Raw genomic sequence first — 43,154 nt, forward strand, 5'->3', positions numbered from 1 at the left:
GGACGGCGATGATCAGCGTGTTCATGAAGTAGTGCGTCATGTCGGACTGCGTGAACGCGTTGGTGAAGTTGTCGAAGGTCAGTGTGTCGGGCCAGGAGACATAGCCCTTCTCGGATGTCTCCGAGTACGGCCGCAGGGCTGCGTAGATGGCCCAGAGCAGCGGGGCGAGCCAGGCCAGCGCGGTGCCGGCCAGGAACACGTGCAGCAGGATCCGGGCGGGCCGCACGGGCGTGCGCTTGTTGTGCAGGCCCGTCGCGGGGTCCGTCACGACGCCCTTGGTGACGGTGGGGGCGGAGGCGCTCATGCGCGGCGCTCCTTCCGGAAGGTGCTGATCAGGTACGGGATGATCACGACGAGCGAGATCAGCAGGAGGACGACCGCGATCGCCGACCCGTATCCGATCCGGCTGGACTCACCGATGATGTTGCTGGTCACGAGGATCGACAGCAGCTCGGTGCCCTGGGCTCCGCCGTTGAAGACGAAGACGAGGTCGAAGGCGCGCAGCGCCTCGATGATGGTGACGACCAGGACGACCGTGTTGGTGGGGCGCAAGGTGGGGAAGATGACGTTCTTGAAGGTCTGCCACTCGTTGGCGCCGTCGAGCGAGGAGGCCTCCCGCAGCGAGGGGTCGACGCCCTTCAGGCCGGCCAGGTAGAGGATCATCATGTAGCCGGTGTGGCGCCAGGACGCGGCGATCAGGATGGCCCAGAGGTTGAGGTCCGGGTCACCGATCCAGTCGATGTACTTGCCGGGCTCGTTGGCGCCGATCAGGCTGTTGATCAGGCCGGTGTCCGGGTTGTAGACGAGCTGCCAGACGAAGCCGATGACGGCCATGGAGAGCACGACGGGCAGGAAGAACGCCGTCTGGTAGACCCGGCTGAACCGGATCTTCTTGTCCAGCTGCACGGCCAGGAACAGGCCCATGGGCGTCGGGATCAGGATCAGGACGACGAACCAGATGACGTTGTGCTGGACGGCCGGCCAGAACTGCGGATTGTTCTCGAACAGTTCCTTGAAGTTCTCCAGCCCGACCCACTTGATGGAGTCGAAACCGATGCCGTCCCAGGTGGTGAAGGCGAGAAGGATCGAGGCCAGGGCCGTCACCCAGACCAGCAGGACGTGCAGGATCGTCGGCAGGCCCGCCATCACACCGAGGGTCAGCCGGTCGCGCTTGGTCAGCAGGCGCTTGTGGCCCGTCGCGGGCTTCTTGGCGGGGACATGGGCAGAGCCCGGAGGCGGCACGGCCGCCTCCGGGTTGCCCGACTTCTCGGGAGTGGTGTCGGTCTTGGTCATGAGGAGGCGAAGATCGTCTTCTTCTGGCGCTCGATCGACGAGAGCAGGCTGTCGATGCCCTTGGGGTCCCGGATGAACTTCTGCAGCGAGGGCTGCATCACCGTGGAGGTGAAGTCCGGACGGCTGTCGCGGTCCATGAACTGGGTGAGGCTCTTGGCGCCCGCGATCATGTCGTACGCCTTCTTCTGCAGCGGCGTGTACGACGAGGTGTCGGCGCCGGAGGCGGCGTGCACGACGCTCGGGTCGGCCTTGAGGTAGATGTCCTCGGCCTCGGTGGTGCCCAGGAACTCCAGGAGCTTGACGGCCTCGGCCTTGTTCTTGGGGCTCTTGCTCATCATGAAGCCGTCGGTGGGCGCCTCGACGGTGTCCTGGCCGTACGCCGGGTCGATCTCCGGGAAGGCGAAGAAGTCGAGGTCGTCGAGGTCGTCCTTGTTGGTGAACTGCTGCGCCACGAAGGTGCCCAGCAGGTACATGCCGGCCTTCTTCGACACCAGGGTCTGCGCGGCGTCCTGCCAGGTGCGGCCGACGGCGCCCTCCTGGTGGTACGGGAGCAGCTCGGCCCACAGGTCGAACGCGGACTTCACCTTGGCGTCGGTCCAGGACGCCTTGCCCGCCATCAGCTCGACGTGGAAGTCGTAGCCGTTCTTGCGGAAGTTGATCTGGTCGAAGGTGCCGAGCGCGGGCCAGGCGTCCTTGTCACCGAAGGCGATCGGGGTGAGCCCGTCCTTCTTCATCTGCTTGCACAGGGCGATCAGCTGGTCCCACGTGGTGGGGACCTCGTAGCCCTTCTCCGCGAAGACGCTCTTGCGGTAGAAGAGCGCCCAGGGGTACGTGTACAGCGGCACGAAGTAGTACTTGCCGTCCTCACCCTTGCTGAGCTTCTGCATCGCCTCGGGGAAGTTGCCGCTGATGGTCTTCCACACGTCGTCGATCGGCGAGGCCAGGCCCTTGGCCGCGAAGAACTGCATCCGGTAGCCCGCGAACCAGGTGAACACGTCGTCCGGCGTGCCCTGCAGGTAGGAGTTGATCTGCTCCTGGAAGGTGTTGGAGTCCTTGGTGTTCACGTCGACCGTGATGCCGGACTTCTTCTTGTACGCCGCGTAGATCTCGGCGAACGCCTTCTTCGGAACCGGGTCGGACGCCTTCGAACCGAGGGTGACGGACTTCGGGTCGGCGGCCGTGCCGCTGCCCCCGCAGGCGCTCAGCAGGGGGATGCCGGCGCCGAGCGCTGCCGCGCCGCCTATGCCGCGCAGCAGGCTGCGGCGGCTGGGACCGGGCACGGCGAGACCGGAGGGTGTGAGATGCATGTACGGCTCCCTGGGGGACAGGTGGTTCGGTCTCAATGGCCCTCGCCGGTGACTGATCGAAAACAATCAGAAACCAACTCGACCGAACACGGTGGCCGCCATAACAGCTCTATGTCATGTCATACGTCAAGACTTCTTGTCCCCCTTTGTTGAAACGTAATCCCTGGTTGTCGAAACGTGACCGTCACACACGTGAGCCAGATCACAGATGGACATGACCGCACATACAGGGACACGCCAATCGCACAAGCCCGAACGCGCCTCCGCACGTGATCATCTGAAGGCGGAGAGCGCCTTGCCGGATTTGCGTCGGCGTATGGACGCGCCCCGGTGCCCCCGGCGCTTCACCGGCCCGCCGTCCCTCGTCGCGCCCCCGTTCAGCTGGATCCAGATCCGCACCTCGGTCCCGCCCAGCACCGACGAGCCCAGGCGCACATCACCGCCGGTCGACTCGGCGAGTCGGCGGACGATGTCGAGGCCCAGACCCGTCGAGCCGTCGCTGCCGGAGCCCCGGCCACGGGCCATCGCGGCCTCGGGATCGGCGATGCCCGGCCCCGCGTCCGAGACCAGGACGATCACCGCGTCCTCGCCGTTGTGAACATCCACCGCGAACGCCGTGCCCTCCGCCGTGTGACGGAAGACATTGCCGAGCAGGGCGTCCAGCGCGGCGGCCAGGTCCGCCCGGGCCACGGGTATGCGGACCGGGCGCTCGACCCCGGCCACCCGCCACTTGCGGCCCTCGTCCTCCGCGAGCGCCGACCAGAACGCCATCCGCTCCCGGACCACCTCCGCCGCGTCGCACCCCGCACCGGGCCCCGCCACCGCCGTCCGCGGCTTGGCCTCCCGCGCCGTCCGGATGATCGTGTCGACCTCCCGCTCCAGCTGCTCGACCGCCGCCCGGGTCTGCTCGGCGGCCGGCCCGTCGCCCAGCGAGGCCGCGTTCAGCCGCAGCACGGTCAGCGGGGTCCGCAGCCGGTGCGACAGGTCCGCCGCCAGCTCCCGCTCGTTCGCCAGCAACTGGACCACCTGGTCGGCCATCGCGTTGAACGCCACCGCCGCCAGCCGCAGCTCCTTCGGCCCCCTCTCCGGCACCCGTGCGCCCAGCTGCCCCTCCCCCAGCTGGTGCGCGCTCTCCACCAGCCGCCGCGCGGGCCGCACCATCCGCACCCCGAGCCGGTCGGCCACCGCCACCGAGCCGACGATCAGCGCGAGGCCCACCCCGGCGAGCACCGCCCACGCCGTGGCCACCCCGTTGCTCATCTCGGACTCGGGCACGAACACCTCGACGACCGCTATCTCGCCGGAGCTGAGCGCGGTGGGCTGCAGCAGCGTGGACCCGCCCGGGACCTGGGTGGTGGAGGCCCGGCCCAGCTTCCGCACGGTCGCGATGTCCCGGTCGGAGGCCCGCTGCCGGCCCAGGTCGAGGGCGCCCGCCCCGGCGCCGTCCGCCGGTATGTGCACCGCCATCCCGTCGTCCGACCCGGCCGAGGCGACGACTCGCTCCAACTGCTCCCGGTCGGTGGTGATGGAGAGCGCCGGGGCGATCGCGGCCGCCTCCCGCTCGGCATTGGAGAACGCCCGGTCCCGCGCCATCTCCTTGACGACCAGCCCGAGCGGCACCGCGAAGGCCACCACGACCATCGCCGTCACCGCCAGACACACCTTGACCAGCGCCCACCTCATGGCCGCTCCCCCGCCCCCGGTGGTTCCAGCTTCACGCCGACGCCCCGCAAGGTGTGCAGATAGCGGGGCTTCGCCGCCGTCTCCCCCAACTTCCGCCGCAGCCAGGACAGATGCACGTCGATGGTCTGGTCGTCCCCGTACGCCTGCTGCCACACCTCCGCCAGCAGCTCCTTGCGCGGGACGACGACACCGGGCCGGCCGGCGAGGAAGGCGAGCAGGTCGAACTCCCGCCGGGTGAGGTCCAGTCGTACCCCGTCCAGCTCGGCCTGGCGGCGCAGCGGGTCGATCGCGAGCCCGCCCACGCGGATGACCGTGGACGGCGGCGCCTCACCGGACGAGGCGCGGGAGCGGCGCAGCACGGCGGCCATCCGGGCCGACAGGTGCTCGACCGAGAACGGCTTGGTCAGATAGTCGTCCGCGCCCGCGTTCAACAGGCGGACGATCTCCGTCTCGTCGTCCCGCGCGGTCGCGATGATGACCGGGACGTCCGTGATGCCGCGCAGCATCTTCAGTGCCTCCGAGCCGTCGAGGTCGGGCAGCCCAAGGTCGAGGATGACCACGTCGAAGCGGACGTGCGCGACCTCGCGCAGCGCCTCCAGGGCCGTACCGACGCTGCGCACGGTGTGTGCGGCGTCCGTCAGATGCCTGATCAGCGCCGAGCGTACGAACTGGTCGTCCTCGACCACGAGCACACTTGCCATGCGCCGCACCGTACGCGAAATGGACCGGGCCGGTCGGGGCCTGTGGATAACTCGCGCGACCCGCGATGGGAGGGCTCCGGGGCCACGACACGGCTGGGGCCGGTGGGGCAGTATGGCCGCGATGCGCCGAGGACTCCTCCACCTACTGGCCTGGCTGCTCGCCACGGGCGCGGCGGTCACGTTGTCGTGGTGGGGCGTCCACACGGTGATGGCCGGCACGGCGTACGACCCGCCCCGCGCCCTCCCCATCACGGCCGCCGACGCCCGGGGCCAGGAAGCCCCCGCGCCGATCACCAGGACACCGCTGCCGACGCCGTCCAAGAGCGCGACGGAACGGGAGGAGGGTGCCGGCGGCGAACCGTCCCCGACCCCCTCCGAGCCGTCGAAGTCCGCGCGGCCCGGCCCGAGTCCGAGCACCGGCGCCCCGTCCGCGTCCGCCGCGTCGGGGGAGATCAAGGCCTACGACACCGAGGGCGGCCGGGTGGTCTTCTCGCTCACCGAGGCGTACGCGACCCTCGTGTCGGCGACGCCCGGCTCGGGCTGGTCGATGCAGGTCTGGAAGACGGAGACCTGGATCCGGGTCGACTTCGCGGCCGGTGCGGACCGGGTGTCGGTCTTCTGCACCTGGCACGACAGCGCGCCCCGGGTGGACGTGCAGAACTTCTGACGCCGCTGAAGGCCGTCGGGCTCAGTGGAACGCCGACGACGGTGGTGCCGGTGAGGCCACCGCGCCCGCGTCCGTCACCGGTACCGCGCCGCCCGTGAAGTCGGTGAGCGCCCGGCCGTGTTCGACACGGCCGGGGTGCGGGTCGGAGGCGGCCCGGCGGGTCAACTCGGCGACGGGGAGCGGCTGGTCGGAGGCGACGAGGACCGCGTTGCCGAAGCGTCTGCCCCGCAGCACGGTGGGGTCGGCGACGAGTGCCAGTTCGGGGAAGACCGCGGCGGCGGTGGCGATCTGGCCGCGCAGATGGGCCAGCGGCGGACCGTCGGCGAGGTTGGCGGCGTAGAGACCGCCGGGCTTCACCACCCGCCGTACGTCCGTGAGGAACTCCGTCGACGTCAGGTGCGCCGGGGTGCGCGCCGCGCTGAACACATCCGCGATCACCAGGTCCGCCCACCCGTCCGGCACCTTCGCGAGCCCTTCGCGGGCGTCCGTCGACCGCACCCGTATCCGGGCGTTGGGGTCCAACGGCAGCTCCCGCCGGACCAGTTGGACGAGGGCCGCGTCGCGCTCGACGATCTGCTGGGTGGAGCGGGGGCGGGTGGCGGCAACATAGCGGGCGAGGGTGAAGGCGCCCCCGCCGAGGTGCACGGCGTGCACGGGCCGTCCGGCCGGCGCGACGAGATCGATCACATGCCCGAGCCTGCGCTGATACTCGAAGGACAGATACGCGGGGTCGTCGAGATCGACGTGCGACTGCGGCGCCCTGTCCACCAGCAACGTCCACGCCCGGGCCCGGTCCCGGTCCGGAAGCAGCTCGGCGAGCCCCCCGTCGACCTCCTCGACCACGGCGCCCACATCCGGCCCCCGCCGCCCACGCCCCTGCTTCGACCTGCCCATGGCCCCATTATCGAACGCGGGGCACCCTGTGCGCGCCGGGCGCCGGGGGCGTCCTGAAGGGGCGCGGGGCTGTGACATATGCGGCTCCGCCGCGTGGGCGCGACAAGCCACGACGCACCCGCAGCCGCTGTCAGCACGACACCCCTACGGCGTAAAGGCGCACCTCACCGACAATTGTCCGCCGCCTCGATCAACCGCGCCGCCTCGTCCAGCGCCGCCCGCAACACCGCCGGATCGGTCGCGAGGTCCATCTCCCCCGGCGGCAACAACCACCCCGCCCCCTCCGGCGGAGCCAGCACCGCCCCCCGCCCATCGCTCTGCGTACACGTACTCCCCGGTACGTCCCACGCGTCCGCCGTACCCGGCGGCACCAGGAATCCGAGCGTGTCGCACGTGTCGTCGTGCAGTACGGGTCCGACCGTCATGACGGGCCCCACCGCGTCGACGGCGCCCCGGCGGAGAATGTCGACCGCCTCCAGCCCCTGCCGCGCGGGCACGGTCACCAGGTCGCACTCGGAACGGGGTTCGAGATTCTTCATCCGGGCCTCCCACGCCTACCAGCCCCCTGCCCAACGCGTCTGTCCGTCAACGGCTACGGCGAAACTGCGCCGCAAAGGATGGCAGTTCATGGCAGATCCAGGATGAGATATCCGGTTTGTAGCCAAACCTCGCGTGGAGGCCCCGACGGGGCGGGTACGTTCTTGCCCCGCCGGACACAGCGGAACCAACCGTGCAGCACGCACACAAGTCCTACTGAATCCGGCATGGTTCGACGGTTCGCGAGAGAGGGCCCGGCCATGGCGTCGTCAGCGGTGACCTCGTCCCAGTTCCCCCGTCCCCAGCGGCCGAACCTCGCTTTCAGGCGGCTGCGCGGGCAGCGTTCGCCCGGCGAGTTCGCCGCGGCGGTACGGCGGGCCGCGCGCGAGATCGGCGAGCGGGTGAGCTGTGACGCGCGATACGTCGGACGGGTCGAGGCGGGCGAGATCCGCTGCCCCAACTACGCATACGAACGGGTGTTCTTGCACATGTTCCCCGGCCGGACACTGACCGACCTGGGGTTCGCGCCCCGCGCGGAGGTACGCGGTCGGGGGGCGCGCCCCGCCGAGGAGGCGCCCTCCCCTCGCAACAAGAGCCGCTCGCACTCCTCCCACGGAACGAGGGGTGAGACGGAGGGGGCGTACGAGCCGTATGACACGCAGGAGATGTACGACATGCAGGACCCGCGGGGCGACACGGGCTATGTGCGCGGCCGGCGGGGCACGCAGCACACGTACCAGAACCACGAGGAGAGCGACGTGCAACGTCGCGCGTTCATGACCGGAGGTACCGCCGCGATGGCGGCCGCCTCGTTCGGCCCCTTCGCCCTGGGGGGCACGGCCTCGGCCACGGGGCGTCCCGTGCACCGGGCGGGTACCGGGGAGGCGGGGGCCCTCGAAGCGGCCGTACGCAAGATCCGGCTGCTCGACGACCGGCACGGGGCGGACGGGCTGTACCGCAGGGCCTCGGCGCCGCTGCGGGCGGCGTACGCGCTGCTGGACGCGGGCACCACCCGGCAGACCACCGCCGACCGGCTGTACTCGGGGGCGGGCGAACTGGCCATCTCCGTGGGCTGGCTGGCCCATGACTCGGGGCGGTTCGACGACGCCCGCTCGCACTACGCGGAGGCCCTCGCCACGGCCCGGATGTCGGGGGACGCGGGGCTGGAGGCGCACGCGTTCTGCAACACGGCGTTCCTCGCGCGGGACGCGGGCCGGCCGCGCGAGGCGGTCCGGGCGGCGCAGGCCGCGCAGCGGGTCGCCCGGCCGCTGGGCTCGCCCCGGCTGATGTCCCTGCTGGCGCTGCGGGAGGCGGGCGGCTGGGCGGGGCTCGCCGACCGCACGGGCTGCGAGCAGGCGCTGGCGCGGGCGCACGCCCTGTTCGGGCGGGGGGCGTCCGAGGCCGACCCCGAGTGGATGAGCTTCTACGGGGAGGCCGAGCTGGAGGGCCTGGAGGCGCAGTGCTGGTCCACGCTGGGCGACTGGCCCCGGGCGGCCCGGCACGCGCGCCGGGCGGCCGGGACGCAGAACCCGCACTTCACGCGGAACATCGCGCTCTACACCGCGGAGCTGGCCGACGACCTCGCGCGCGGGGGGCGTCCCGACGAGGCCGCGGCGGCCGGGATGCGGGTCCTCGACCTCCTCGACGAGGTCCAGTCCTCCCGGGTCCAGCAGATGCTGGCGGGCACGGCCCGGGTCCTGTTGCCGCACCGCAGGGCCTCGGGAGTGTCGGCGTTCCTGGAGCGGCACGCGGGGGTCGCGCGCACGGCATAGCGGGCAGGCCGCCGCGGCCGGCGATGATCAGCCGGCCAGGTGCCCCGTGTCGTTCCACGACTCGATCGCCGGGTCGCCGTAGGCCCAGCCCAGGACCGACAGGGACGTCGGGTTGAGGCGCACGCGCGCGGCGAAGGCCAGGTCGAGGCCCAGCCAGCGGGCGGCTATGGAGCGCAGGATGTGCCCATGGGCGAAGACCAGGACGTCACGGTCCGCGGAGCGCGCCCACGCCACCACCTCGTCCGCGCGCGTGGAGAGCTGGTCCAGGGTCTCGCCCTCGGGGACGCCGTCGCGCCACATGAGCCAGCCGGGGCGGAAGGCCTGGATCTCGGCGGGGGTGAGCCCCTCGTACGCCCCGTAGTCCACCTCCATGAGCGTGTCCCACTCGGTGGCCCGGTCGCCGAAGCCGGCCAGATCGCATGTCTCACGCGCGCGGGAGAGGGGACTCGTCCGGACGTCGACACCGGGCAGCCCGTCCAGGGGCGCCCGGTGGAGGCGCTCCCCGAGGAGCTTGGCGCCGCGCCGGCCCTCTTCGAGGAGCGGGATGTCCGTCCTGCCGGTGTGCTTCCCGAGCAGGGACCATTCCGTCTGTCCGTGCCGGGCCAGCAGGATGCGCGGTGCCATGAGCGGCCTTTCAGGATGCCTTCGGGGAGAAGGGAGAAATCGGAGGCGGATGTCTCCATCATCGCTCACGCTGTCGGGGGGCAACCCGAAAGGCGATCCCAGCGTCTTGGACATCGTCTTGCTCAAGGGCCACAGCAGCACCACACGTAGATGAACATCGACGATGGACGTCGACGATGGACATCCGCGTACACAGACGACAGAAACAGATGGGGGAGGACGTTCGGATGCCGCAGACCGAGGCGACCGAGGCACCGGTTACCAGAAGGACCGGCGCACCGGTTACCGAGGCGGCGCCGAGCGCGCGGCTCCGGTGGTGGACCGAGCTACCGCTGATCCTGCTGGTCTACGGGGCGTACTCGGCCGGCCGGCTGCTGGCCCGCGGCGACACCACCCACGCCGTCGAGCACGGACTGACGATCCTGCGGATCGAGAAGGCGCTGTGGCTCAACGCCGAGCACCCGCTGAACCGTCTGTTCACCCGTGAACCCTGGATAGGGATACCCGCCGACTTCTGGTACGCGTCGCTGCACTACCTGGTCACGCCCGCGCTCCTGGTCTGGCTCTTCAGATCCCGCACCGTGCGCTACCGCGCGGCCCGCACCTGGCTGCTGACCTCCACCTTCATCGGCCTCATCGGCTTCACCCTGCTCCCGACCTGCCCGCCCCGGCTGCTCGCGCCCTCCCACGGCTTCGTGGACACCATGGCGTACTACAGCTCGTGGGGCTGGTGGGGCGGTGAGGCCAGCGCACCCCGGGGCCTGGGCGGTATGACGAACCAGTACGCGGCGATGCCGAGTCTGCACGTCGGCTGGTCCCTGTGGTGCGGGGTGATCCTCTGGCGCTTCGGCGGCGGCTCCCGGCTCGTCCGGACGGCGGCCGTCGCGTATCCGCTGATCACCACGATCGTGGTGATGGGCACCGCGAACCACTACTTCCTGGACGCGGTGGCGGGCGCCGCCGTGATGGGGGCGGGCCTGCTGCTGACCCCGCTGGTGCTGCGGATCGCCGACCAGTGGCGGGGCTCGCTCGGTCTGGCGACGGCGGCCGAGGAGCGGTTCGGCGGCGCGGGCCGACGTCCCGCCGAGGAGCCCGTCGTTCCCGCCACCGTGGTCTCTCAGGGCTCAATTTCCCCCATTGTCAGTGGTGGGTGCCAGACTTCCCCGGGTGAGCGATTTCCACGGCAGCGGATCAACGAACCCGGGCCGGGTGCCGCCCCCTCGGAAGCAGGGGACGGCGCTCCGGCAGCGGCTCGCTGAGCTGCGCGGACCCGAGGTCCCACCCAAGGCGCTGGACGCCCGCGCCCTCGCCGCGCTCGCGGCCAACCCGGGCTGTGAGCGCCGCGCGCTGCTGGACGGCGCGGGGGTGAACAAGGCGGTGCTGGCGGACGCGCTCGGCTCGCCCTCCGCCTTCGGCCAGTCCCAGTTCGCCTTCATGCGGGGCAACGCCTTCGAGGCCCGCGTCAAGGCGGACGGCGGCGCGGAGCTGCTGCGGCTGACGCACGAGAGACTGGACCCCGGCGCCGAGCCGCCGACCTCGGCCTCCGTTCCCGACCTCACCGCCGTCGGCCCCGAGGGCCGCGCCGCCCGTACGGCGCTGGCGCTGCGCGAGGCCACGGACGCGGGCGGCTGGACGCTGCTCGACCACCCCATGCTGGCGCTCGACGTCGCGGGCACCCCCGCGTTCCTGGAGCCGGACGCCGTGGTGGTCCACCCGGACGGCACCTGGTCGGTCGTAGAGATCAAGTCCTTCCCGATGCTGGACGGTTCGGCGGACGCGGCGAAGGTCGGCGCGGCAGCCCGCCAGTCCGCGGTGTACGTGCTGGCGCTGGAGGAGGTCGCCGCCCGGCTCGGCGGCGAGACCCGCAAGGGCGCCCCCGCGCCCGAGGTCCGCCACCGGGTGCTGCTGGTCTGCCCCAAGGACTTCACCAACCTCCCCACGGCCGCCGCGGTGGACATCCGTAAGCAACGGGCGGTCACCCGCCGCCAGTTGACCCGGCTGACCCGGATCGAGGAGATCGCGGACACCCTCCCCGAGGGCATCTGCTTCGCCACGGACCTCCCCCAGGAGCGGCTGACCGAGGCCGTCGAGGCACTGTCCGCCACCTACGCCCCCGAGTGCCTCGCCGCCTGTGAGCTGGCCTTCCACTGCCGGGCCCGCTCCCGCACGGAGGGCGCGGTGACGTCCCTGGGCCGGGCCACGCGCGCCGAGCTGGGCGGCCTCACCACGGTCGACGACGTGCTGGCGGCGGCCCACGGCCGCGCCGGCGACCCGGCCGACCCCGCCGTGGCCGCACTGCGCAGAGCGGCGGAGCTGCGGGCCGAGGCGCTGGGCGGCACGGGCGCGCCCCGAGAGGCGACCGTGCTCACCGGTACGGCACCGGAGGGGGTTCCGTGTCGCTGATCGCCACCCTCGCGCGTCTCGAAGCCGTCAGCACGGGCCGCGCCCAGCCCGCCGCCACCGTCCTGCACCGGCATCTCTCGGACCACCCCCTCGTCCTCGTGCCGCTCACCACCGCCGGTGAGGCCGGGGCCCCGCTCGGCGCGCTCGTCGGCACCGACCGGGACGCGCCCCGGCTGCTGGTGGTGCCCCAGCCCCGCGACCGCGACCTGCGGTTCGCGTTCCTGGCCGAGCTGGCGGACATCGTCCTGCCGTACGTGGACTCCTACGCGGACGTGGTGGAGGCGGCCGAGCGGAACGAAACCGACCCGGAGACCGGCAAACGCGTCAAGGTCGAGGTCGAACTGTGCGCGGACGCCCCGCAGTTGATCCTGCCGAGCCGGACGGGCATCGACTTCGTACGGCTCCTCGGGCGCTCCATGCGGTTCCGGCGCACGGCCGAGCAGGACCCGGAGGCGCCCCATCCGGCGCCGCCGCGCGTGCCGTTGCTGGGGCGGTGGCTCACGCACTTCGGGGAGCGGGCGCGGGTGCCGGGCTCCTCGCTGCTGCTCGCGCTCACCGATCTGCTGTCGCGGCACTGGGCCACCGGCCAGTCCGGCGTGGAGGACCAGCATCTGGCGTCGCTGCTCGCCTGGATCGACCCGCCGGAAGGGGAACCGGGCGAGGCGGCGGCGCGGCGGGCCGAGCTGGCGCGGGACGCCGAGGGCCAGTTGCTCTGCCCGCCCGCCGGGCCCGCGACCGACCCGGCGTTCGACAACAAGCTGCTGGCCCCGGCCATCGAGCGGTACGACCGGGCGCGGCTCGCGCTGGCCGCCGCCGAGGACGGACTGGAGGCCGACGACCGGCTGGGCGCCCTGACCGCCGCCGAGCGGGAGATCCGCGCCCTGGTCGAGAGCCGCACCCGGCCCACCTGGGACGCCGTCTGGCACGGCCTGGACCTGCTGCGCGCCCTGCCGGAGGGTGCCCACGCGGCCGACCGGTGGACCCGCGACCGCTGGTCCTTCACCGGCCACCGGGACCGGATCGTCGCCGGGGAGCCCCCACAGCCCCGTATCGACGACGCGGTCACCGCCGCGAACAAACTGGCCGCGCGCGAGCGCGAACAGGCCCGCCTCGACGCCCAGGAGGCCCTGGACGACCCCCTCGTCATGGCCGGTCGGCGGCTCGCCGGGGAGGCGTTCGCCGGGGAGGTCACGGACGTCGTGATGGCGTACAGCGAGAGCAAGCGGCCCAGCCCACGGCCGCTGGTCACCGTACGGACGCTCGACCGGCCGCATCTCGGGGAGCGGGCGAAGGTGTACCGCTCGCTGGGCGGGAAGCCGCAGACGGCGGAGTTCGTGGAGTACCTGGAGCATGAGGGGGACGACTGCGACAGCGGTGTGCTCCTCGTGCTGCGGATCATGGACAAGATGGGGCGGGGCAAGGAGCCGGAGGCGGGGTCGGTGCCCGAGAAGGGGGATCTGCTCTGCTTCACCCTCTTCGAGCACGACCAGCGGGGCGGGGCAAAGCTCCCGGACCCCGAGGAGACCCCGTGGACGCACGGCGGGCCGCCGGGTGAGCCCGACGCCGTACCGCTGCCGGACCCGGTGACCGAGGAGGACGTGCTGTGACCCCCACCGAGGTCGTGCTCGACCCGGGCGCGGCGGCCGGCCTGGCCACCGACGCGATCCTGCGCGACACGCTGCAAGGGGACGCGCGCGGGGTCGTCGTCGACTCACCGCCCGGCGCCGGGAAGTCGACCCTCGTCGTCCGCGCCGCGCTGGAACTCGCCTCCGCCGGGCGCCCGCTGATGGTCATCGCGCAGACGAACGCGCAGGTCGACGATCTGGTGATCCGGCTCGCCGAGAAGGACCCGGACCTCCCGGTCGGCCGGCTGCACAGCAGCGACAGCGACCCGTACGACAAGGCGCTGGACGCCCTGTCGAACGTACGGAAGTCCACGAAGGCGGCCGAGCTGGCCGGGCTGGACGTGGTGATCTCCACGGCCGCGAAGTGGGCGCACGTCAAGGGCGTCGAGCCGTGGCGGCACGCGATCGTCGACGAGGCGTACCAGATGCGGTCGGACGCGCTGCTGGCCGTGGCGGGGCTGTTCGAGCGGGCGCTGTTCGTGGGTGACCCGGGGCAACTGGACCCGTTCGCGATCGTGGGCAGCGAGCAGTGGGCGGGGCTGTCGTACGACCCGTCGGCCTCGGCGGTGACGACCCTGCTGGCCCACAACCCCGAGCTGCCCCAGCACCGGCTGCCGGTGTCGTGGCGGCTCCCGGCGTCGGCGGCGCCGCTGGTCTCCGACGCGTTCTATCCCTTCACCCCCTTCCGCAGCGGCACGGATCACGGGGACCGGCGGCTCGGGTTCGCGGTGCCGTCCGACGGCTCGGGTCCCGACCGGGTCATCGACGAGGCCGCCGAGTCGGGGTGGGGCCTGCTGGAGCTGCCCGCCCGGCACACGCCCCGCACCGACCCCGAGGCGGTACGGGCCGTCGCGCTGGTCGTACGGCGGCTGCTCGACCGGGGCGGGGCGGCGACCTCGGAGCGGTCCGAGGAGCCCGTGCCGCTGACCGCCGACCGGATCGCGGTCGGCACGGCCCATCGCGACCAGGCCGCCGCGGTGCGCTCCGCGCTGGCGGAGCTGGGCGTCGCGGACGTGGTCGTCGACACGGCGAACCGGCTGCAGGGGCGGGAGTACGACGTCACGGTCGTCCTCCACCCGCTGTCCGGGCGGCCCGACGCGACGGCGTTCCATCTGGAGACCGGGCGGCTGTGCGTCCTCGCCTCCCGGCACCGGCACGCGTGTGTCGTGGTGTGCCGCGCGGGCGTCACCGACCTCCTCGACGACCATCCGTCCACCGAGCCGGTCCAGCTGGGCGTCACCGTGAAGTTCCCGGACGGCTGGGAGGCGAACCACGCGGTGCTGGCGGAGCTGGGGGAACACCGGGTGGCCTGGCGGCCTTAGTACGAGGTGGGTGGGAGCGGGGGCGGCGCCTTCGGGGGCGTGGGTGTGTGAGGGGCGGGGTGTGGGGCGCCGGCTGGGCCCGATGCCTACTTGCGCGGTCACGAGACAATGGACGGTGGCCCTCCTCCCGGGACTCCCCCGGGAACCGGCCCACCGAACCGTCGTACGAGGAGGAGAAGACATGGCGGAGCCCACGTCGCGTCGGAACGAACCGCGGCTACGCCCCGCGCCCCTGCTCTTCGAGCCGGCCGAGGCGGCCGGTGACCCCGAGCACTTCTTCGATCTGGAGTCGATCGACGATCCGCGGGCGCTGCTGTCGCGGGCGACGGAGCTGGCGCAGGCGTTCCGGGCGGCGGCGGACCGGGCCGTGGAGTTCCAGGCGATGGCGGCGGCGCAGCTCGCCGATCCCCGGCGGTTCGACCGGCTGACCGCGGCGGATGTCGCGGAGCGGGCGGAGTGGACCGAGGACTACGCGAAGAAGATGATCGAGTACGGGCGGGAGCTGGCTCGGGGGCGGGATGTGAGCGGGCCCGAGTCCCTCTGAGCCCGGGGCCGGGGATCGGGATCGGGCGGGGTTTCGCTCACCGGCGCTCACCGGCGCTTGCCGACGCTTGCCGGGTGCCGCCCGCGCCCACCCGTGCTGCCCCTAGCGGCACGACTGCCCGCAGCAGGGCGACCCGCCGAAAACAGCATCTGGCATATGCCGGGTGGGCAAGATACCCCACTTGCCCACCTGCCGTACCAGTTTTCGGTAACCGACCGGGGTCGGGCGGTGGCGGGCGGTAGATCTAGATGTATGAGCGGTGAAGTGGGGACGGGCAGGTATCCGGCGGACGGGGTCGACGTCGCCGGGGTCACGGCGGACGGGGCGGCCTGGCTGGCCTCGGCAGGAACGTATCCGCGCAGCACGTTGACGCTGTGGGAGGAGCGGCCGGCCGCGCCGGTGGTGCTGCCCTGCGGGACCGTCTTCGACGTCGTCAGCGTGCCGGCGATCTTCGGGCGGCGCATGCTCGACCGGCTGTGGGACGGTGGCCCCGGCTCGGGACCGGTCGCCGTCTACCGCGGACGCATGCTGCTCTTCGCCTCCCCCGGCACCGCCCAGCGACTGCCCACCCTCCTGGAGTGGGAGGAGTGGGGCTCCCCCGGCCGCACCGGCGCCGTCCCGCCCCTCCTCTGCCACGGCACCGGCGACGCGGTCACCGTCCCGGCCGTCCTCGACCCCGACCCGTCCGATGCCTCCGACCGCCCCGGTGTCACCCGGCTCGGATCCCGTTGGCTCGTCGCCCCGGACACCCTGCGACCTTGGCTTCCGGGGCCCGAGGTACTGCTCTGGGCGGCCGTCCGCGCGGCCCGGTCGAGTGCCTCCGCGACCGTGCGGGTATCGATTTTTCCTCCCGCCGATCAGGGTGCTAAGGTCTACGACGTCAGCAGGCGCCGCTAGCTCAGTTGGTTAGAGCAGCTGACTCTTAATCAGCGGGTCCGGGGTTCGAGTCCCTGGCGGCGCACGACACGAAGGAAGCCCCTCGCGAGAGCGAGGGGCTTCCTTCGTTACCGCGCCCGCCTACCGCCCCGTCGTGATCCGCACCGTCCACGCCCCGGTCGCCGTGCGCCCCTCCACCGCCACCCGCACCGCCTCCCCCGGCACCGCGAAGCTCTCCCCCACCCCCACCGGCGCGTCCGCGAGGGGCGGGTACACGGACTCCTCCCAGCACGCCTCGGTGCGCGGATGGGCGTCGAGGACCTCGATGGGACCGCCGCCGGACTCGGCGCCGCCGCGGATGCGATAGACGAGGACGCCCTGCGAACAGACGGCGGCGTCGTTGCCTACCGCGCCCCGCGCCTCGATCGCGAGGACGCTGTCGGGACCGGTGCGGACGACCGCCAGTTTCGTCCCCCGGCCGGCGTTGAAGGCCCGCACCCCCACACCGGCCGCGGCCCCACCGTCACTCGCACGACCGGCGCCACGACCGTCACCGCCACGACCGGCACCGGTGTGGCCGACGGCCTCCCCCTCGTACGCCCCCTTCGGCCCCGCCCCCACCGCCTCCAGGGTCAACCGCGCGGTCCCGGCCCCCCGTACACACGTCACCTGGCGCGGTTCCAGCCAGCCGAGCTTCCACTTGTGCCAGGCGAACAGGTCGGGGGCCAGGGCGAACTGGCTGCCCATGAGGTCCCAGTCGCCGACATGGGTGTCCCAGTCGCCTTTGCCGTCGGCGGGGCGGTGGTAGAGGTCGGGGAGATCGAATACATGACCGGTCTCATGGGCGAGGACCAGACGGTCCGGCGGATGCCGCTCGAACACGGTGACGACCCGGCGGAGATCTTCGCCGTCGACCTCCAGCGGGGATTCCAGGTTGACCACCTTCGTCGCGTCCGAGTCGACGCCGGGGGCGTGCGGATCGGCCACGAAGTACACGATGTCGTAGCGGGAGAAGTCGACATGCGGGTCGGCCGTGGCGAGCGCGTCCCTGAGGTAGGCGGCCCGATGCGTCGCGTTCCAGTCACGTCGTATGGCGTACGCGGTCGAGGGCTGCGGCATCTCCAGCCACTCGCGGCGCGGATGGGGGCGGAGCGCGAACTTGCCGTACGAGGCGCGTTCGAAGAACTCACTGGTGGCCGGAAAGTGATCCGCGGTCAGCTCGGCCGGTGTGGTGAGAGGGGCCGCGTCCGGGAATGACAAGAATACGAGTACGGCGTCGAGGTCGCGGGTGGGGCGTGGATACGCGGAATTCCAGGTGTCGAGGCCCTCCGAGTGGTGTGCCTGGGTGCGCCGCAGGGTGCACGGCTCCGACAGCGGGACGGCGGAGGGAGCCGCGATCAGGGAGGTCGCGGCCAGTGCGGTGAGGGAGGTGAGCATGGCCGCTGTACTGCGCAGCATGGGCGCCCGGTCGCCGAGGCCTTCCTTCCAGGGGAGCGGACGCTGCACGGAGACCTCCGGATGCGGATCTTGGGGACACCGCGTCCAGATTTTCGGAATTTGTAGTACTACGCCCTGTTTGCCTGCACCAGAAGGGTGAGGGCCGGGCGGAAGGGCGGCGCGTCGCCACCCGGTTGCCGACACCCCGGGCACTCACGGAACGTCACAAGCGGTCGACGGAGCGGGGAAGCCGTTCAGCTCGGGGCAGAAACGATCTGTCAGATCAGGTCGTTGTTCAGGGAGACTGGAGAGTGGCTAGAAGGCCTTGGGGTCAGCCTCTATGATCGGCACACTTTCCTGCACGGACACGGCTTGAGCGCCCTTACGTACCTGGTTCGGCCGCTCCGACGAGACAAACGAGATCCATCGAAAACGAGTGCACTGCGGGAGCGAACGGTGAGCGGAACGTCCCAAGGGCCGGCGCCCGCGGCAGATCTCGTCCGGCCGGCGATTACAGAACGTAACGTCCATGCGTCAGTTCCGTCGTCGAGTACGGCGTCGGGGCCGGCCGCCTTCTCCGTCGCGCCCCTCGCCATGGCCGTCGTCGACCGGGACGGGCTGGTCGTCACCGCCAACGGGGCGATGGGGACCCTGCTCGGCACGGGAGGGGAGCCGCTCGTCGGGCGGGTCGCCGCCGACCTGGTGGACCTCGCCTCGGACCCCCGCACCTGGCACGCGTACCGCGAGGTGCTGCGCGGCCGGCAGGCCCGGCTGCGCTGTACGCGACGGCTGAAACAGCCGGACGGGACCTGGCTGTGGGTGCAGGTCTCGGTGGCGCCACTGCCCGAGGAGGAGCGCGCGGTGCTCCTCTCGGTCACCGACATCAGCGCCAACCGTCAGCTTCAGGCCAGGCTCCGCCATCTCCAGATGCACGACCCGGTCACCCGGCTCCCCAACCGCACCCTCTTCTTCGAACAGCTCTCCGCCGCCCTCGAACGCGAGGCGTACGACGAGGCCGGCACCGGCCGGATCGGTCTGGTCTATCTGGACCTGGACGGCTTCAAGGCGGTCAACGACACCCTCGGCCACCGGGTCGGCGACCGGCTCCTCACGGCCGTCGCCGAGCGGCTCACCCGCTGCGCCGACGAGGCCGCGCTGCTGCGCACGGCCGGTACGGCGGCCGGGGCACCGCTGGTGGCCAGACTCGGTGGTGACGAGTTCGCGCTGCTCGTGGAGGACTCCACCGGTACGGAACAACTCGCCGACCTGGCCGACTCGGTCCTCAAGGCGCTGCAGGCGCCCTTCGACCTGGCCGGTCAGCGGCTGTCCGTCTCCGCCTCGATCGGTGTCGTCGAACGGCAGTCGGCGAGCACGACGGCGACGGGGCTGATGCAGGCCGCCGACACCACGCTGTACTGGGCGAAGGCCGACGGCAAGGCCCGCTGGACACTGTTCGACCCGGAGCGCAACGCCCACCGGATGACCCGTCAGGCCCTGTCGTCCACGCTGCGGGCGGCCGTCGGGCGGGGCGAGTTCGTCCTGGAGTACCAGCCGCTGGTGGGCATGGCGCAGGGCGAGGTGCGCGGGGTCGAGGCGCTGGTGCGCTGGCATCACCCGACCTTCGGCCTGTTGACGCCGAATCGGTTCATCTCACTGGCGGAGGAGGACGGTTCGATCGTCCAGCTCGGACGGTGGATTCTGGCCACCGCCTGCCGGCAGGCCCGGCGCTGGCAGATCGACCACCCCGAGCGGGCCCCGATCTTCGTCAGCGTGAACGTGGCCGTCCGCCAGGTCTGGGACTCCGACCTGGTCGCCGATGTCGCCGAGATCCTCGCGGAGACCGGTCTCGCCCCGCACCTCCTCCAGCTGGAACTCACCGAGTCCGCGCTGATGGGCTCCGCCGGCCGCCCCCTCCAGGCCCTCAAGGCCCTCAGCGACATGGGCGTCCGTATCGCCATCGACGACTTCGGCACCGGGTACTCCAACCTCGCGTACCTCAGCCGGCTGCCGGTGTCGGTGCTGAAGCTGGACGGGGCGTTCGTCCGGGGGTTCCAGTACGAGGACGGGGAGCAGGGCGGGGGTCCCGGCGGGGCCGCTGCGCCCGCCCCCGCCGGTGAGGTCGGGGACGCCGGGCAGCCCAACCCCGCCGACGAGATCATCGTCGAGGCACTGGTCCAACTCGCCCACCGGCTGGGGCTGTCCGTCACGGCCGAGGGCGTGGAGACCGACGCGCAGGCCTCCCGGCTGCGGCGGCTCGGCTGCGACACCGGGCAGGGGTGGCTGTACTCCCGCGCGGTGTCGCCGGAACGGATCGCGGAGCTGCTGGGGGCGGCGGCCTGCCCTCAGGCCTGAGGGCCGCCCCCGGCGGGCGGGACGTGCGGCAGGTCGTACGCGTCCGCGATCAGTTCGTACGAGCGCAGGCGGATGTCGGCGCTGTGGGCGTGGGTGGTGAGCATCAGCTCGTCGGCGCCCGTGCGCTTGTGGAGGTCGTCGAGGCGGGTGCGGACCTCGTCGACGGTGCCGTGGACGACGTCCGCGTTCCAGGAGTCGATGAAGTCCTGTTCGACCACGCTGAACTCGTACGCCTCCGCCTCCTCCGGCGTCGGGACGAGACCCGGGCGGCCGGTGCGCAGCCGGACCATGTTGAGCGCGGCGGCCCTGACCTGGCGGCGGGCCTCCTTCTCCTCGTCGGCGGCGAGGGCGGAGACGCCGATCAGCGCGTACGGGGCGTCCAGGGCCGGTGAGGGGCGGAACGACTCGCGGTACAGGTCGAGCGCCGGGATCGTGTTCCGGGCGGAGAAGTGGTGGGCGAAGGCGAAGGGGAGGCCGAGGGAGCCGGCCAGGCGGGCGCTGAAGCCGGAGGAGCCGAGCAGCCAGATCGGGGGGCGGTGCGGGGACTGGACGCCGCCGGGTGAGGTGCTCTGGACGGGGCCCGGGACCGCGTGGATACGGCGGTAGGGGTGGCCGTCAGGGAAGTCGTCGTCCAGGAAGCGGGTCAGCTCGGCGAGTTGCTCGGGGAAGTCGTCGGCGCCCTCGTTCAGGCGGGCGGAGCGGCGCAGGGCGGCGGCGGTGGCGCCGTCCGTGCCGGGGGCTCGGCCGAGGCCCAGGTCCACGCGGCCGGGGGCCATCGCTTCCAGGGTGCCGAACTGCTCCGCGATGACCAGGGGGGCGTGGTTGGGGAGCATCACGCCGCCTGAGCCGAGGCGGATGCGGGTGGTGTGGGCGGCGAGGTGGGCGAGGATCACGGCCGGGGAGGAGGAGGCTACGCCGGGCATGGAGTGGTGTTCGGCTACCCAGTAGCGGTGGAAGCCTCTGCGCTCCGCTTGGCGGGCGAGGGTGACGCTGGTGTGGAGGGCGTCTGTGGCGGTGCGGCCTGCGCCTACCGTGACCAGGTCGAGGACGGAGAGGGGGAACGGGGCCGTGCCGTGGGCTCCGCCTCGTATCTCGTCTGTGGTCACGGTGGGGCCTCCTGGGGGCTTGCGGGTGCGGGGGTGCGGCGGTGCCTTTTTCGGTTAACAGGAGGGTGGCTCCGGTTATTCCCTCGCCCCCGCCGCCCCTACCCGTCCCATCCCCAGGGGCTGCGCCCCTTCGACCCCCTTTTTTCGCGCTCCGCGCGGGGGTGGGGGGGTGCGTGCGGGTCGGTGGGGGGGGTGCGTGCGGGTCGGTGGGGGGGTGCGTGCGGGTCGGTGGGGGGGTCGCGCAGTTCCCCGCGCCCCTTGAAAAGACGGGCCTGCGGCCGTCTTTTCAAGGGTGCGGGGCTCGCCCAGGAACTAGACCTGCACGATCGGCTCTCGGGTGAACAGGGTGCCTAGTTGGGGGGCGTTGACCCTGCGGTCCGCGAGCCTCAGGGCTTCCCAGACGGTGACCTGGTTGGCGGTGAGGAGCGGTTTGCCTAGTTCCTTTTCGAGGGTGGGGATGTGGGAGGCGGTGTGGAGGGCGGTGTCGGGGAGGAGGAGGGCTTCCGCGTCGGGGTGGTCGGCGGCGCGGGCGAGGGTGAGGACGTCGTCCAGGTCCCAGGTGCCCACCTCCGCCGCCGTGATGATGCCCGCGCCCCGTACGGAGAGGACCTCGATGCCCGCCGCCGCCAGGAAGTCGACGAAGAGGCGGGCCACGTCGTCAGGGTAGGTCGCGGCCACCGCGACCTTGGTGGCGCCCAGTTCTCCGGCCGCGTGGGCGAAGGCGAAGGACGTGGAGGAGGCGGGGAGGCCGGCCGCGCGGGCGAGGGCGCGGATCTGGTCGTGGGCGCCTTCGTAGCCGTACACGAAGCTGCCGCTGGTGCAGGCCCAGACGACGGCCTCGGCGCCGGACATGCGCAGGGCCTCGCAGCCGGCGGCGAGGCGCTCGGGGGCGCCCATCTCGCGCAGGGCGTCGACGCGGTGGGCGTCCTCGCCGATGTCGGTGTGCACCACGTCCACCCGGATGTCGCTGCCGAGCAGTTGCTCCATGCGCGGATAGTCGTCCTCGGCGGAGTGGCCCGGGTAGAGGAAACCGAGTGCGGTCATGCCCAACCTTCCTGTTCTTCCGGCAGTACGGGCGGCGGCGGTACAGGCCCTCGGCCAAACGTCTGTTTGGCCGACTCGTCGATCAGAGCCTGGTACGGGCCCACCGCCCGAGTACCCAGATGACGCAGTGCCGCCCATATCGTCACCTGGTTGGCCGAGAGAACGGGCATCCGCAGTTCCGCTTCCAGCTGGGGGATGACGTCGTACGTGGGGAGGTTGGTGCAGGAGATGAAGAGGGCGTCCGGGGGCGATGCACGGACCGCGCGGTGGGCCATGGCGACCACGTCGTGGTACGGGACCTTCCAGATGTGCCGGACCAGACCCAGCGAGGCGCGGCCGGTGACCAGGACGCCCGCCTCGGCGAGGTACTCCTCCAGGGACTGGGTGACCGAGACGGTGTACGGGGTGACCAGGGCGATACGGCGGGCGTTCAGCTCGGCCAGGGCGGCGAGCAGCGCGCCGGAGGTGGTGACGGCGTGCGCAGCGCCCGCGCGGGTCATGGCCTCGCCCATCGCGCGCTCCCCCGCGACCCCGCCGACGAAGCTGCCGCTGGTGCAGGCGTAGGCGACGACCTCGGGCGCGACCTCGTTCAGGGCCCGGACCGCCTCGTGCAGGGTCTCGTGCTCGGAGACCAGCCGGGCCAGGTCGAGGCTGACCTCGACGGGCACGTACGGGGTCCTGGTGAGATGCAGGGAGACGTCGTCGGGGACCCAGCGCCACAGCTCGCGGTCCAGGGCGAAGTCGAACGGGGCGATGACACCGACGCCGCGCTGCGGACGGGGTCCACCGAGGAAGGAGACGTTCATGACAGCCACCGGCCTCACGGAGAGGGATGTGCGGACGACAGACCGTGCGCAAGTCCGTGTTGACGAAGGTAGGTTCGGGTGCGAGCGTGGTCAATCAGTGCATGTCACACGCATCTCCTACGCCCACGTCCCGCCCCGGGGGCCCCGCCGATGACCTCGTCCCAGCGTCCGCATCTCCTCGTCCTCGACACCGAGCCGCGTCCCCGGCTCGGTCGGCTCACCGGTCGGGCGACGGTCGAGTACGCCGACGCCTCGACCCTGGCCGAGCGGCTGCCGTCCGCCGATGTGCTGCTGGTGTGGGACTTCGCCTCCCACGCGGTGCGGAAGGTCTGGCCGGGCGGCGGGCCCCGGCCGCGCTGGGTGCACACCGCGAGCGCGGGCGTCGACCATCTCCTCGGTCCCGGACTCGTCGCCGACGAGGACACGGTGGTGACGAACGCGCGGGGCGTCTTCGAGGCGCCGATCGCCGAGTACGTCGCCGCGCTCGTCCTCGCCATGGCCAAGGATCTGCCGCGCAGCTGGGAGTTGCAGGGGCGGCGGGAGTGGCGGCACCGGGAGGCGCTGCGGGTGGCGGGCGGCCGGGCGTGCGTGGTCGGCTCCGGGCCGATCGGGCGGGCCGTCGTCCGCACCCTCAAGAGCCTCGGTCTGCATACGGCCCTGGTCGGGCGGACCGCGCGGGCCGGGGTCCACGGCCCCGAGGAACTCGACCGGCTGCTGGCCCGCGCCGACTGGGTGATCGCGGCCGCGCCGCTGACGGAGGCGACGTACGGCATGTTCGACGCCCGGCGGTTCGGGGTCATGCAGCCCTCCGCGCGGTTCGTCAATGTGGGGCGTGGGCAGCTCGTGGTGGAGGACGCGCTCGTCGAGGCGCTGCGCAAGCGGTGGATCGCGGGGGCGGCGCTGGATGTCTTCGAGCGTGAGCCGCTGGGGCCGGACGATCCGCTGTGGGAGGTGCCGGGGCTGATCGTCTCGCCCCACATGAGCGGGGACACGGTGGGGTGGCGGGACGAACTCGGCGCCCAGTTCGTGGAGTTGTTCGGACTGTGGGAGGCGGGAAAGCCGCTGCCCAACGTGGTCGACAAGCAGCGCGGGTACGTGCCCGGGCACTGAACTCCCTGGAGGGGGCCGGATGTCGGAGCTGACGCAACTGTCCGCCGTACGACTGGTCGAGGGGTACCGCAAGGGCGAGTTCAGCCCGGTGGACGTCGCTCGCGAGACTCTGGACCGGGCCGAGCGGGTGCAGCCGGACGTGAACGCGTTCGTGCGGATCGACGCCGAGGCGGCCCTCGGGCAGGCGCGGGAGTCGGAGGAGCGCTGGCGGCGCGGGGAGCCGGCCGGGGCGGTGGACGGGGTGCCGGTCACGGTCAAGGACATCCTGCTGATGCGGGGCGGGCCCACCCTGAAGGGCTCCAGGACGATCTCCGTGAACGGGAGCTGGGACGAGGACGCGCCCTCCGTGGCCCGGCTGCGGGAGCAGGGGGCCGTCTTCCTGGGGAAGACCACGACACCTGAGTTCGGCTGGAAGGGCGTCACCGACTCGCCGCTGAGCGGGGTGACCCGGAATCCGTACGACCTCTCGCGTACGGCCGGGGGGTCCAGCGGGGGCGCCGCGGCGGCCGTGGCGCTGGGGGCGGGGCCGCTGGCGCTGGGCACGGACGGGGGTGGCAGTGTGCGGATCCCGGCCGCGTTCTGCGGGGTGTTCGGGCTGAAGCCGACGTACGGGAGGGTGCCGCTGTATCCCGCGAGCGCCTTCGGGACGCTGGCGCATGTGGGGCCGCTGGCCCGGGACGCGGCCGACGCCGCGCTGATGCTGGACGTCGTCTCCGGGCCGGACGCACGGGACTGGTCGGGGCTGGGTCCGGTGTCCGGGTCCTTCGTGGACGCGCTCGCGGGTGGGGTGCGGGGGCTGCGGGTCGCGTACTCGGCCTCGCTGGGCGGGCAGGTGGCCGTCCAGCCGGGGGTCGCCCGTGCGGTGCGGCGGGCCGTGGAGGGGCTCGCCGGGCTCGGGGCGTACGTCACCGAGGCCGACCCCGACTTCTGCGATCCCGTGGAGGCGTTCCACACGCTGTGGTTCAGCGGGGCGGCGCGGGTGACGCAGCGGCTGGGGGCGGGGCAGCTGGAGATGCTGGACCCCGGGTTGCGGGAGATCCGGGGGCTCGGGGCGCGGTTGTCCGCGCTGGACTATCTGGCCGCGGTGGATGTGCGGATGGATCTCGGGCGGCGAATGGGGGCGTTTCATGCGCGGTACGACGTGCTGGTGACTCCCGCGTTGCCGGTGACCGCGTTCGAGGCGGGGGTGGAGGTGCCGGGGGGTTCCGGGCATCGGCGGTGGACGGGGTGGACGCCGTTCACGTACCCCTTCAACCTGACGCAACAGCCGGCGGCGAGTGTTCCCGTGGGGGTGGACGGGGGTGGGCTGCCGGTGGGGTTGCAGGTGGTGGCGGCTCGGCATCGGGACGATCTGGTGTTGCGGGTGGGGCATGCGCTGTATGAGGCGGGGGTTGCGGGGGTGGCTTCGCCGGGGCGGTAGGGGGTGCGTTGTCGGGTGCGGGTCCGGTGGGGCTTCTCGCGCAGTTCCCCGCGCCCCTGAAAAGCAGCGGCTGCGCCGCATGCTTTTCATCTTTCAGGGGCGCGGGGAACTGCGCGACCAGCCCCCACCGGACCCGCACCCGCCGACGAATCCGCACCCCCCGAACTATGCGGCGCGCCTGAAAGAAAGGGACTCCCCCCGCGCCCCCGCCCGCCACAGATCGCCACACGCCTCCGCCATCTCCTCCAGCCCCGACACCACCTGCCCCCAGACAATGCCCGGCACCCACCCGACATCCCCGTTGAGCAGCAGGTTGTTGCGTTCGTAGAAGAGGGCCAGGTCGACGAGGGTGGTCCCGGGGCGGACCCCCTCGCCGTACCCGTACGCGCTGGTCGCCAGCTCCGTACCGGCGAAGGAGAAGTAGCAGAGGTCGCCCGGGATGGGCGTGACCGTGGGGTTCTCCAGCGGCGGCTCGCGGTCGGCGAAGGGCGGGAAGAGGGCGTAGATCTCGTTGCGGGCGTACTTGGCGTGGTAGACGTCGCCGGAGAGCGGCAGGGCGTCCCAGACCGCGGCGCAGGTGCGCGGCGCGCGGTCGTCGAGGAGTTTCGCCCGGCACACGACCTGGCGCTTGAGCAGGGAGATCTCTATGTAGCGGTCGGTCATGTCTTCCATGGTGCGGGCGCGGTCAAGGGCGCCTGAGGGGCACATTCGAGGCCGGCCGGGTGTGTGCAGGGGGCGTGAAGGCACCGGCGGTGGCGTGAATACATCCCATCGGGTCGGGTAGCCGCGCGGCCATGGCTCCAGCAACGAAGACCTCCGGGAGAACCGGGAAGACACGCGACCCCAGCCGCCGGGCGCTGCTCGTCGGCGCCTCCGCGCTCGCCACAGCCGGCGCGCTGGGCGCCGCCGGGTGCAGCCGGGTGGCCACCGCCTCCGCCACGAAGGGGGGTGAGCTGCTGGACCGGCTGCGGGCGCAGGGCGTCGTACGGCTCGGTATCGCGGGAGAGATCCCGTTCGGCTACATCGACACCGACGGGCAACTGACCGGTGAGGGGCCGGAAGTGGCCCGGGTCGTCTTCAAGCGGCTGGGGGTGGAGCGGGTGCAGCCCGTGCCCACCGAGTTCGGCTCGCTCATACCGGGGCTGAACTCCCAGCAGTTCGATGTCGTCTCCGCCGGGATGTACATCAATCCCGAGCGCTGTGCGGAGGTCATCTTCTCCGAGCCCGACCACCAGATGCTGGACGCGTTCGTGGTGAAGAAGGGCAATCCGAAGGGGCTGAACGACTACGAGGACGTGATCCGTGCCAAGGCCCGGTTCGCCACCGGGTCGGGGTACGCGCAGATCGCGCACGCCGTCGAGGCCGGGTACTCCGAGAGCGACATCGTCATCGTGCCCGACCAGGTGGCCGGGCTGAACGCCGTGGAGGCCGGCCGGGTCGACGCGTTCGCGGGGACGTCGCTGACCACCCGCGAGGTGGTCAAGAAGTCCCGTACGACGGAGGCGACCAAGCCGTTCGCCGCGCTCGTCGACGGCAAGCCGCGGGTGGACGGCGCGGGCTTCGCGTTCCGGCCGGCCGAGACGCGGCTGCGGGACGCCTTCAACGTGGAGCTGCGGAAGATGAAGGAGAGCGGCGAACTGCTGCGCGTCCTGCGGCCCTTCGGCTTCACCAAGGTCGAGATGACCGACCTGACCACGAAGGAGCTCTGTCGCGCATGACACAGGGGCTCTGGGAACTGGTCCTGCGCGGCGTCTGGGTCACGATCCAACTGCTGGTCCTCGGCGCGCTGCTGGCCACGGTCGTCTCGTTCGTGGTGGGGATCGCGCGCACCCACCGGCGGTGGCTCGTCCGCTTCGTCGCGGGCCTGTACACCGAGGTGTTCCGCGGCACCTCCGCACTGATCATGATCTTCTGGGTGTACTTCGTGCTGCCGCTGGCCTTCGGCTGGCAGCTGGTCCCGATGTGGGCGGGCGTCCTCGCCCTCGGGCTGACGTACGGGGCGTACGGCGCCGAGATCGTGCGCGGCGCCCTGACCGCCGTGGATCCGGCGCAGCGCGAGGGCGGTATCGCGCTGAGCTTCACCCCGTGGCAGCGAATGCGGCTGATCCTGCTGCCGCAGGCGGTCCCGGAGATGATCCCGCCCTTCGCCAATCTGGTCGTCGAACTGCTCAAGGGCACGGCCTTGGTGTCGGTCATCGGCATGGGTGACCTGGCGTTCAGCGGCAGTCTGGTACGGCTGGCGCTGCAGGAGAGCGTGGAGATCTACACGTATCTGCTGCTCATCTACTTCGTGATCGCCTTCCTGCTCACCCGGGGCATGCGGCTGCTGGAGCGGCGGCTGAAGGCCGGGGTCGGCAAGGCCCCGGTGAAGAAGGCCGTGGCGCCCGTGCGCGTCGCCGAGGGTGCGAGCGCCGGAGGTGGTGCGTGATGAACTGGGACTGGAACGCGGTCACCGACTTCCTGCCGCACTTCTGGGACGGCCTGCTGGTCACCCTCCAGGCACTGGCCCTGGGCTCGGTCGTCTCCTTCCTGCTCGGGCTGGTGTGGGCGCTGCTGGTGCGGACGCCGACCCGCTGGGTGAGCTGGCCGGTGGGGGTGGTCACGGAGTTCGTCCGGAACACTCCCCTGCTCGTCCAGCTGTTCTTCCTCTTCTATGTGCTACCGGCCTGGGGGCTGACCTTCTCGGCGCTGACCACGGGCGTCTTCGCGATCGGGCTGCACTACTCGACGTACACGATGCAGGTCTACCGGGCCGGTATCGAGGCGGTGCCCGCGGGCCAGTGGGAGGCGGCCACCGCGCTGAACCTGCCGGTGCGGCGCACCTGGACGGTGGTGATCCTGCCGCAGGCGGTCCGCCGTGTGGTGCCCGCGCTGGGCAACTACGTGATCTCGATGCTCAAGGACACACCGATCCTGATGGTGATCACGGTCCCGGAGATGCTGAGCGAGGCCCGGCTCTACGCGCAGGAGACCTTCCGTTTCACCGAGCCCCTGACCGTCATCGGGGTGGCCTTCATCCTCATCTCCTATCTGGCCTCCCTCCTTCTGCGAACCCTGGAGCGTCGTCTTGTCCGCTGACACCCCGCTGATGAAGCAACCCGAGTCGCCCGACAGGCGTGTGGCGGACACGAGTGAGCTGATCCGCTTCGAGAACGTGACCAAACGATTCGGCGGCACCACCGTCCTCGACGGGCTGGACTTCTCGGTCGAGGCCAGCAAGCACGTCACCCTGATCGGCCCGTCCGGCTCCGGCAAGACGACGATCCTGCGGCTGCTGATGACCCTCACCAAGCCCGACGACGGGACGATCACCGTCGGTGGACAGCGGCTGTTCCCGGCGAGCGACAAGCAGTGCCGTGAGGTCCGCAAGAACATCGGGATGGTGTTCCAGCAGTTCAACCTCTTCCCGAACATGAGGGTGCTGAGGAACATCACCGAGGCGCCCGTCACCGTCCTCGGGCTCTCCAAGGACGAGGCCGAGGCGCGCGCCCGCGAACTGCTCGACCTGGTGGGGCTCGCCGACAAGTGCGACGCCTACCCGAGCCAGCTCTCCGGCGGGCAGCAGCAGCGGGTGGCCATCGCGCGGGCGCTGGCGATGCGCCCGCAGGTGCTGCTCCTCGACGAGGTGACGTCGGCGCTCGACCCCGAGCTGGTCGCGGGCGTCCTCGACCTGCTCAGGGACATCGCCCGCACCACCGACATCACGATGCTCTGTGTGACCCACGAGATGAACTTCGCCCGGGACATCTCGGATCAGGTTCTGATGTTCGATTCTGGCCAGGTGATCGAGTCGGGCAGCCCGGAGAAGATCTTCGGCGACCCCTCACACGAACGTACGCGCGAATTCCTCGGCGCCGTCAACTGACTACGGCCAGTGAACGGCTGAACGCGTGGGAACATCCGAGGTCCGCCCGCCGGGCCATGCCTTTGGCATATGTCAGAGTGCTGGTCCGGCAGTTGGGAGGCCCGGGGGTACCGGGATTTTCTCGCGAACAACCCCTCCACGTACGGCTCTTGGGCCGTATCGTGGGACTCGGCAAGCTGTCCGAAAAACGGCCCGAGAAGCGCAGGGGGAAACCGTGGCGCTCAAGCACGAGCCGACCGCGCCGTACCACTCGGCCCAGGACGCCCTGCGCGTCCTGGAGACGGTGGCGCGGCACGCAGGTGGCGTCACCGACGCCGAGATCGCCCGTCGCACCGGTGTCGACAGCGAGCGGTTGACCGCGCTCCTGCGGATGCTGCGTCGCGAGGGATATGTGGAGCAGACCACCGACGGCGCCTATGTCACCGGCGCCGCTCTCGCCCGGCTGGGTTCCGCCCAGGGTCATGACCAGGCCCTGCGCGAGCAGCTCCAGCACACCCTGGACCGGCTGCGGGACTCGGTGGGCGCCGCCGTCTATGTCACCCGCTATCTGGACGGGGAGATCCAGGTCACCGGCTGGGCCGACGGCCCGGCCACGCCCGCGGTCCACGAGTGGGTCGACTTCCGCTCCTCCGCCCATGCCACCGCCTTCGGCAAGGGCCTGCTGGGCCAGCTCGACCTCAACGGCCGGCGCGACCATCTCTCGCGCCACCGCCCGGCCCGGCTCACCTCCCACACGATCACCAACGAGAAGGTGCTGCTGAGCAAGCTCGACGCCCAGACCGCCACGGTCCCGGTCCTCGACCTCCAGGAGTACGCGCCGGGCACGGTCTGCGCGGCCGTCCCCATCACCGCGGGCTCCGCCGTCGGCTGCCTCGCCCTGTCGCTCCCCCTGGAACACGCACACCGGCTGCGCGCGGCGGCGAACACGCTCAACCGGGGAGCGGCGCCGGTGCTGCTGTCACTGGCGATCTAACTCACGTTTAAGTGGTCGAGGGCACCCCGCCGGACCAGGTAGTATTTTCTCTGTCGCCAGCCGCGGAAGCGGGTGGATGACAGAGTCTGCGCCGCTAGCTCAGTTGGTTAGAGCAGCTGACTCTTAATCAGCGGGTCCGGGGTTCGAGTCCCTGGCGGCGCACAGAGAGAAGGCCCCTCGCTCCGGCGAGGGGCCTTCCGCGTACCTCTCGCATCACCCTCGCAGATAGGCGAGCACCGCCAGCACCCGCCGATGCGTGTCCTCCGCCGGCGGCAGGTCCAGCTTCCCCAGGATGTTGCCGATGTGCTTGCCGACGGCCGCCTCGGTGACGACCAGCTCGCGGGCGACCGCCCCGTTCGACCGCCCCTCGGCGACCAGCGCCAGCACCTCCCGCTCGCGCGGGGTGAGCGCCGCCAGCGGATCACGCCGGCGCCGCAGCAGCTGCCGTACGACCTCGGGGTCGACGACCGTGCCCCCGGCCGCGACCCGCTCCACCGCCTCCGCGAACTGTTCGACCTGCCCGACGCGGTCCTTCAGGAGGTAGCCGACACCGGTGCCGTCACCGGTGTCCAGCAGCTCGGCGGCGTAGGCCCGCTGGACGTACTGGCTGAGGACGAGCACGGGCAGGGCGGGGTTCGCCGTGCGTAGTTCCAGGGCGGCGCGCAGCCCTTCGTCCGTCAGACCGGGCGGCATGCGTACGTCGGTGACGACGAGGTCGGGGGCGTCCGACCGTACGGCCGTGATCAGCGACTCCGCGTCCCCGACCGCCGCGACGACCTCGTGGCCGAAGCGGGTCAGGACGCCGACCAGGCCCTCCCGCAGCAGCACGCTGTCCTCGGCGAGCACGATCTTCAGCGCTGGGGGCACGGGATCTCCAGGGACAGGACGGTCGGGCCGCCGGCCGGGCTGTGGACGGACAGTGTCCCATCGAGCACGGCGAGCCGGTCCGCGAGCCCGGTGAGACCCGAGCCCCGCGCGGGGTCGGCGCCGCCCGTGCCGTCGTCCCGCACCTCCACCCGCAACCGCCCGCCCGCGTACCGCCCGCCGATCCACGCCCGCTCCGCCCCGCTGTGTCTGCCGACGTTGGCGAGCGCCTCCCGGACCGCGAAGTACGCGGCGGACTCGACGGATTCGGCGAACCGGGGGAGGTCCACATCCACCTCCACGGGTACGACGGAACGGTCGGCCGCGTCGGCGAGGGCGTCCGGGAGGCCGTAGTCGGCGAGGACCTGGGGATGGATGCCGTGGATCAACTCCCGTAGCTCACCGAGGACTTGGTCGGCCTCGCGGTGGGCGGCGGCCAGCCGGTCGGCCAGTGCGGGCGGGGCGTCCAGGCGGGCCAGGCCCAGGGTCATGCTCAGGGACACCAGCCGCTGCTGGGCCCCGTCGTGCAGATCGCGCTCGATCCGGCGCCGCTCCGCCTCGAAGGCCGCGACCAGCCGGGCCCGCGACCGCGTCACCTCGCCCAGCCGGCGTTCCGCCTCCGCCTCGCTCGGCGCGAGCAGCAGCCGGGTCAGGGCGGCACGGGCCCGCGCGTACCGGACGAGGGGCCACAGCAGCGCGAGCAGCAGGACCGCTCCGGCGGCCGTGCACAGCAGGGCCTGGCCGTAGGAGTCGATCAGCCAGAGCTTGGCGATCCGCGCGTCACCGCTGGTGCTGCTGGTCGTCGCCAGCTGCGCGGGGGCTCCGATCATCGCGCCGGGTACGCCCAGCGCGACGAACAGCACGAGCACGTCGAGCGGCCACAGCACGAACGCGAGCAGGACCGTGTACGCCAGCTCCCGCCAGGTCGCCCGCTCGGTCAGCCGCAGCCGGGCCCAGGCGGCGAGTCCGGGCTCGGCCGGGGTGGCGTGCGGGTCGGGCGGCGGCGGGGTACGGGTGAGGGCCAGCCGCCGCCTCTCCAGCACACCGACGGGCCGCCCGGACAGCACCGCCAGCGCCAGCAGCGGCAGGCCCACGAGGAGCGGGGTCAGGGCGAGGCCCAGGGCGCCCAGGACCAGGAGGACCAGCAGCAGCGGGGCGCCGACGAGCACACCGCTGAGCAGATAGGCCACCGCGCGGGGCGTGTCTCGTAGCGCGTCCCGTACCGAGTCCCGTACGACCGTTCGGATCATGGGGTCACGGTAGGCGGGGTCGGCGGGCGGCGGCCATACGCGCAGGGGGTGTGCGGGAGGTAGGGCTGGGCCTACCTCCCGCACCTACCTCGTCAGCAGCTCCTCCCGCCCCCGCACCCGGTACTCCGCCACCAGCCGCGCCTCGTCCACCGCCGAGAACTTGCGGTACGCCCACTTCCCGGGCGGGCGCCACCAGACCGGGTCGGGGCAGCGGAAGCCCTCGCGGCGGAGGGCGGCGCGCTGGATCTTGTTGGTGGCGGTGACGGGCATGGCCGGGACGACCCGGATGAAGCGCGGGGTCATCTTCGTGCCCAGGTCGGGCTGGGCCAGCAGGAACTCGGCGAAGCGGCAGGGGTCGAAGGTGCCGGCGACGGTCGCCATGACCTGGTCCCCCGCGACCGGGTCGGGCACCGCGTACACGGCGACGGCCTCGGCGCCCTCGTACCGGGCGAGGATGTTCTCGATGACGGCGGCGGCGAGGTTCTCGCTGTCCACGCGGAGGCGGTCGTCGGTGCGGCCGGCGAAGTAGAGGAAGCCCTCGGGGTCGCGGTAGAAGAGGTCGCCGGTCCAGTACCAGCCGCCGTGGAGGCGGGCGGCGTCCGCCTCCGGGTTGCGCCAGTAGCCCTCGAAGGGGTTGGGGCCGCGGTTGACCAACTCCCCTATCGCCGCAGTGCCGTTGAGCAGGCGGCCGTCGTCGGCGAGCAGGGCCGGCGGGCACTCCTCGCGGGTCTCCGGGTCGACCACCGCGAGGTCGTCGCCGGGCGCCGCCCGCCCGATCGCGCCGGGCGGTGCACCGGGGGTGCGCTGGATCGCCGCCCCGCCCTCGGACGACCCGTACCCCTCCACGAGCCGCACCCCGAACCGCTCCTCGAACGCCGCCGCGTCCACCGCCCCGGCCTCCGTGCCGAAGCCCATGCGCAGCGGGTTGTCGCGGTCGTCGGGGCGGGGCGCGGTGGCGAGGACGTACTGCACGGCCCGTCCGACGTAGGTGAAGTACGTGGCCCGGTACGCCCGTACGTCGTCCAGGAACCCGGAGGCCGAGAAGCGACGGCACAGGGCCACTCCCGCCCCGGCGACCAGGGCGGGGGCCCAGTCGGCGATGACCGCGTTGCCGTGGAACAGCGGCATGCAGACGTAGTGCACGTCGTCCCGGCGCACCCCGAAGCGGTCCACCAGTGCCCGTCCGGCCGCGGCCAGCCGCCCCTGGGAGCAGATCGCGGCCTTGGGGACGCCGGTCGAGCCGGAGGTGAAGTAGAGGAGGAGGCGGTCGGCGGGGGTGGCCCGGGTGGGGTCGGGCACGGCGTCGGCGTACGGGGCGAGGAGATCGGCGTAGACCTGACTGTCCGTCACCAGGACCTGAACGCCCGGCAGTTCGAGGCCGTCGAGCAGCGGGAGGTGGGCCTGTTCGGTGATCAGGACGCGGCACTCGGTGTGCAGGATGTCGCGGGCCAGTTCGGGGCCGCGGCGGGTGGGGTTGATCCCGGCGACGGCGGCGCCCGCGAGGGCCGCCGCGCTCAACCACAGCGGGAATTCAGGGGTGTTGTCGAGGAGGACGCCGATGTGGGGTTCGGCGGTGGGTGGCAGGAGGTCGGTCAGCAGGGCCGCGCGGGCGGCGGCTCGGGCGGTGACCTCGTGGTGGGTCAGGACCTGTTCCTCGAACCACAGCCCGGGCCGGTGGTCGTCCCACCGGTCGGCGACGAGCTGTGCGACCGTGCGCCTCGTGGACTCCATGTCGGCGCACGGTAGTTGACGCACCGTCAGTTGAGGAGGGTCACGGCGTCGGGAACGAGGGGTCCGTCGAGAACTGGTGGAAGGTGACCATGAAGAAGACGCAGAACGCGAAGGCCACCCCGAGGAGGGTCAGAATGCCGACGCCGGCCGCACCCTGCTTGAACCCCTGGTCGGGGCCGTGCGCCGTGGCCGCCACCGCCGGGCCGTCGGTGTAGTGGACGGTGACGAAGTCGCCCTCGACCGTCGTCATCGGCCCGTCCTCCTCCTCGAAGCGGATGGCCCGGCCGTCGTGGGTCGTGAACTCGTACACATGGTGGATCGTGGTGTGCACGGAGCTGTGGTCGCCCATGCCCCTGCTGACCGTCGTGAACGCCCGCAGACAGCGCGCCTCGGCCGTCAGCCCGCTGTTCCAGGCCCTTCTGATCAGCATCCAGCGGCTCAGCACGCGGTACGCCATGAAGCCGATGAAGGCCATCATGACGAGGGGAATGAGGTAGAAGAAGGCGTCCATGGTGCTCCCCCGAGGTCCGGCCGCCCCCCTGGTCGGCGGCGTGTGGGGAACGTACCCGCGTGGGGGCCCCGCGCAGCTCAAGAGAGGCTCAGAACTGGCGGGGCCGGGTGGAGCGATGCCCGCAGGGGTCAGAAGGTGACGTCCGAGCAGGCGTAGAACGCGTTGGTGGTGTCCGCGACCGTCCACACCGCGAGGATCACGTGGTGGCCGCTCAGCCCGGACGGCAGCCGCCCGGTGTGGGAGAGCGTGGACGGCGGACGCTGGCCGTTGTAGGGGACGGTGAAGAACGGGGTGAGGTTGAGGTCGGAGCGGGCCAGGGCGTGGTTCTGGTTCCAGCCCGCCTTGGTGACGTAGTACTTGAAGTCGGTGGTGGCGTGCATGGCGGTGAACTGCCAGCGGAACGTGTAGTTCTGACCGCCCGTCACCCGGGTCGTGGGCCAGGCGCCGCCGCCCGGCTTGCTGGACGCGTTGAGCTGGTTGAACCGGCTGTTGCCGCCGGAGCAGAGTTGGCCGTCAGCCGGCCCTGAGCCCGGGAAGCCCTTCGGGCCCTCCACGCTCTGCGGCTCCCACTGGATCTCGCCGCAGTTGGTGACGGTGCCGTTCTGACAGAGCTTCTGCCGGCTGACGGGAAGGTCGGTGTAGCCGTGGCCGGAGGCGCCACCACTGGAGAGCACGAGCGCTCCGGTGGTGGCGAGGCCGACCGCGGCCGCGTACCACTTGGTCCTGTTCCGCGCGTGATGGCGCATGCTGCCGCTCCCTGGAGTACGTGGGGGTGTTTCCAGGTCTAGACCAAGTCCCAGATTATGGGTGCGTGTTGAACATGTCCATACCAATTCACGGGTTCAGTGCTGGTTCACGAGGACACTTCGCGGCGCCCTGTATAGAACGCCACCGTCAGGTCCTTCACCAGCGCCTTGCGCTCGTAGTCGTCGAGTTCGACCAGGCCGCGCAGGGTCAGCCGGGTCACCGTGTCCTCGACCGAGTCGACGACGGAGGTGAGCACGGTGTCGCGGTGCTGGGCGTCGAGCGCGGCGATCCGGCGGCGCTGCATCACCGCCGCCACCTCGGGCGCGTACTCGATCCGGGTCGGCTGGACCGAGAACACCTCCATCCCGACCGGCGCCGTGTCCGCCGCCACCAGCCGGGTCAGCGCCTCGCCCACCGCCTCCGTGTTCCGCAGCGTCGCGTCCCTGACCAGCGCGCCCGGCGCCACATCGGCCGGCAGCCGCGACAGCACCCGGGAGACCGCCGCCTCCACGCACTCCCGCAGATACCGCTCGTGGTCCTCGACCCCGAGCAGCGCCCGCGCGGTGTCCCTCACCCGCCACGTCACGAGCACGACGACCCGCAGCGCGACCCCGTTGGCGTCGACCGCCGCGATCGGCTCGCTGCGCCAGTGCCGCAGCCGTACGTCGACGCGGCGGCGCAGCACCAGCGGGTTCACCCAGAGCAGTCCGGTACGGCGGACGGTCCCCCGGTAGCGCCCGAACAGCCCGAGCACCCAGGCCCGTCCGGTCCGCCCCCGCGCCAGCCCGCCGAACCCGAACAGCGTCAGGGCCCCCGCTCCGGCGTACGCGGCCCACTGCGCGGGGCCGAGTCCGGCACCGGCGTACGCGGTCGGCAGCCCGAGCGCCCGTACCGCGAGCCCGGGCAGCGTCCCGGCCCACCACGAGGTGAGGACACATCCGGCCACCCCGCACGCCCCGCCGAGCACCCCCACCACCCCGGGCACCACCCGCGCCGGGCGCTCGACCAATTCGGGGTCGACCTCGACGGCGGGGCGCGGCTTCGCGGCCCCGACCCCCGGCCGCACCCGGGGCTGTTCACCGGTGCCGCGCCGCCGGCCCACGACGGCGGGGGTGACGGGCACGGCCACGGGGGCGGGGTCGTCCCGGAACAGCAGATGGACGGGGATCTCGGTGGTGGTCTCGTTCTGGATGAGCCGGGCGGGCCGCGCGGCCCCCTCGGGCTCCGGTGTGGACGAGGTGGTCGTACTCATACGTGCCTCCATGCCTCCGCGCAGGAAGAACCGTGGTGAGAGTGGTCGAGGTGGGGACGGGGACGAGACGGGGGTGGGACGAGGTGGGGGTGGGGGTGGGGGTGGGCGTCAGGAGAACAGGCGGCGCCAGGTCTCCGGGCCCGGATAGCCGTCCGCCGCGCCGCCGCGCCACCCCTGGGACCGCTGGAACGCCTCCACATTCCGCCGGTCCGACTCGCCCCAGCGGGACCCCGGCCCCGAGGCGTAGTACTTGCCGAACCCCCTCTTGACCAGCTGCTTCCCGAGCTGGGTGACATACGGATTGTCCGCGCCCGGCCGGAACATGCCCCGCCCGGGATAGCCGAGGACACCGTGCGAGGCGGGCGTCCCGGGCGTCGTCGGTGTCCCGGGCGTCCCGGGCGTCGCTGGTGTCCCGGGCGTCGCTGGTGTCCCGGGCGTCGCTGGTGTCCCGAGCGGCCTCGGCGTCCTCGGCTTCATCGAACCCCTGGGCGGGGCGGGCTCCCCGTGCCCGCCGGGGGCGGCCGGCTTGCCCGGCGGCCGGTGCACCACCGGCGGCTTCGGCTGCGCGGGCTTGCCCCCGGGGCCCGGGTTCCCGGCCGGCGGGATGTCCCGGCCTCGCCCGCTGACCAGGTAGGACCAGGTGAGCGGGCCCGGAATGCCGTCCGCGAAGCGGCCCGACCAGCCCTGCGCCCGCTGGAACGCCCGGGTGGCCAGGCGGTCGGCGTCCGACCAGACCGGCCCCGGCCCGTCGGTGTAGAAGCGGGCCCCGCCGCGCTCCACCAGCATCCGCCCGAGCCGGGTGACGTACTTGTTGCGCGCGCCGGACCCGAACGCCCCGGAACCCGGGAAGCGGTCCCCGGCGGACGGCCCGGCGGCGCCCTTCGCGGCACCCGGCGGCTCCGGCGAGGCCCCGGGGGCACCGGAGCCGTCCGAGCCGTCGGAGCCGTCGGAGCCGTAAGTGTCCTCGGAGGCGTCCGTCCCGCCGTCCGGGTCGCCCTCGCCCTCGTCGACGAGTCCCTTGTAGCGGTACGGCACATAGCGGGTCGCGTTGTCCCAGTACCCGTACGGAGTGACCTGTCTGCGGGCGTACGGACGGGCCGACTCGTAGGCGATGTAGTGGGTCTCCGCGAGGTCCGTCCAGCCGCCGAAAATGACGACGTGCGAGCCCTTCTGCGGGTCCTTCGGATTATGGAAGAGGAGCATGTCACCGGGTTCCAGCCGGTCCTTGGAAATCCGCTGGGCGAACCTGTCGAGGCTGCCCGTCCATTCGTTCCCGGGAAGGTTCCAGGCCATCGACACGAACCCCGAACAGTCCTGCCGATAACCGTCTGACCAGTATGCGCGCATGCTGTACGGCACCTCGGCCGCGATCCAGGTCTTGGCCCTTCTGATGATCTCGGCGCGGGTGATGGGCGGGATCCGCGCCTCCTTCGGCGGCTTCTCCCCGTCCGCCGGACGCCCCCCGGGACCATGCAGCGGCGCCTTCTTCCCCTGGGGGGTGTCCGGCTCGTCACCTGCGGGAACGGCACCGGGGCTGACCGGTCCGTGGGCCGCCGCGACCGCCGGTACGGCATGCCCTGCGCCGAGTGCGGCACCGGCGGCGGTGGCCACGACGAGGGCGCTCCTCGCGGTTCTGGCCGCCGGGTGGCTCAGATGGGCGTACCGGTCCGCATACGGCATGACCCGCCGCCAGTGGACACAACCGGGGCATTCGCAGTCGCCTCCCGGATCGATCTCCTCGAATACCGGAGTCCCCATGCGATTCCCCTCGCGAACCGACCGAAGAATTCCACGCTTCTGCACGCCGGTCAGTTTCTCAACGGTCGTCCCATGTCGCATGCTGACGGTCCGAATGATGTACACGCGGCGCACAGGGGCGCCCCGGGCGCCGAGACCCGGTCCGTGGTCGGGAGCACCCCCGCCCCTCCGGTAAAGTTCTTCTCGCGCGCCGCTAGCTCAGTTGGTTAGAGCAGCTGACTCTTAATCAGCGGGTCCGGGGTTCGAGTCCCTGGCGGCGCACCATCGGAGAGGCCCCTCGCGGGAGGTAAACGCGAGGGGCCTCTTCCGTATGTGGTGACATGTGGAGATGCCCCAATAACGGCGTATGACCGGTAAACAGCGCGTTTCACATCTTGTGATCAAGCTTCGCGCCGTAGAACCCTGGCGCGATGCGCGCACTCAGGAACAAAAGATGCCGAGGGGGCATCAATGCAACCGGATGGCCGTCGTGCCGTGTCCTCATGGTGTAGATCACATGGTGACGATGGCCCACTGATGCGTCCGTAACGGTCGAGGGGGACCTAATCGGATGGAATTACGACGAACACACACTCGATGTGTGTGCGGGGGGATGACTCATGACGTCGACGCCGACGGGCGCCCGGCATAACCACGACCCGTCCGACACGACCCAGCTCAAGGTGCCGTCGCACCGGACCGGAGCTTTTCGCAGGCTCAAGAAGACACTTCCCAGATACGACTACGAGCACTACAGCCGGCTCGCCGGCCCACTGACCCAGCCCGACCCGACCAAGCCCTACCGGGTGCAGTACCGCTCGCTGATCTCCCAGGAACCGCACCGGCTGCGGGTCGCCCTGATGCTGGCGGCCGCACCCCTGCTCTCCCTGGTCCTGCTGGCCTGGCTGCTGCAGCAGGAGCACTGGACCAAGCGCGACTACGTCGAGTACGAGTTCCTGCCCGCCCTCGACCTGGTCATGCTGGTCTCGATCGGCCTGATCGAGTTCTTCCGCTGTATGAACGTGCTGTCGAACGCGCACGCCACCCTGGTCGCCCGCGACCCGGTCCCGGTGGTGCCCGAGACCGGCACCAGAGTCGCCTTCCTCACCTCCTTCGTGCCCGGCAAGGAGCCGCTGGAGATGGTGACGAAGACCCTGGAGGCCGCGGTCAGGCTCCGGCACCGGGGGCTGCTGCACGTCTGGCTGCTCGACGAGGGCGACGACGCGGATGTGAAGGCGGTCTGCGCGCGCCTGGGCGTGCACCACTTCTCCCGCAAGGGCATCGCGAAGTGGAACCAGCCCAAGGGCCCCCACCGCGCCAAGACCAAGCACGGCAACTACAACGCCTGGCTGGACGCGCACGGCGACGACTACGACTTCTTCGCCTCGGTCGACACCGACCACATCCCGCTGCCCAACTACCTGGAGCGGATGCTCGGTTTCTTCCGGGACCCGAACATCGGCTTCGTCATCGGCCCCCAGGTGTACGGCAACTACGACAACTTCGTCACCAAGGCCGCCGAGTCCCAGCAGTTCCTGTTCCACGCGCTGATCCAGCGCGCCGGCAACAAGTACGGCTCCCCCATGTTCGTCGGCACCTCCAACGCCGTACGGATCAAGGCGCTCAAGCAGATCGGCGGGCTGTACGACTCGATCACCGAGGACATGGCCACCGGCTTCGAGATCCACCGCCACAAGAACCCGGCGACGGGCAAGAAGTGGCGCTCGGTGTACACCCCGGACGTCCTCGCGGTGGGTGAGGGGCCCAGCGCCTGGACGGACTTCTTCACCCAGCAGATGCGCTGGTCGCGGGGCACCTACGAGACGATCCTCAAGCAGTACTGGAAGGGCTGGTACTCGCTGCCGCCGAGCAAGCTCTTCAACTACACGATGATGATCATCTTCTACCCGATGTCCGCCCTCAACTGGATCCTGGCGGCGCTGAGTTGCGCCCTGTTCCTGGGCCTCGGGGCGTCCGGGGTGAACATCGATCCGACCGTGTGGCTGATGCTCTACGGCAACGCGTCCGCGCTCCAGATAGGCCTGTACGTCTGGAACCGCCGGCACAACGTCTCCCCGCACGAGCCGGAGGGCTCCGGCGGGGTGGCCGGCATGGTGATGTCCGCGCTGTCCGCGCCGCTCTACGCGAAGGCGCTGGTCGACTCGGCGCTGCGCCGCAAGAGCAAGTTCGTGGTCACGCCCAAGGGGGACTCGGCGAGCCCGGACCGGTGGTTCGGCACCTTCCGGTACCACTGGTACTTCATCGTCATCTTCGGGGCCTCGATCGCCGCCGGGTTCGTCTTCGGCAACTCGCACCCCGCGATGATCATCTGGGCCACCTTCGCCATGATGATCACCGCCCTCCCCATCGTCGCCTGGCGCTACATGCTGCGCCAGGACAAGAAGAAGGCCGCCGCCGCGGCCGAGCTCCAGGGGTCCATGGTGGCGCCGCCCGAGGCGGCTCCCGCCCCGTTCGCGCCACCCCACGCACCGCACGCCCCACCCGCGCCTCACGCTCCCCAGCACAAGCCGAGCTGGGCGGCGTCCGGGTCGGGCGGCGGGGGTAGCGACCAGACGATGCAGATCGCCCTGGGTGGACTCGGCGGACGCGGTGGAGCGGGGGGACGTAAGGAATGAAGGACCGTGCAGGCCGCCGCCGCGCCCGTCGCCTCGCGATCGGCGCGGCGGTGGTCCTCGCGCTCGCCGCGACGAACGGGCCGTGGGTGTATCGCGTCGCCACCGAGAGGTACCACGACTACAAGATCAACAGACCCGAGTACAAGGCGGCCAACGGGCACTGGCAGGTCGTGGAGTTCCCGGAGGAGTACCGGCAGAACACCATCCACGCGGCCCTGTTGCACACCGGCAAGATCCTGCTGATCGCGGGCTCGGGCAACGACGCCGACAACTTCGACAAGAAGAAGTTCGACACCCGCCTCTGGGACCCGGTCGCGCAGACCATCGAGCGCGTACCGACACCGGCCGACCTGTTCTGCACCGGGCACACCCAGCTGTCCAACGGCAATCTGCTGATCGCGGGCGGCACCAAGCGCTACGAGAAGCTGAAGGGTGATGTCACCAAGGCCGGCGGCCTGATGATCATCCACAACGAGAACCCCGACAAGGGGATGAAGCTCAAGGCGGGGACCCGGTTCGTCGGCAAGGCGAACGGCAGGACGTTCGTCCTCAAGGACACCGTCGAACTCAAGAAGGCCGTCAAGACCTTCGACCCGGACACCGGCAAGTTCACCGGCAACAAGCCGGGCATCGCGCGCGCCTACGTCGAGGCCGAGCGGCGCGGCAAGAAGTACGAGACGGGGACGGAGGACAACTACAAGGTCAAGGGTCTGACGGGTGAGGACGCGCGGAACACGTACGGCATCGCGCAGAAGCTCGCCCTGGACAAGAAGGACTTCCAAGGGATCAAGGACGCCTACGAGTTCGACCCGGTCGCCGAGAAGTACATCAAGGTCGACCCGATGAACGAGGCACGCTGGTACCCGACGCTGACGACGCTGTCGGACGGCACGGTCCTGTCGCTGTCCGGCCTCGACGAGATCGGTCAGCTGGTCCCGGGCAAGAACGAGATCTACGACCCCGGGACCAGGAAGTGGACGTACACGAAGGACGAGCAGCAGTTCCCGACGTACCCGGCGATCTCCCTGATGCAGAACGGCAAGCTGTTCTACTCGGGCGCGAACGCGGGGTACGGGCCGGACGACATCGGGCGCGACCCCGGGATCTGGGACCTCGAGACCAACAAGTTCGCCAAGCTCCCCGGGATGAGCGACGGCAAGCTGCTGGAGACCGCCGGGACCGTGCTGCTGCCTCCGGCGCAGGACGAGAAGTACATGGTGATCGGCGGGGGCGGGGTCGGTGAGTCGGAGCGGTCCAGCAGGAAGACCCGGCTGATCGATCTGCTGGCCGAGAAGCCGAGGTTCGTGGACGGGCCGGAACTCGCCAAGGGCACGCGCTATCCGCAGGCCTCGATCCTGCCCGACGACACGGTCCTCATCTCCGGCGGCTCCGAGGACTACCGGGGGCGCGGCGACTCCAACATCCTGGAGGCGCGGCTCTACGACGCGAAGACGGGTGAACTGCGGCGGGTGGCCGACCCGTTGGTGGGCCGCAACTACCACTCCGGGTCGATCCTGCTGCCGGACGGGCGGGTCGTGTTCTTCGGCTCCGACTCCCTCTACGCCGACAAGGCCAACACCAAGCCGGGGGAGTTCGAGCAGCGGATCGAGATCTATACGCCGCCGTATCTCTTCCAGGACGCGCAACCGACGCTGACGGGTGGGCCGAAGACGGTGGCGCGCGGCGGGAAGGCGGTGTTCGGGACGCGGCACGGGGCGTCCATCGAGTCGGCGCGGTTGATCCGGCCGAGTGCGTCCACGCATGTGACGGATGTGGACCAGAAGTCGATCGAGGTGGACTTCGAGGTCACGGGGGACCGGATCAGTGTGACCGTGCCGAAGAATCGGAATCTGGTGCAGTCGGGGTGGTACATGCTGTTCGTGACGGATGACGCGGGGGCGCCCAGCGGTGCGCGGTGGGTGAGGGTTCCGTAGGGGTTCGATTTCGGGTGCGGGTGCGTGGGGGCTGGTCGCGCAGTTCCCCGCGCCCCTGAAAAGCAGGGGCTGCGCCCCATGCTTTTCAGCCCGAAGGGGCCGTAGGCCCTTAAGGGGCGCGGGGAACTGCG

General features: G+C 71.5%; 38 protein-coding genes and 3 tRNA genes (1 of these 41 cut by a window edge). 21 read left to right on the top strand and 20 right to left on the bottom strand.

Annotation, left to right across the window (positions count from 1 at the left end):
- From ACZ7MG_RS18230 to ACZ7MG_RS18250, 5 genes are all read right to left on the bottom strand, one after another.
- Positions 1–304 carry the beginning of a carbohydrate ABC transporter permease gene (locus tag ACZ7MG_RS18230; protein ID WP_471379572.1) on the bottom strand. 623 nt of this gene lie to the left of the window's left edge, so the window shows 304 of its 927 coding nt (coding positions 1–304); its start codon is at positions 302–304; the stop codon falls past the left edge of the window.
- Entirely contained in the window at positions 301–1,293 is a 993-nt protein-coding gene (locus ACZ7MG_RS18235; protein ID WP_086756276.1) for a carbohydrate ABC transporter permease, read from the bottom strand. Before ACZ7MG_RS18235 ends, ACZ7MG_RS18230 begins: the two co-directional genes overlap by 4 nt.
- Positions 1,290–2,600, bottom strand: a complete 1,311-nt coding sequence (locus ACZ7MG_RS18240; protein WP_471379568.1) for an ABC transporter substrate-binding protein — start codon at positions 2,598–2,600, stop codon at positions 1,290–1,292. The genes ACZ7MG_RS18235 and ACZ7MG_RS18240 overlap by 4 nt, the downstream gene beginning before the upstream one ends.
- A gap of 273 nt (positions 2,601–2,873) precedes the next feature.
- A complete protein-coding gene (locus ACZ7MG_RS18245) occupies positions 2,874–4,283 on the bottom strand; it encodes a sensor histidine kinase (protein WP_471379564.1) in 1,410 nt (469 codons plus the stop codon).
- A complete protein-coding gene (locus tag ACZ7MG_RS18250) occupies positions 4,280–4,984 on the bottom strand; it encodes a response regulator transcription factor (RefSeq protein WP_471379561.1) in 705 nt (234 codons plus the stop codon). The genes ACZ7MG_RS18245 and ACZ7MG_RS18250 overlap by 4 nt, the downstream gene beginning before the upstream one ends.
- A gap of 112 nt (positions 4,985–5,096) precedes the next feature.
- On the opposite strand from ACZ7MG_RS18250, the gene ACZ7MG_RS18255 reads away from it, so the two are divergent.
- Complete coding sequence (locus ACZ7MG_RS18255; RefSeq protein ID WP_471379558.1) at positions 5,097–5,651, top strand: hypothetical protein; 555 nt, start codon at positions 5,097–5,099, stop codon at positions 5,649–5,651.
- A 21-nt stretch (positions 5,652–5,672) separates the two neighbouring features.
- On the opposite strand, the gene ACZ7MG_RS18260 is transcribed toward ACZ7MG_RS18255, so the two are convergent.
- The gene (locus ACZ7MG_RS18260) at positions 5,673–6,545 is read right to left on the bottom strand and encodes a spermidine synthase (protein ID WP_471379555.1); all 873 of its coding nucleotides are present in this window, start codon (positions 6,543–6,545) and stop codon (positions 5,673–5,675) included.
- A gap of 164 nt (positions 6,546–6,709) precedes the next feature.
- Positions 6,710–7,084 (bottom strand): hypothetical protein, encoded by a 375-nt coding sequence (locus ACZ7MG_RS18265; protein ID WP_471379553.1) that lies wholly within the window; start codon positions 7,082–7,084, stop codon positions 6,710–6,712.
- A 258-nt stretch (positions 7,085–7,342) separates the two neighbouring features.
- On the opposite strand from ACZ7MG_RS18265, the gene ACZ7MG_RS18270 reads away from it, so the two are divergent.
- Positions 7,343–8,854 carry a hypothetical protein gene (locus ACZ7MG_RS18270; protein WP_471379551.1) on the top strand — a complete coding sequence of 504 codons (1,512 nt, stop codon included), beginning with the start codon at positions 7,343–7,345 and terminating at the stop codon, positions 8,852–8,854.
- Positions 8,855–8,881: 27 nt separating this feature from the next.
- On the opposite strand, the gene ACZ7MG_RS18275 is transcribed toward ACZ7MG_RS18270, so the two are convergent.
- The gene (locus ACZ7MG_RS18275; RefSeq protein ID WP_471379548.1) at positions 8,882–9,478 is read right to left on the bottom strand and encodes a histidine phosphatase family protein; all 597 of its coding nucleotides are present in this window, start codon (positions 9,476–9,478) and stop codon (positions 8,882–8,884) included.
- A gap of 227 nt (positions 9,479–9,705) precedes the next feature.
- Here ACZ7MG_RS18275 and ACZ7MG_RS18280 point away from each other — a divergent pair, with 227 nt between their 5' ends.
- From ACZ7MG_RS18280 to ACZ7MG_RS18310, 7 genes are all read left to right on the top strand, one after another.
- Positions 9,706–10,737, top strand: coding sequence for a phosphatase PAP2 family protein (locus ACZ7MG_RS18280; RefSeq protein WP_471379546.1), 1,032 nt, complete (start codon positions 9,706–9,708; stop codon positions 10,735–10,737).
- Positions 10,688–11,881: a hypothetical protein gene (locus ACZ7MG_RS18285; RefSeq protein ID WP_471380525.1), complete on the top strand. Its 1,194-nt coding sequence runs from the start codon at positions 10,688–10,690 to the stop codon at positions 11,879–11,881. The genes ACZ7MG_RS18280 and ACZ7MG_RS18285 overlap by 50 nt, the downstream gene beginning before the upstream one ends.
- The gene (locus ACZ7MG_RS18290) at positions 11,872–13,488 is read left to right on the top strand and encodes a hypothetical protein (protein ID WP_471379544.1); all 1,617 of its coding nucleotides are present in this window, start codon (positions 11,872–11,874) and stop codon (positions 13,486–13,488) included. Before ACZ7MG_RS18285 ends, ACZ7MG_RS18290 begins: the two co-directional genes overlap by 10 nt.
- On the top strand, positions 13,485–14,828 hold the full coding sequence (locus tag ACZ7MG_RS18295) for an AAA family ATPase (RefSeq protein WP_471379542.1): 1,344 nt from the start codon (positions 13,485–13,487) through the stop codon (positions 14,826–14,828). The genes ACZ7MG_RS18290 and ACZ7MG_RS18295 overlap by 4 nt, the downstream gene beginning before the upstream one ends.
- A gap of 181 nt (positions 14,829–15,009) precedes the next feature.
- On the top strand, positions 15,010–15,372 hold the full coding sequence (locus tag ACZ7MG_RS18300; RefSeq protein WP_471379540.1) for a hypothetical protein: 363 nt from the start codon (positions 15,010–15,012) through the stop codon (positions 15,370–15,372).
- A gap of 252 nt (positions 15,373–15,624) precedes the next feature.
- Entirely contained in the window at positions 15,625–16,269 is a 645-nt protein-coding gene (locus ACZ7MG_RS18305; protein WP_471379538.1) for a bifunctional DNA primase/polymerase, read from the top strand.
- Positions 16,260–16,333 (top strand) — tRNA-Lys (locus tag ACZ7MG_RS18310). Before ACZ7MG_RS18305 ends, ACZ7MG_RS18310 begins: the two co-directional genes overlap by 10 nt.
- 56 nt (positions 16,334–16,389) lie before the next feature.
- On the opposite strand, the gene ACZ7MG_RS18315 is transcribed toward ACZ7MG_RS18310, so the two are convergent.
- Positions 16,390–17,754 carry a M6 family metalloprotease domain-containing protein gene (locus ACZ7MG_RS18315; protein WP_471379536.1) on the bottom strand — a complete coding sequence of 455 codons (1,365 nt, stop codon included), beginning with the start codon at positions 17,752–17,754 and terminating at the stop codon, positions 16,390–16,392.
- Positions 17,755–18,141: 387 nt separating this feature from the next.
- On the opposite strand from ACZ7MG_RS18315, the gene ACZ7MG_RS18320 reads away from it, so the two are divergent.
- A complete protein-coding gene (locus ACZ7MG_RS18320) occupies positions 18,142–20,037 on the top strand; it encodes a putative bifunctional diguanylate cyclase/phosphodiesterase (RefSeq protein WP_471379533.1) in 1,896 nt (631 codons plus the stop codon).
- Here ACZ7MG_RS18320 and ACZ7MG_RS18325 read toward each other — a convergent pair.
- From ACZ7MG_RS18325 to ACZ7MG_RS18335, 3 genes are all read right to left on the bottom strand, one after another.
- Positions 20,028–21,143 (bottom strand): LLM class flavin-dependent oxidoreductase, encoded by a 1,116-nt coding sequence (locus ACZ7MG_RS18325; RefSeq protein ID WP_471379530.1) that lies wholly within the window; start codon positions 21,141–21,143, stop codon positions 20,028–20,030. The two genes, ACZ7MG_RS18320 and ACZ7MG_RS18325, sit on opposite strands and share 10 nt — an antisense overlap.
- 312 nt (positions 21,144–21,455) lie before the next feature.
- Positions 21,456–22,187 carry a maleate cis-trans isomerase family protein gene (locus ACZ7MG_RS18330; RefSeq protein ID WP_471397010.1) on the bottom strand — a complete coding sequence of 244 codons (732 nt, stop codon included), beginning with the start codon at positions 22,185–22,187 and terminating at the stop codon, positions 21,456–21,458.
- Entirely contained in the window at positions 22,184–22,993 is an 810-nt protein-coding gene (locus ACZ7MG_RS18335) for a maleate cis-trans isomerase family protein (RefSeq protein WP_471397013.1), read from the bottom strand. Before ACZ7MG_RS18335 ends, ACZ7MG_RS18330 begins: the two co-directional genes overlap by 4 nt.
- A 150-nt stretch (positions 22,994–23,143) precedes the next feature.
- Between ACZ7MG_RS18335 and ACZ7MG_RS18340 the strand changes: the two genes are divergently transcribed.
- Together ACZ7MG_RS18340 and ACZ7MG_RS18345 are read left to right on the top strand one after the other, a co-directional pair.
- Positions 23,144–24,103, top strand: a complete 960-nt coding sequence (locus ACZ7MG_RS18340) for a D-2-hydroxyacid dehydrogenase (RefSeq protein ID WP_471397015.1) — start codon at positions 23,144–23,146, stop codon at positions 24,101–24,103.
- Between the two features lie 19 nt (positions 24,104–24,122).
- The gene (locus ACZ7MG_RS18345; RefSeq protein WP_471397017.1) at positions 24,123–25,523 is read left to right on the top strand and encodes an amidase; all 1,401 of its coding nucleotides are present in this window, start codon (positions 24,123–24,125) and stop codon (positions 25,521–25,523) included.
- A gap of 165 nt (positions 25,524–25,688) precedes the next feature.
- On the opposite strand, the gene ACZ7MG_RS18350 is transcribed toward ACZ7MG_RS18345, so the two are convergent.
- Entirely contained in the window at positions 25,689–26,186 is a 498-nt protein-coding gene (locus ACZ7MG_RS18350; protein WP_471396970.1) for a DUF3830 family protein, read from the bottom strand.
- A 131-nt stretch (positions 26,187–26,317) separates the two neighbouring features.
- On the opposite strand from ACZ7MG_RS18350, the gene ehuB reads away from it, so the two are divergent.
- The 6 genes from ehuB (at position 26,318) to ACZ7MG_RS18380 (ending at position 30,523) form a co-directional block, all read left to right on the top strand.
- Positions 26,318–27,241 (top strand): ectoine/hydroxyectoine ABC transporter substrate-binding protein EhuB, encoded by a 924-nt coding sequence (gene ehuB, locus ACZ7MG_RS18355; RefSeq protein ID WP_471396967.1) that lies wholly within the window; start codon positions 26,318–26,320, stop codon positions 27,239–27,241.
- A complete protein-coding gene (gene ehuC, locus ACZ7MG_RS18360) occupies positions 27,238–27,951 on the top strand; it encodes an ectoine/hydroxyectoine ABC transporter permease subunit EhuC (protein WP_471396964.1) in 714 nt (237 codons plus the stop codon). Before ehuB ends, ehuC begins: the two co-directional genes overlap by 4 nt.
- Positions 27,951–28,601 carry an ectoine/hydroxyectoine ABC transporter permease subunit EhuD gene (gene ehuD, locus ACZ7MG_RS18365; protein WP_471396961.1) on the top strand — a complete coding sequence of 217 codons (651 nt, stop codon included), beginning with the start codon at positions 27,951–27,953 and terminating at the stop codon, positions 28,599–28,601. Before ehuC ends, ehuD begins: the two co-directional genes overlap by 1 nt.
- 10 nt (positions 28,602–28,611) lie before the next feature.
- Positions 28,612–29,388: an ectoine/hydroxyectoine ABC transporter ATP-binding protein EhuA gene (gene ehuA / locus ACZ7MG_RS18370; RefSeq protein ID WP_471396973.1), complete on the top strand. Its 777-nt coding sequence runs from the start codon at positions 28,612–28,614 to the stop codon at positions 29,386–29,388.
- Between the two features lie 214 nt (positions 29,389–29,602).
- Positions 29,603–30,361, top strand: a complete 759-nt coding sequence (locus ACZ7MG_RS18375; protein ID WP_471396958.1) for an IclR family transcriptional regulator — start codon at positions 29,603–29,605, stop codon at positions 30,359–30,361.
- 88 nt (positions 30,362–30,449) lie between these two features.
- Positions 30,450–30,523: transfer RNA gene (locus tag ACZ7MG_RS18380), tRNA-Lys, on the top strand.
- 51 nt (positions 30,524–30,574) lie between these two features.
- On the opposite strand, the gene ACZ7MG_RS18385 is transcribed toward ACZ7MG_RS18380, so the two are convergent.
- The 7 genes from ACZ7MG_RS18385 to ACZ7MG_RS18415 all read right to left on the bottom strand — a co-directional run bounded on the left by ACZ7MG_RS18385 (position 30,575) and on the right by ACZ7MG_RS18415 (position 38,474).
- Positions 30,575–31,228, bottom strand: a complete 654-nt coding sequence (locus ACZ7MG_RS18385; RefSeq protein ID WP_471396955.1) for a response regulator — start codon at positions 31,226–31,228, stop codon at positions 30,575–30,577.
- Complete coding sequence (locus ACZ7MG_RS18390; RefSeq protein ID WP_471396952.1) at positions 31,213–32,475, bottom strand: sensor histidine kinase; 1,263 nt, start codon at positions 32,473–32,475, stop codon at positions 31,213–31,215. Before ACZ7MG_RS18390 ends, ACZ7MG_RS18385 begins: the two co-directional genes overlap by 16 nt.
- Positions 32,476–32,559: 84 nt before the next feature.
- A complete protein-coding gene (locus tag ACZ7MG_RS18395; RefSeq protein WP_471396950.1) occupies positions 32,560–34,206 on the bottom strand; it encodes a long-chain-fatty-acid--CoA ligase in 1,647 nt (548 codons plus the stop codon).
- A gap of 40 nt (positions 34,207–34,246) precedes the next feature.
- A complete protein-coding gene (locus ACZ7MG_RS18400) occupies positions 34,247–34,717 on the bottom strand; it encodes a hypothetical protein (protein ID WP_471396947.1) in 471 nt (156 codons plus the stop codon).
- A 128-nt stretch (positions 34,718–34,845) separates the two neighbouring features.
- Entirely contained in the window at positions 34,846–35,463 is a 618-nt protein-coding gene (locus ACZ7MG_RS18405) for a lytic polysaccharide monooxygenase auxiliary activity family 9 protein (protein ID WP_471396944.1), read from the bottom strand.
- A gap of 107 nt (positions 35,464–35,570) precedes the next feature.
- Positions 35,571–36,716, bottom strand: coding sequence for an SPFH domain-containing protein (locus ACZ7MG_RS18410; RefSeq protein ID WP_471396941.1), 1,146 nt, complete (start codon positions 36,714–36,716; stop codon positions 35,571–35,573).
- A gap of 108 nt (positions 36,717–36,824) precedes the next feature.
- A complete protein-coding gene (locus ACZ7MG_RS18415) occupies positions 36,825–38,474 on the bottom strand; it encodes a peptidoglycan-binding protein (protein WP_471396939.1) in 1,650 nt (549 codons plus the stop codon).
- 187 nt (positions 38,475–38,661) lie between these two features.
- Between ACZ7MG_RS18415 and ACZ7MG_RS18420 the strand changes: the two genes are divergently transcribed.
- From ACZ7MG_RS18420 to glxA, 3 genes are all read left to right on the top strand, one after another.
- Positions 38,662–38,738 (top strand) — tRNA-Lys (locus ACZ7MG_RS18420).
- Between the two features lie 335 nt (positions 38,739–39,073).
- Positions 39,074–41,089: a glycosyltransferase family 2 protein gene (locus ACZ7MG_RS18425; RefSeq protein WP_471396936.1), complete on the top strand. Its 2,016-nt coding sequence runs from the start codon at positions 39,074–39,076 to the stop codon at positions 41,087–41,089.
- The gene (gene glxA / locus ACZ7MG_RS18430; RefSeq protein ID WP_471396933.1) at positions 41,086–43,023 is read left to right on the top strand and encodes a radical copper oxidase GlxA; all 1,938 of its coding nucleotides are present in this window, start codon (positions 41,086–41,088) and stop codon (positions 43,021–43,023) included. The genes ACZ7MG_RS18425 and glxA overlap by 4 nt, the downstream gene beginning before the upstream one ends.
- The last annotated feature ends 131 nt before the right edge of the window (positions 43,024–43,154 follow it).

Source organism: Streptomyces sp. NPDC107538 (genome assembly GCF_055657445.1).

What these genes read in the sequence shown, in the direction of transcription:
- ACZ7MG_RS18235 (WP_086756276.1), bottom strand. Translation starts at nt 1,293, where the DNA reads ATGACCAAGACCGACACCACTCCCGAGAAGTCGGGCAACCCGGAGGCG.
- ACZ7MG_RS18240 (WP_471379568.1), bottom strand. Translation starts at nt 2,600, where the DNA reads ATGCATCTCACACCCTCCGGTCTCGCCGTGCCCGGTCCCAGCCGCCGC.
- ACZ7MG_RS18245 (WP_471379564.1), bottom strand. Translation starts at nt 4,283, where the DNA reads ATGAGGTGGGCGCTGGTCAAGGTGTGTCTGGCGGTGACGGCGATGGTC.
- ACZ7MG_RS18250 (WP_471379561.1), bottom strand. Translation starts at nt 4,984, where the DNA reads ATGGCAAGTGTGCTCGTGGTCGAGGACGACCAGTTCGTACGCTCGGCG.
- ACZ7MG_RS18255 (WP_471379558.1), top strand. Translation starts at nt 5,097, where the DNA reads ATGGCCGCGATGCGCCGAGGACTCCTCCACCTACTGGCCTGGCTGCTC.
- ACZ7MG_RS18260 (WP_471379555.1), bottom strand. Translation starts at nt 6,545, where the DNA reads ATGGGCAGGTCGAAGCAGGGGCGTGGGCGGCGGGGGCCGGATGTGGGC.
- ACZ7MG_RS18265 (WP_471379553.1), bottom strand. Translation starts at nt 7,084, where the DNA reads ATGAAGAATCTCGAACCCCGTTCCGAGTGCGACCTGGTGACCGTGCCC.
- ACZ7MG_RS18270 (WP_471379551.1), top strand. Translation starts at nt 7,343, where the DNA reads ATGGCGTCGTCAGCGGTGACCTCGTCCCAGTTCCCCCGTCCCCAGCGG.
- ACZ7MG_RS18275 (WP_471379548.1), bottom strand. Translation starts at nt 9,478, where the DNA reads ATGGCACCGCGCATCCTGCTGGCCCGGCACGGACAGACGGAATGGTCC.
- ACZ7MG_RS18280 (WP_471379546.1), top strand. Translation starts at nt 9,706, where the DNA reads ATGCCGCAGACCGAGGCGACCGAGGCACCGGTTACCAGAAGGACCGGC.
- ACZ7MG_RS18300 (WP_471379540.1), top strand. Translation starts at nt 15,010, where the DNA reads ATGGCGGAGCCCACGTCGCGTCGGAACGAACCGCGGCTACGCCCCGCG.
- ACZ7MG_RS18305 (WP_471379538.1), top strand. Translation starts at nt 15,625, where the DNA reads ATGAGCGGTGAAGTGGGGACGGGCAGGTATCCGGCGGACGGGGTCGAC.
- ACZ7MG_RS18330 (WP_471397010.1), bottom strand. Translation starts at nt 22,187, where the DNA reads ATGACCGCACTCGGTTTCCTCTACCCGGGCCACTCCGCCGAGGACGAC.
- ACZ7MG_RS18335 (WP_471397013.1), bottom strand. Translation starts at nt 22,993, where the DNA reads ATGAACGTCTCCTTCCTCGGTGGACCCCGTCCGCAGCGCGGCGTCGGT.
- ACZ7MG_RS18340 (WP_471397015.1), top strand. Translation starts at nt 23,144, where the DNA reads ATGACCTCGTCCCAGCGTCCGCATCTCCTCGTCCTCGACACCGAGCCG.
- ACZ7MG_RS18345 (WP_471397017.1), top strand. Translation starts at nt 24,123, where the DNA reads ATGTCGGAGCTGACGCAACTGTCCGCCGTACGACTGGTCGAGGGGTAC.
- ACZ7MG_RS18350 (WP_471396970.1), bottom strand. Translation starts at nt 26,186, where the DNA reads ATGACCGACCGCTACATAGAGATCTCCCTGCTCAAGCGCCAGGTCGTG.
- ehuB (WP_471396967.1), top strand. Translation starts at nt 26,318, where the DNA reads ATGGCTCCAGCAACGAAGACCTCCGGGAGAACCGGGAAGACACGCGAC.
- ehuC (WP_471396964.1), top strand. Translation starts at nt 27,238, where the DNA reads ATGACACAGGGGCTCTGGGAACTGGTCCTGCGCGGCGTCTGGGTCACG.
- ehuD (WP_471396961.1), top strand. Translation starts at nt 27,951, where the DNA reads ATGAACTGGGACTGGAACGCGGTCACCGACTTCCTGCCGCACTTCTGG.
- ehuA (WP_471396973.1), top strand. Translation starts at nt 28,612, where the DNA reads ATGAAGCAACCCGAGTCGCCCGACAGGCGTGTGGCGGACACGAGTGAG.
- ACZ7MG_RS18390 (WP_471396952.1), bottom strand. Translation starts at nt 32,475, where the DNA reads ATGATCCGAACGGTCGTACGGGACTCGGTACGGGACGCGCTACGAGAC.
- ACZ7MG_RS18395 (WP_471396950.1), bottom strand. Translation starts at nt 34,206, where the DNA reads ATGGAGTCCACGAGGCGCACGGTCGCACAGCTCGTCGCCGACCGGTGG.
- ACZ7MG_RS18400 (WP_471396947.1), bottom strand. Translation starts at nt 34,717, where the DNA reads ATGGACGCCTTCTTCTACCTCATTCCCCTCGTCATGATGGCCTTCATC.
- ACZ7MG_RS18405 (WP_471396944.1), bottom strand. Translation starts at nt 35,463, where the DNA reads ATGCGCCATCACGCGCGGAACAGGACCAAGTGGTACGCGGCCGCGGTC.
- ACZ7MG_RS18410 (WP_471396941.1), bottom strand. Translation starts at nt 36,716, where the DNA reads ATGAGTACGACCACCTCGTCCACACCGGAGCCCGAGGGGGCCGCGCGG.
- ACZ7MG_RS18415 (WP_471396939.1), bottom strand. Translation starts at nt 38,474, where the DNA reads ATGGGGACTCCGGTATTCGAGGAGATCGATCCGGGAGGCGACTGCGAA.
- ACZ7MG_RS18425 (WP_471396936.1), top strand. Translation starts at nt 39,074, where the DNA reads ATGACGTCGACGCCGACGGGCGCCCGGCATAACCACGACCCGTCCGAC.
- glxA (WP_471396933.1), top strand. Translation starts at nt 41,086, where the DNA reads ATGAAGGACCGTGCAGGCCGCCGCCGCGCCCGTCGCCTCGCGATCGGC.